Source organism: Enterobacter cloacae complex sp. HYC074_NIDB, from assembly GCF_056673345.1.
On record NZ_CP114214.1, the window covers coordinates 1203356 to 1257998 of the forward strand.

Consider the following 54643-nt stretch of genomic DNA (forward strand, 5'->3'; position numbering starts at 1 on the left):
CGTGCCAACCCACGCACCGCCTATAACGGTGACAGCAAACAAGAGACATAATGTTTTTTGGCCAGGGCTCATGCCGTGCGTTACCTTCTCAAATGCTTTACCGAATGCTTCAAAAAGATCAGTTAATGCAGCAAGTATATCAGTACAGCCTTCATCAATGGTAAAGATGATCTCTGCTTCTTCTTTATCTTTACCGGTTAACCTTTGAAGGTTGTCAGTTTTATATTTTATTAGTGTGAAAACTTTATAAATTTCAGTTTGGAATTCGCATAAACCCTGAGCGAGAGCAGAGGGAAGCGTTCCGTTGTAGCGAGATGGGTCACCATAAATCTTAAAATTCACACTGTTGAAGAGGTCGAACTTGATCCTTTCGATAGGTATCTCTTCGCCACCATCTAATCTTGCGAACAAAGATTCAATGTCATCCAGACTTGAAACCTCAATAACCTCTTTCATGTCAACCATTTAGCATGACCTTGCAAATTAAAGTAGTGATTAAAAAAATTGGATACCTACCAACTATGCCGACCAGAACATCTTGCCGATCAGACCAGCCGCATCTTCGTCTCTACAGCAACACCGATAATTCGACAGTTGCCGTTAATCGCAACAAGTGGCCACTGAGGGTTGAGACCTTTCAAATACTTCTGTGCGCCATCGATCACCAGCTTCTTAAAAGTCGCCTCGTTAGAATCGGATAGCTTTGCTATTACCAGACTGCCGTTGATTGCCTCGCGCCCAGTATCGAAGAGGACAAAGGTTCCTTCTGGGATGCTAAGACCCGCCGGTGCTGTCATTGAGTCACCATCTACCTGTAGCCAGAATGCCTCACCTTGAATGTGAGCATCTGATTCAAGCCAAAGGTCGATATCTTTAAGGGTGTACGGCTCAACAGCTTCGCACCATGCTCCTGCCTGCACCTTGCTTATAACTGGGTATTTATCACCTGGCTTGTAAGGGCCTTTGTAGTCATCGCCAAAAAGCAGCTCGGCAGGCGCAACCCCCAGCGCCTTAGCTATTACAGTTGCATCATCAACGCTAACGCTCCTGGTGCCTGATTCGTAATTCCCTATGCGTGACTGCGAGGCCCACCCGCAAAGCTCTGCGAGAGCCTTTTGTGACAGCCCTTTATCTTCGCGAAGTCGCTTAATGCGGCCCGCTATATCTTCGATTCTATTCATTCTCATTTTGTATCACGCGCCGTGTTAAAAAGCTTTACACGAATTGTGTTGATTAATAATCACGAACTGTGTTTAATGATGCTGAGTGACCATTCTTGAAAGGATCAGCATGAACAATATCGCCAACGAACGTAAGAAGCTTGGCATCACTCAATCAGAGTTAGCAGGTTCGTGCGGCTGGAACCAGTCCCGCCTTGCTAACTATGAAGCTGGCATACGAGCACCAGACCTGGATTCGTGCCGCCGCCTGGTTGACGCGATGAATAAGCTGGGGAGCAATACATCTCTCGATGCGTTGTTTCCACCAAAAAATAATGCCGCCTGATTGGCGGCCCTAACCACGAAAGGGAAAGCAATGCATTCACTTGCGTATCAACAGAGTACCGGACTTGAACAACGTCCGTTGATTTCGATTTATCAAAGTGTTCCGCGTAATAACCGTAAGCTAACTCGAATACGGGAGGCAGTTAAGGCCTGGCAAAAAGCTACGCCGGGCCAGTCTCAGGTTCACATTTCTCAGCTGGTTGCGAAAGAGTGGCTGGCGCGCGGCGGGAAGGGGTTGTTACTGGCAGGTTCTGAACACAACACGAAGCAGAACTTCTTCCGGATGATTAACGATCCGGGCCCGAAGAACGACAAGGGGTTGATGCTATTGATCCCCGTCATTATCGACGTGATGGCGCGGGATAACGAGAAAGTGGCGAGAGAGTTCGGTCTGGTCGCAAAGACTGAGGCCGAACTGATAGCCGAGGCCATGAAAGAGTGCACTGAAGCGCATCAGGCGAAGTTACTTGGTCAGCCGATACAACGCCTTGAGAAAGAGGTGAGAGAAGCTGCTGAAGCACTGCTGCGCTTCCTGCCAACTGAATCAATCGCTGCGGTGGTGACAAGTCTGGCCGCTATGGCGCCGGGAGTTATGTGATGGGAAGTATCAAAAATGGCGAAAGCCAGTCTGCGCGAACAGAACTGGCCTTCAAATGCAAATCGTGTGCACTCATTGCAGGAGGAATAATGGCAAAAAAACCACGCTATTTCCATACCGCTGTACATAAAAACATAACCCGCGACCGCTTCATCCGCTCGGTTAATCCGATTGTGGCAGAGAAGATGCGCGCCATCCTGGAAGAGCTGAAACGTAAGGAGAGTGGCCGTGGTTAGCCTCGCAAAAGTAATACCTTTCAGACCGTCTGTAACGGTCGTGGAGCGTCAGGTGGCAGATATCGATGATGGGTATACCCGCATCGCTAACGAGCTGCTGGAAGCGGTTATGGCTGCTGATTTAACGGCTCGCCAGCTGAAGGTCGTTCTGGCGGTGATCCGCAAAACCTACGGGTTCGGGAAAAAGTTTGACCGCATTACCAATACCCAGATTGCAGCAATGACCGGCATTCACCATACGCATGTCTGCAAGGCTAAGAACGAGATGATTGCAATGAACATCATCGTTACCAATAGCCTGGCGATCGGGGTGAATAAGGTGATTTCTGACTGGAATTTCAGCATTAGCCAAAATGGCAAATCATTAGCCGAAACAGCTAATGAAACATTAGCCAAGTCAGCTAATACCCATAAGCCAACTCAGCTAAACACAAAAGAAACTATTCAAAAGAAAGAAAGAAAAGATCCCCCTAAATCCCCCCAGGGGGAAAACTCACTCGCTCAGGAAGTGATGGATTACTTCAACGAGCTAACGGGTAGTCGTTGTGCTGCGCTGGCACCTTTCGAGAAAGCTCTCTCCACGGTGAAGAGCAAAGACCAGTGCTACACCGCTGAAGAGCTGAAACTCGTTATCCGCTGGGCCCATGTGAACTGGGGTCACAGCTTCAAGCCAGAGAACCTGTGCCGTATGACCCGCTTTGATGGATACCTGTCAGACGCCCTGATATGGGCAGATGGTCATGGAAGCAACCCGAAAGCCTGTCCGCACGAAGAGATCATCAAGCTCTGGAATGAAAAATTCCCTTCGAAGGCCGTTTCACTGCATGAGTGGAACCGCCGCCGTCCGGCCTATAGAGACCTGGAAGCTGTGTGGAACGGCAAAACCACCCAGGGCAACTGGCGAGAACTGAAGCACATGGGAATGGCCTTCGAGCTGATTAGCAAGTCTTCCCTGTTCGGCACCAGAGGCGATCAGCCATGGCTGACTCTCGACTGGATACTGAATCCGAAGAACTGGGGATCTGTCTACGAGCAGGCCATCAACGAGCACCGTGAGCGCAAGGGAGTCAAAGCATGAGCCGTTTTATTGATTTATACGTTGAGCAGGCCGTCATCGGCGGGATCATGCTCGCAGCGGGCCGCACAGACGGCGTTGACATGGCGACTGACGCGATTGAGGGGCTGACTGAGGACCACTTCACAGCAACGCCTCACAAGGTGGCTCTGCGGTCCTATAAGCGCCTTAACGAATCCGGGGAGAAGATAGACCTGCTGACACTGACCAGCGACCTTGAGCGCCTTGGAGCGCTGGAGAGTGCGGGCGGATTCGCTTACCTGGCTGAATGCAGCAAAAACACGCCATCGTTCGCTAACCTTGCAGCCTACTGCGAAAAGCTTCGTGAAATGTACCTTGGTCGCCGTATGACCCTGGCGTTACAGGTCGGGATCCAGAAGCTGTCCGAACCAACTACCGAAGGTATTGCTGACATCATTGGCAACATTCAGGCTGATATCTCCAGCATTGAGCACAGTGCTGACTATGGCACCGAGCACATCACTACCGGGATCGACATGTCGTTAGATACCATCCAGTCGATTATTAGCGGCGATATCTGGAAGCACAAAACCGAGCTGGGCATGGCGACCATCGACAGCGCATTCGGCGGGTTCAACAACACCGATTTCATCGTTGTCGGCGGGCGCCCTGGCATGGGGAAAACCATGTTTAGCACCACAGTGACAGAAACCGTAGGCCTGAAAAACAAAAAGCCGGTGCTGTTCTTCAGTCTCGAGATGCCAGTGGAACAAATCTCTGAGCGAGTCGCTTTCCATCGGGCCCGTGTAAGCAAAGAAGATCTGCTGAGCAAGGTTAGCGGGAAAATGGACGAGGCATGGGGGAAGGTTAGTCACTGCATGAAGGAGTTCATCGACTCTCCGATCTACATCAATGACAAGCCATCCCTAAGCGTTCACCAGGTGCGTGCGGAAGCGCGGCGTATGAGTAAGAAGTTGGGCGGACTGGGCGTGGTCATCGTCGATTATCTTCAGAAAATGCGGATGTCAGACCCGGAGAACATGAACCGCAGCGTAGGGGAGATCGCCACTGGCCTGAAGAACCTGGCGAAAGAATTGCGTTGCCCGGTCATCGCTCTGGCCCAGCTGAACCGAAACCTTGAACAGCGCGCTAATAAGCGTCCCGTAGCGGCAGACCTGCGAGAGTCTGGCGTCATTGAGCAGGAAGCAGATGTGATCTTCATGGTGTATCGGGATGAGAAGTACAACGAGAACACCGAGCTGAAAGGCATCACCGAAATCATCTGTGTGAAGTCCCGCCATGCGCCGGGGGCAGAAAAGACCTACCACTTCAGCAGCCGCTACTCCGGCCTGGACCCGGTAGATTTCACCTACAGCGGCCAGATGCAACAGGAGGCTGACTATGAGTGCTAAGACGATGAAAGGCAAACAGGCAATTCTGCGTTATCTCGAAACGCACCGGACCTTCACCGCGAAGGATGTGGCCACAGAGTGCGGAATGACCATCAACTGCATCACGAAGAACGCTATCGATCTGGAGCGGGCCCGCAAGATTGTCCGGGTGAGCAAGGTCTGGCGAACGGTGACTTATCGCCTGGCGACCCCGGAAGAGCAGGACGGCACCGCGCGCAGCTGCACCAACGGAATATTTCAGGAGTGCCGCAACAGCGCGGCTATGAAGCGAGTATTGATGGTTTGGGGGAGGGTAGGGGTATGAACGTGAAACGTTATGAGTGGGTGTCCTGTGATGAGCATGCGTGCCATTGCGACGTGGTAGAGAGTGCTGAAGGCGATATGGTTGATTACGAAGACTACGCCGCACTTGAAGCCAGATGCGCGGCGCTGGCTGCGGAGTTGCGTGCAGTCGAAGCAATCCACAACGAGGCAGTGTTCATCACAGATGATCACTATGAGCAGTGCCCGGCAGAAGTTCAGAAGATAATTCGATCGCTGGCTGTGATGCAGATTCCTGCGTACCAGGCTTTCCTGGCTGAAGTGCGGGCCGCCGCAGTAGATGAAGTTTGCCTGAAAATTAGCAATGCGATTATTAATTGCTATCAGGACGAACAAATTGGGCTTGATGCAGCAGCAACTATCTGCGGTGACTTCACCGCCCAGCTTCGCAAAGGAGTGCAGTCATGAGCATTCTGAACATTCTAAACACAGGCCTCGCTCTGATGGGGTGGTTATTCATCATGTTCAAAACAGGCCAGTGGTTTATCTCCATTGCGCTAAAGCAGTGGGATAAGCGTAGAAAGCTATCTCGTAGACAGAAGGCAGTAAACGAATTTTACGATGCGTTTGACCTGTCCAGCATCGAACCAGGAACAACGGTGCGCCTGGCGACTAAAGGCGATCTGACAATCATGATGTATCGCACAGAAGGAGCCGCCCAATGAGCAACATCGACAAACATGCCGTCCAAGCAGTTGCCGATTTGAAAGCTGGTTACACCCTCGGTCACGCTGATGTGGCAATCCTGAACGAGCTGGCGCGTATCGCGCTGGCATCGCTCGAAGCGGAGAGCAAGCCTAGACAACCGGAGTTGAGTCACGTTATTTATCATTTCCGCGATTGGAATGAAGGTTTTCCGATTGAGCGGTTCAAAGCCGACTACGTCATTAGTTGGATGTTGGCAAATTATCCTCCAGCTCAGCCAGCGCCGTTATCTGTGCCTGAATGGACAAACGAGCAGTGCATGGAGTTCCTGTCTATCGCTTTCCGGCATGCAGAAATTAACGGCGACCTTGAGCTGGACGATATCCGCCTGGGTGTGAAGATGGTCAATGGTAGCCGCGCCGCCATGCTTCAGGGAGGTAAATCATGATTAATCGCACCAAGCTTCAACACATCCTCGAATACGCCAAGCAGCAAAGACACATCGGGCTGCATTGCAAGGTTCCGCCAGAAGACATGGTTGAAATCGTGGAGGCGGCCATGCTTCAGGGTGCCGAACCTGTAACGACGGATTACAAGTTGCCAGCAGAGGCAGTATACGGATATTTCGCATTCAATGACCATCATGGGGAAGAGTTCTTCAAGAAGCGCGAAGACGCGATCGCATTTTGCAAAGAAGCGATTGAAGAATATCGCCAGGAGAATGCTGAGGAAGGTTGCGACCCTGATGAAGTGCGCCGCACATGCTGGGGTATCATCATGCAGGAAGGGACGGATTTCGAAGTCGATAATGAAGGGCATATCGATTACGCGCTTACGCCTGAACTGGCTGGCAACTCTCCGGTGATTCCGGATGGTTGGGTTTTGGTGCCGATTGAGCCGACTTATCAGATGTGCGAGGCGATGGGTTTGCAATGGGAGAGCCCGCGATTTCCGGATCGCTATAAGGCGATGCTCGCCGCCGTTAAAAAATAGTCGTAATTTCTGCTAAAGTTTGGGCAATATAACCAGCACAGTAATTAGGGAGTCATTTATGCACGAACTATTTGTGCTGGTTTTGAGTACCTGTGCCAGCCTCAGCAATATGTCAGGTTGTTCTTTGGAAGTGGTGAACTTGAACACTGAAAAAGAACCGGTGAATGTCTTTTACAGCAGGAAAGACTGCGAAGAAAGCATGAAGGGAATCATGCTAAATCATGCCCTATACCATGAAATATCAGGAAGAGAGCCATTTATGGCTAAATGCGAACAAATATTTATCTCACAAAGTTTAATGAAATAGTAGGTCGAATTAGACGCATGACAAAATTTTAAAGGAGATTAAATGGAAGATTACTTGGTTTTTGGTTTGGGTCATGAAGGGGATATCAAGCACGATGAAGCGGGTCTTGATAAAATAAGCGTGGTAACAAAAGCTGTAATGCGTTCTACCAATTCCAATGAACCAGTGGTCTACCCAATGACTCAGTTCAAAGAATTTAATGTTGTCAGACAGCAAGCGTATGATGGTGAATTCTACAACATAGCATTTGATGTTTTACCATCTCGCGATCGTGTCGATGCTGCAATTCGCAAATATCACCCAAAGAAATCATCCACGGTTTAGTAACCTTTGATTTTCTGGAATCAAGCAGCCATAATCATGTCATCGGAGCCTGAACAACTCCGGTGACTTCTGCGCATTTAAGGGGACTTAAATGCGACCACAATCTGAACTCCTCACCTTGTCACAGATGCAGAAATGCACCTGCGATTTTCTGCATTCTGCGGTTTCCGTTAAGGAGGCCGTATGAACCTGCCAGCAGACGGCATCAAACTCCATCGAGGAAACTTCGCGGCCATAGGCCAGCAGATTCAGCCATTGCTGGATGCCGGGCAATGTTTCCGCCTTCAGGTTAAGCCATGGCGAGAGAAGCGCAGCCTGTCGCAGAACGCCCTCAGCCACATGTGGTACACGGAAATCAGCGAATACCTCATCGCCCGCGGCAAGACCTTCGCTACGCCTGAGTGGGTCAAAGAAGCGATGAAGCACACCTATCTCGGCTACGAAAGCAAGGACCGGGTAGACGTCGTGTCCGGCGAGGTCACCACGGTCCAATCCCTCCGCCATACGTCAGAACTGGAAACTGGAGAGATGTACATCTTCCTGTGCAAAGTAGAAGCCTGGGCGATGAATATCGGCTGCCACCTGACCATTCCGCAGAGCTGTGAGTACCAGCAGCTGCGCGATAAGCAGGAGGCCTGATGTCTACTCCACTTTCCCGCGTCATCACAAACGAAATCTTCCGCGTTCCGGCGCGCCGCCAGCGCAAGCCAGCGATTAAGCCGTCCGACATCCCGACCTTGAAAGGCTACACCGCCCGCCTGGTGGATCAGAAATGGCTGCGTCTCGCGGCACGGAGGAATCATGCGTAAACCATCACGCCGTAAGTGCAAAGTATGCGGAGAATACTTCGTGCCGAAATTCCATGACATCCGGATCCGCTGGTGCTGCCCGGAACACGGCGCAATCCTCGCAATGGAAGAACGCGAGAAGGAGAAGGTGAAAGCCGCGGCTAAGCGCATCAAGGAGCGCAAAGAGAAAGAGCGCGCGGAACGCCGGGATCTGAAAGCGAGAAAGGTGGCGCTAAAAACGAAACCGCAGTGGAGATCGGAAGCGCAGGCGGCATTCAACCGGTACGTCCGTCTGAGGGATGCCGGTAAGCCGTGCATCAGCTGCGGCAGGCTGCCAGAGCAGAAGTTTGGCGGAACCATGGACTGCGGACACTATCGCACCCGTGGCGCTGCCGCGCATCTGGCTTTCAACCTTCACAATACCGCTGCCCAGTGTGTCTATTGCAACCGGGATCGGGACGGCGCGCAAAAGGCTTTCGAGCAGGGTCTTATTGAGCGCATCGGTGCCGAAAAAGTTGAGGCGATAAACAACGATAACTCTGTCCGCCGGTTCGACATCCAATACCTGCAACGCATCAAATCTATTTTCACACGCAAAGCCCGCGCGCTGGAAAAACGCCGGGCCCGCCGACAGGAGGCCGCATGAACCACGCCGATTTCCTGAGGTACCAGGTAGAAAGCGTTAAGCGCGCTAGCATGCCGCCAGTAGCAAAGCACAGCCAGACCAAAACCAACCAGCCACATAAGGAAGCCGCATAATGAAACTGGAATTAACCAACGACCAGCATCAATGGGTAGACCAGTGGCTCCAGTTGTGGGGCGCATGGTGCCAGACCGGCAAGATTGATAAAGCGATGATCAACATGATTGCCAGATTCATGGCTACCGTCGAGCCCCAGCAAGCATCACGGCCGGTATGTAGTGATGATGACGGGATGCTCATTGATGCTGTCATTCGCCACTACCTGAAGAATGTGGATGAAAATGCCTGGCGGGTTATCTTCGCCTACTACGTCTGCAACTCCAGCGAGATCCGAATTGCATCATGGCAGCATGCAGTAAGTAAGCCTCGCCTTATGAAGACGCGTGGCGGCAATCAGTACAAACACCCAAGCATCTCGACAATCCGTAGAGAGGTGAAGCAAATCATCAATGCTTCATTGTTCTGTTTATACCAACCGCTTCAAAATGCGTTTAACGATCGCGAAAATGTGAGGAAAATTGCAAATAAATCACACAACGTGCTTGCAATTTAATGAACAAATGAGCAAACTAATTCGTATATGTTGCCATTGTTGTGTGTAACATGAATAAATTCCAAGCCCCGCCATCGTGCGGGGCTTTTTCGTTTCAGGGCCGGAAGCTCATTTGGTATGAGCAGTCCCCTCATAAGGGAAGGGTAGGCAGGTTCGAATCCTTCACGGCCCACCAAATTTGCCTGTAGCTCAGAGGAAAGAGCAACCGCCTTCTAAGCGGTTGGTCGCTGGTTCGAATCCAGCCAGGCGAGCCAAACCCACTACCTGGGACCCTTCGGCCAGAGAGCCGACATTGCCTTACCCTCATCTTCCTGGCTTGTCGCCAGGTTTTTTATTCCAGGTCCCGGGAACCATCCTCGACATGCCTTCTTGTTAAATCGTCCCGAGGGCCTGAACCAACTACACGCGGAATAAATATGTCTGAGACCTTCACTATCGTAGGCGTTGGTCTTACATCGTCATCAGTCGGTGTAACCTTTGCCACGCTGTTTCCGGAGGCGACTCCAGCAGTGATGCTCGGATCACTCGCCGGAACGGCGCTATACGTTCTGACCTCAGATCCCCATCAACTCTGGAAGCAGGCTATCTTTGCGCTGATATCGTTTATCAGTGGCGTGTTCTTCTCCGTCCCCATGGCGAAAATCATGGCCGGAATCATCAACACGCCGTTAAGCCTGATGAAGCCACCGGCCAGCATTGAGGTATCGCCAGCTGTCGGTGCAATTGTCACTGCTTCCATTTCCGTGGCAGTCCTGCTGCGTATTCTCCGCAAATCCAAAAGCGGGAAGATGCCGGGGCTGGGGGAGGAAGATAAATGACATGGCAGCTTCTTCTGATGGATGCAAACGCCATAGTTTGCCTGTTAATCATGGTCAGGCTGATGTTTTTCCGGAAAGAGGGAAAGCGTCATCGCCTGAGTGTCGCGGTGCTGGCCTACCTGGTCATCCTTGCCGCCGGATTCAACGCCTTCAACATTCTTCTCGGCCACTACGTTCAGGTTAATCTAGGCGATCTGCTGCTTAACTCCGTCATCTGCATGGCGGTGTGGCTGGCACGCGGGAACCTGGCGAAGGTCGTCATTACGGAATAGCCATGACCAAAGACGATATCTTTAACACCATCCTCGGCAAAGAGGGCGGTTATGTTGATCACCCGAATGATAAGGGCGGACCAACGAACTGGGGAATTACTCAGGCAACTGCCCGCGCGCATGGTTATACCGGTGATATGCGAAACCTTACACGTGATCAGGCTCTGGCGATCCTTGAGTCTGATTACTGGTATGGCCCTCGATTTGACCAGGTGGCAGAAATATCCCCTTCCATTGCCGCCGAACTTTGCGATACCGGTGTGAACATGGGGCCATCGGTGCAGGTTAAATGGTTCCAGCGCTGGCTGAACGTTTTCAATAACCAGCAGCATTTCTATCCAGATCTGATCGCCGACGGGCAAATCGGCCCACGTAGCATCAGCGCGCTAAAGTCCTTCCTGGAGAAACGAGGCGGCGAAGGGGAAATCGTATTGCTTCGCGCACTGAACTGTAGCCAGGGCCAGCGCTATCTTGAGCTGGCAGAACAGCGGCCGGCTAACGAGTCATTCGTTTATGGCTGGATGCGCGAGCGGGTGAGCCTATGACGACACTCAAATCTGTACTGGCGGCAATCGGAGTTGCGATCCTGATGGTGCTTGGTGCGTTTGGTGTGGGCCGTTTTCGCGGGCGTGAACAGGCTGAAGAAAAAGCAGACCGACAGCGCACAGAAGAAAAGGCCTCGGCCATTGAGTCAGCAGCCGAACGCCGGGTAGAAGCAACGAAAGAGGCCAGCAATGTACAGCAGAATGTTAACCGCATGCCTGATGACGATGTTGATCGCGAGCTGCGTGACACGTGGAAGCGTCCCGGTGGTGGTTGATACAGCCTGTGACTGGGTAAAGCCAATCTACCTTACTGATCACGACATTGATGTTCTTGACCGCCAGACGAAGCGCGACATCCTCGCGCATAACAAAGCGTGGCAGGCGAACTGCCAGAAAACAAAAGAATCGGGTGCAAAGTGATGAAAGCCAACCAGTGCAGTGAAGGTTTCGACAATCCATCCAAGTTCCGCGAGGAATGGGATAAGCAGACCCAGGGGAAATAGAGCCTCATCCCTGAGGTTCTGACACAGTCTCTCCTCTGGACTTTAACCGTAGCAAATTCTCACAGCCTCGCATCCGCGGGGCTTTTATGTGCATCTCACGCGCATCTAAACGAGAGCCTTTCAGTAAGCGAGCCTGAGAAAAGCCGTTACAGGTGGCGACCTCTCTCGGGCGGCTTTTCTGTGAGACAGGCTCACTTTCTAAAAGGTAAAGACGCTATGAATAATCCGTCAGTTATTCCGGCCTTCGACTTCCGCGAAATGGTCACGACCCTCGACAACAAGATAATCACCACATCACTCAAGGTGGCGGATTACTTTGGCAAGCGACACAAAGACGTTTTGCGTGCCATACGTAACCTGAAATGCTCCGATGACTTCACCCAGCGCAATTTTGCGCCCATTGATTTTATTGATAAAAATGGCGATGTTCAGCCTATGTATAACATCACCCGCGACGGATGCATGATGCTCGTGATGGGATTCACTGGCAAAACAGCTGCCGCAGTAAAGGAGTGTTATATCAATGCCTTTAACTGGATGGCCGAGCAGCTAAACCGACGCATGGCGATGGGTGAAGAAATGCAGCACCGCTACGCCATTAAAGAAACGCGCTCAAAGCTGAAAGGCACGATCGGCAGCCGGTTGATGAACGAACGGAAGAAGGAAAAACGCGTGCTGAGGCTCGAACATGAGCACATCATGCAGGTAACGCAGCCTGAGTTGTTGATTAACTAAGCGGGCCATTACAAAGCCTATCTGTGGGTGGGCTTGATAATGCCGTAGCGCTCTAAAAGTTGAAGCCTTTTCGATAGGCAAACTGTTTTGACGATCTCGTTGATTGATGGCGAGATGGCAATTACAAATGAAATTAATAAGTTTGTGGACATGTAACCTCCTATAGAAAAACGAGGCAGAAGAGTTCTGCTTCTATAGTGGTCTCTAATTATTTTGCTGCGGATCCCTTCCATCAGGAGTGGTCTTTAATGCAGAAATCACTTTGTCCAACATGTTGGACTTCACAAGCGGATAAAGAGGCTCTCAATGTCCGACATCTACCAAATCACGCTAACCACCCAAACAGGCGAAACCTTCACAGGAAAGATGTCACGACGTCAGCCTGAGCTGGTTAACGGCTTTGTGCCGCTGGCGACGGAGACGGGCGAGTGGCTGTATTTCGCTCCTGCCGATGTGAAGCGCGTGCAGTTCACGCCGGTACCGGCAGAGCAAACCGAACAGCCAGAAGAACAAACAACGGAGTAACGAATGAGCAAACCGGACTGGGAGGCCATCGAGACGGCGTACCGGGCCGGAGTGATGTCCCTCCGAGAAATAGCATCACAGCACGGTATCAGCGAAGGCGCTATCCGTAAGCGTGCCAAGCGTGATGACTGGTCGCGTGACCTCAATGCGAAGATTCAGCAAAAGGCTGAGGATCTGGTACGCAAGCAGGAGGTACGCAGGACGGTACGCAACGAAAGTACTTTGACCGAGCGCGTACTGATAGAGGCGACTGCCGAGGTAATTGCCACAGTACGCATGGAGCACCGGGGAGACATCCGCCGGGCTCGCGAACTGACAAACATGCTATTCGATGAGCTGGCTGGTGAATGTGGCGACGTGGCCGCACTTGAGATGCTCGGTGACCTGATGCGCCGTGAGGACGATAAAGGTCAGGATAAGCTTAACGATCTGTACCACAAAATTATCAGCCTACCTTCCCGCGTTAAATCCATGAAAGACCTGAGCGACAGCCTGAAGACGCTGATCGGCCTCGAGCGTGAGGCATACAGCATCGAGAATAAGGCTGAAACAAAAGAGGTCACGCATAATGTCATGCTGGTGCCAACCAGTGATAGCGTGGACGACTGGGAAGCGGCAGCGCAGAAACAACAGGACGGGGTGCTCGGTGGATGAATTACAAAGCTGTATGGAAGCCACTGCCTGGATCGCAGTCTCTGGCGCTGAGTTGCCCATGTAACGAAATCCTGTTCGAGGGTACTCGCGGACCAGGCAAGACCGCTGCGCAGTTAGCCAGGTTCAGGCGTAATGTCGGCGTGGGTTATGGCTCGTTCTGGCGCGGCGTCATTTTCGACACCGAATATAAGAACCTTGCCGACATCATTACTCAGTCGAAGCGTATGTTTCGCCTGTTCAACGACGGTGCACGCTATCTGTCATCTGCGAGCGAATTGCGATGGGTATGGCCTACTGGCGAGGAGCTGCTCTTCCGCTTCGGCAAAGAGGCGGACGACTACTGGGATTTCCACGGGCAAGAATTCCCGTTCATTGGCTTTAACGAGCTGACGAAACAGCAGTCCCCAGAGTTCTACGAAATGATGTTCTCCTGCCGACGCTCATCGTTCAGGCCGGAGAACTACCCGCTGGATAATGGCAAGTTACTGAAGCCAATCCCGCTGGAGACGTTCAGCACTACCAACCCGTTTGGCATCGGGCATACCTGGGTGAAGAAGCGCTTCATTGAGCCGGCTCCGCGTGGAACCGTGCAGCGTGACAGGCAAATGGTATTCAACCCCCAGACTGAGCGAGAAGAGGAAATCACGCTTACTCGCGTGGCCATCCACGGATCGTTCAAAGAGAACCCTTACCTCGACCCGCAGTACATTGCGACCCTGATGGCTATTAAAGACCCTAACCGACGCAAAGCGTGGGTAGAGGGCTCCTGGGATGTGACCAGTGGCGGGCGATTCGACCACCTGTGGAATGAATCGCTGCACGTCATTAAGCCATTCCGCATACCGGATAGTTGGACAGTTGACCGCTCCCATGACTGGGGTGAGTCGAAGCCGTTCTCAAATCTGTGGTGGGCTCAGGCTGATGGCACTGCCGCCGAACTGCCTGATGGTCGGCAGTTCTGCCCGCCGGCAGGGACGTTAATCCTGATCGGAGAATGGTATGGCTGCCCGCCTGATGAGCTGAACAAAGGCCTGAATATGTCATCCACCAACGTCGCGAAAGGCGTGGCGTGGATTGACAAGCGGCTGGTGGGCGAAGACGTCGACGAGCCGGAAGAGATTCAAATAGACGGTGTTACGCAGGGCCAGTTGAACATTGTTCCGGGAATATGCTCGGAAGTTATCCCTGGACCGGCTGATAGCGCCATTTTCAATACCGGTGACGATGAGTTGTCGATCGGCCAGAAAATGGAAAGTCAGGATGTCGAATGGCTTGAAGCCAATAAGAAGCCTGGCTCGCGAGTAAACGGGGCCTCGGTATTCGCTGACATGCTTGAGGCTGTAGTTGAAGGTAAGAAGCTGGAATCTGGCATACCTGAGAAGCCTGCCTTTTACGTGTTTGAGCATTGCCGAGGATGGATTAGCCGCATACCCGTGCTGGTTCGCGACAGCAAAAACCCAGATGACGTAGATACCCAGCAGGAAGACCACGACTGGGATGCTACCCGCTACCGAGTACTGCATTCACCAAAGAAAATCACCGGCATGTTGGTGCGCTCGCGCTGACGGAGGAAACCGTGAACGAAAGCGAAATGAACAAACAATTTGCCGCAAATGCCAGCCTCGATCGTGATCGTATGCGCTACGTTAACGCTCTGTTTAATGGCACCAGTAATACGAAACGCCAGCGACTGTACCAGGAGTTTGGCTATCCACTGAATCTGACCTTCGACGACTTTTTCCGAGCCTACAGCCGCAATGCTATTGCTAACGCTGCGGTTAACCGGATGGTCGATGGCTGCTGGGAGGACTTCCCGGATGTCTACGAAGGTGACCAGACGAAGGATGCCACCCAGCAAACGGACTGGGATAAGCGCGTAAACAAACTGCTAAAGCGTTGCTGGAAACAGATAAAGGGCGCTGACAAACGCAACCTAGTGGGGCGCTACTCTGCGCTGCTGATACAGGTAAAGGATAACCGGACCTGGGATAAACCGGTCGATAAGATAGTTACTGCCAGGCAGAAGGAAAAGGCGTTAGTTAAGTTGATCCCTGTGTGGGAGGCACAGATTGAGCCTGTCACTTACAACGAAGACCAGAGCAGCGAGAACTATGGTGACGTCACCATGTACTCGTTTACTGAAATCCCAGTACAACAGCAGGCAGGCGGGCAGCCCGGACGCATCATTAACGTCCACCCTGACCGCGTAATTATCCTCGCTGAAGGGTCAGACGATGGACGCCTCTACTCTGGCGAATCAATGCTTGCTGCTGGCTTCCATAAAATCATGGACAGCGAAAAGGTATCCGGCGGTGCGGCTGAAGGTTTCTTCAAAAACGCCAGCCGCCAGCTCAACTTCAACTTCAGCGCCAAAACAAACTTCTCAGCACTGGCTAAGGCTCTTGGTGTTTCAGAATCTCAGCTATCCGAAGCCCTTGATGGGCAGGTGCGACGCCTTAACGATAGCTCTGATAGCGCTGTGATGATGCAGGAGGGCGATGTTAGTGTGTTATCGGTTGCAGCGGCGGACCCAGAACCAACGTGGCGAACCATTTTGAATGAGTTTTGCGCCACCGTGCCGATCCCTGTCAAAGTACTGGTCGGCATGCAGACGGGCGAGCGGGCCAGTAGCGAGGATGCGAAAGACTGGGCCAAAACCAGAATGAGCCGGCGAACCGGATTCCTGACAGACCTGATAACGGACATCGTTACCCGATTCTGGGAGTTTGGCTTCATTCCTCCAGCGGCAGGCGAGGAAATCACCGTCGGATGGTCCGATCTACTGGCACCGAGCCAGGCAGAGAAGATTGCCAACATGGACAAACTCGCGGACGTGGCCGTTAAGTCGACAAACGCGTTTGGACGCTCGGCTATCGAAGAGAACGAGATCCGCGCTGCTGGCGAACTGCAACCACTACCTGAGCTTGATGATGAGGTTCCGCCTGATGGCAACAAACCAAAATCTGATCCTCTGGCCGACCCTCAACCAGAAGCCGAAAAGTCCGGTGATACCACGGTCGAAAGTTGACCCCACGATGTCGCGCAAGTCCGTCAGCAAGATGGAGCGCGACATTGAGGAGCGGTATTACGCGATAAAGGTGGCACTGAAAGCCCTGTTCGACCAGCGAATGACCGGACGAGAGCGTGAAACCAACAGCCATAACTGGCACTTCCTGTGCCACGACAACGGCGCGGATATGCGGCTCTACCAGGTTAACGCCGGCAAGTTCATATACGACATGTCGGCGCAGGAGCTTGCTGATCTGCTGGAAGCGGTGCAGAGCATTCTCGACGATTATCTGCTGGAAGGTGGCGAGCAAAATCTCTGGGCAATGGATTACGTCGTCGCAGAAGCGCAGCGCGGAACGGTGGAGGCCTTCAACAACCTCTCGCAGCAGTCACAGGCGTACGCCAGTCAGACGACGCTACAGCAGCTTTTAAGCAGTCCCGGTTATCTGAACCAGATATCTGCGGCCAGGCTGACAACGTTCAGTGACTGGAAGGTGATCAGCGACACAGCCCGCGGCGATCTGACCAACATCATAACCGATGCGGTAGCGCGCGGCGTGAATCCACGCGAGACGGCCAGCGTCATCAGCAAGCGTCTTGACGTATCGATGTCGAAGGCCAAAACCATCGCTCAGACTGAGCAGGTCGGCGCGCTGCGTGAAGCTCAATGGAATGAGACGGACTGGGCGGCTGACCGGCTGGGGCTGAATACCGGCTTGCTGTGGTTGTCAGCGCTCAAACCAACGACGCGCACCTGGCACGCCAGCCGCCACGGCAAGGTCTACACCACCGAAGAGGTGCGCGACTTCTACGCTGAGAATGGCAACCGGTACAACTGCTATTGCAGCCAGATACCGGTGCTGCTTAACGACGACGGCAGCATATTCAACGAAGGGTTGGCGGTTAAGTTGAAAAAAGAGCGTCAGCAGTGGACCGCCAAGGAGGCTGCGTGATGTATATTTATTCGCAGTTTTCTCATTGAGGATATCGCAATGGCAGTTGCTCCAGAGTCCGGCATGAAAGTTAAGTGGCGCAGCGTCTACTGGCCGATTGGCGAGTGGGTAAATGAAGATGGTGATGTTGTAGAAATCACTAAAAACTTCAGAGCGAAAAGCGACGATGGTGAAATCTTGGTTGTCATGAATAATGAAACATCCGGTGGTGGACATGGTGAGCCTGCTATTACATCACCAACGCCATCATTCATTCATGCTGACACGTTAGATTCGCTGCCACATCCGCCAGGTTTTATTGAAATCAAATAAATTACAGGTCGCTATGGCGGCCTTTTTTATTGCCTGAAATCCACCAATGAGGACCCAGCATGAAACGCAATCGCGTTAACGTGCTGACCGTCGTCAACTCCGCTTCAAACATCACCACTGAAACCATCGACGGCAAGCCACATATCGTGGTTCGCGGCATCACGCCTGTCGTGGACGATATCGTGATGAACCGGAAGTTGTACCCGGCAGCAGAAATCGAAAAGGCCTACAACACGCTCGAGCGTAACCCGATGCCGCTGGGCCACCCAAAAGTGGACGGCAAGCATGTGTCGGCGCGCGATGTCCGGGCGGTGAACGAGTACCACGTCGGGGCCTGGCTACAGAACGTCAGCCATAAAGACGGAAAGGTGATGGGCGACATGTACGTTAACCGCCAGTACGCCGAGTCTAGCGACAAGGGCAAGCGCCTGATCAACCGCCTGGATGAGATGCTGGCCGGCACCAACTCCGACCCGATCCACATCTCCACCGGCCTGCTGTATTCCGGCATAGCAGCCAACGGCGAGTCGAAGGGGAAAAAGTACAACGAAATCGCCACAAACATGATGTTTGACCATGTGGCTGTGCTGCTTGATGAGCCAGGTGCCGGAACGCCGGAAGAGGGCGTTGGCATCTTCGTTAACTCAGAAGGTGATGAGCAGCAGATCGAAGTTGCCCGCCTGGCTGACGGAATCGACTGCACCCGCGATGGCCTGATCAACAAAACCAAATTCTTCTTTACCAATGCCTCCAACTTTTCCTTCGACGACATCCAGCGCGCAATCAGTGAAAAGCTGCGAGAGGGTCGATCTGATGACAACTGGCTTTGGCCAGAGTCGGTATGGCCTGACACCTTCGTATACCGGGATGATTCCCGTTATTTCAAACAGAAGTACATCATCGACGATGACGGCAAGGCCCAATTCGTCGGCGAACCTGTAGAAGTCGTGCGCAAACAACCTGAGTACGAGATTAAAACCAACGGAGAGAACGATCCGATGAAAGAACTGATTATCAATGCGCTGCAAGCCGCTGGTAAGCCGACTGAAGGCAAGTCCGACGCCGAGCTGATGGACGCATACAACCAGATGAAGGCAGAAGAAGCCATCGCCAAGAAAAAAGGCGATGAAGAAATCGACCCGGAAACCGGCAAGCCCAAGAAAAAAGAGCAGGCCGCCAATAACGAAGAGATGCCAGCGTGGGCGCAGAAACTCGCCGATCGCGTGGACGTCGTTTTCAACAGCATGAGCGCTAACGCCGATAAAGAGAAAGGCGAAAAGCGCGCGGCTGTGATGCTGGCGATGAACATGAGCGACGACGAAGTCGCGGATCTGGACGGTAAGGCGCTCGACGCCATGTACGCCAAGTGCCAGACATCTTTCGGCCTGAACGGTGCATTCCGCCATCAGGCAACCAACACCCAATCAGTCAGCGAAATGCCGGAGTAAAAAATGGCTAAAGACGGAAAGCATATTATCCACGCCGGCGGCGTGTTCCCTAATCCGCTGCTTAACCGTGAAGGCGGGGCGGCTGCATCGACTCTGCCTGGTACAGTTGGCTTCTTCAGTACTGCTGACAAGTTCACGGCCTCTGTGGTCGGGGCAGAATCCGCCATCAAGTATGTGGCAAACAAAGACTACCTGCGCTGCCTGAGTGTTGATGACGCAATCCCAGCCAATGAATTGGTTGTTGGTATTCATCCGCTGCCTGGCATGTTCCTAAATGTGCGAGCAGCAGCGGGCACTTACACCAAAGGCCAGCCGGTTGCAGTAGCCAACGGTCAGATCACTGCGGTTGTAGATGATGCCGCCGTATTCGCTTATGTCGAAGAAGATAAAGCAGTCACTGCGGTGGCGGGCGATCTGATTCGCGTTGCGTTCAAATAAGGAGCAATGAATGTTTGTATTCTCCAAGTCTATCGGCGAGAAGACCGGTAACCTCGCGGTAAATCAGGCGCAATGGCGCGCTCTTGAAATTGAGCGAAACGCCAGTGCTCAGGCAGCAGCGGATTTCTTGGCGCGCACTCAGTTCCGTGGCGATGCAGAAAACGCTCCTTATCTCGATGCGGTGAACGCAGTTGACGATATTCGTCGCCTGTATCGCGCTTTCGACACAACTGTTCTTCAGCAGTTCGAGCCGAATACCGAGTTCACTCTGCTGAACGATCTAATGCCGCTTTCTCGCTCCGTTCGAATCGAACAGTCTCGTTACGACTACGCTCGTACCGGTGGCCGCGGCTGGGCTCACACTTCCATGTCCGGACAGGTCGGCGCGGCACTCGATGCTCGTAGCTATTCCTTCGATGGCACCATGGTGCCTATCCACGACTCTGGCTTTAAGTTCGAATGGCGTGATCCCATCTTCAACAGCCCGCAGGCATTGCAGTCGCAGTCGGATGCTCAGCGCGGTTCTGTAGAAGACGTTCAGCGTCGTTACGTTGACTACATTTTCAACGGCTTCCGCGATAAGGCTGGCAACTTTGCAGTATTCGACGGCCTGACCTGGAAAGGGCTGCGTGACGATGAGCGTGTAGCACAGATCGACCTAGGGGCTTCCGGCCTTAACATCGATTTCACCTCTGGCACAGCAACGTCTCAGGCTATCCGCGCCGGGGCAATCGCGCTGCGTGATCAAATGCGTCGCGTAAACAACCAGTATGCAGAGCAGACCTGGTATGTATCCGGCGAAATCATCTCCAACCTGGAACGCTACTTCTCCGACAACTTCCAGTCCGGAACGATCATGGATGAAATCCTGAAGCTGACCGGCGTTGCGGCGATTAAAGAAGACAGCCAACTGTCAGGTAACGAAATCGTCATCGTTCCGCTGTCTGCTGGCGTCATTGCTCCAATCGTCGGCCAGGCTATCGGTACCGTTGCATCTCCGCGTCCTGAGTACAACAGCGACTACATCTGGCGCACCTGGGGTGCAATGGGGTTGATGGTCAAGCAGGACATCAACAACAAATACTCCGTAATTCACGCATCAAGCTAAGGATAAATCATGGCACTGGTAGAAATCGTGGCAAGCAACCTGCACGCCGGTGCCAACCTCCGCAAGCTGGAGGTTGGTTCAGTGGTGGATGTGGACGATGCAACAGCTGAGCGCTGGATCAGCACTGGCAAGGCGAAGGAGACCGACAAGAAGAAAGGCGAGAAGCTTACCTTCGAAGTGGCTACTCCTTCCGCTCCTGCGGCAGATCTGACGGCCCTTCAAAAGCAACTCGCCGACGCACTGGAGCAGAACCAAAAGCTAATCGCCGATGGTGAAGCTAAAGACAAGGCTCACGCCGACGCACTGGCAGCAGAAACAAAGCGCGCAGATGAAGCCGAAGCCGCACTGGCTGAAGCAACCAAAAAGGCGAAATAACCATGGCTGACCCAATCACAGCGGCAGAAGTGCAACAGTACCTCGGTGAGTTGGGTTATTCCATGCCCGCGGCGCTGCTGGAGCCGATCCTCTGCGTGGTGAACAAGATTATCCCGTGCCTCGATGGTGCAGGTTATGACGACTGCACCGCGAAGCTGATCCTGATGTATGCCGCAGCGCTTATGGCTACGTCGTCCGGCGCGCGCCGCATCAAATCGCAGGGTGCGCCTTCTGGCGCGTCCCGCTCGTTTGAATATGGCGACGACAGCATTACCTGGCTGCGTGACTCGTTGGCCCGGCTCGATACCAGCGGTTGCACCGGCGAGCTGCCGATCAGTGCCGGTAACAGCGTCGGCCTGTTCATGGTGGTCGGAGGCTGCTGATGACGTACAAATCAGTTAAGCACGGGCTGCCGCGTTCGTTCACCCGCGTCTGGGTGATGACCGACACGGGGCGGGAGACTACCGGCTACGTTAAGTCGGACGGCGAGTGGTTCATCAACTGCCCGCGCATCCGGGCGACTGGCGCGAAGGTGCTGCGCTGGAAGGAGGGCTGATGTCATCGGTAGCGAACTGGAGCTATACCGCCACGGCGACCATCTGGCGCAAACTGGAAGGAAATGACGAATACGGCGATCCGCTTGGCTATGCCGAACCTGAGCAAATCCTCTGCGATTACGAGGGCGGGCTCAGTAAGAAGTTAGCCAGCCTGGGCGCTGAAATCGTCGTCAAGAACACCGTTTGGACAGAGTTCGCGCTGGCGGCCGCTGGTGATTATCTGCTGATTGGCGTTTCGATCGAGGCTGACCCGGTTGTGGCGGGCGCTGACGAGGTGCGGCAGGTTATCCGTTATGCCGACACGTTTGAGCGCCTGGCGGATGATTACGCCATCCTGACGGGAGTATAGCCATGGGCATCAAAGTGCGCGGCGTTAAGCAGTCGAAAGCCGGGCTCAACCGAATCATCAACGATGTAAAAGGGCGAAAGGTCGTCAGGGCGCTACAGTCAACAATGATAATCGGCAGCTCCCAAGCCGCGCTTTATACGCCGATCGACACCTCAACGCTGCTTAATAGCCAGTATCGGGAGTTGATTAACAACGGCGTTCGACTCACCGGGCGAGTTGGATACACCGCTAACTACGCCGTATTCGTTCACGATCCTAATGTGCCGCAAACCTTCCGCCGCTCCACCGCTCAGAAAGAGTTCCTCACTAAAGGATTTGAAGACACCCGCAGCCAGATTGATGCCGTAATGCGCAAGGAGCTTTCAGTATGACACCTGCCATGTATGAGCGCGTGCGTAACTACTTCGTTGATGCCGGGCTTACCACTGGCTTCATTGTTCAGTTGCTGGCTTGGGACGACACAACTAAGTTAACCGACGCATTCATCGTGTTCCGGCCTAACGGCGGTACCGACATCCGAAATGACCTCGGATCTGACCACTACGTGCTGGTGGATGTCATTTCCGCCAAGGATAAGCGTCGAGCAGCCGCTGAGAAGGCTCAGGAAATCATCAATTATGTTGAACAGAACGACATTACCGAAGAATGCCTTGGGCTGATTCAAAACCTCGGCAATGTGCCTGCACCTATTCTGACTGAAGAGGGCCGCCTGGTATTCCGACTCCAGTTCATGTGCGTCTACGGCGAATAACCCAATCATCAACCCATCAGGCTGCCATCCGGCGGCCTTTTTTATTTGAGAGGTACACATGCAAGGCTGTGCTAATGATTTTGGCAAGCTGATCGGGAAAGTAGCTGTGCTACGCATGGCCTTTGGCTGCCCCGACGCAGTGCCAGCGCTTTCCGAGTGGAAGCGTCTCGGCGCTATGACGACCAAGGGCATCGACTATTCGATGAATACCATCAACTCCGAGGCAGATGATGCCAAAGGGCTGGTGGAGAACCTGGTCAATAACATGGATCTGACGATCTCTGGTGAAGGTGAATTTCGCAAGTCTGATAAAGATAACGAGATTGGCGCGTGGCGTCTGTCGAAGTACATATTTGACGAAGTACAGGCTGGTCGTCAGCCTAACCTGTGGGTGCGGTTCGACTTTGCGGGTGAGAACGCTGGTACTTACATCCAGGGTTACATGAACACCACGTCATGGTCTGGTGACTTCGGTACCAACGATATCTCCACCTTCTCCGGCGAGTGGAAGGTCTACGACGCCGACACCGTTGTGTTTGAAGTCGCAGATTCTATCGCGGCCACTGGCGTTGAAGTTACCCCTGCAACTGCTTCCCTGGTTGTTGGAGCAACCCAGCAACTGAGCGGCGCGGTTCAGCCAACCGATGCTACTAATAAAGCAATCACCTGGACTACTTCGGCGCCATCCATCGCCACCGTCAGTTCAACCGGCCTGGTGACAGCAGTTGCCGAGGGCACCGCGACTATTACGGCTACCACTGCTGACGGTGATTTCACCGACACCTGTGCAGTTACCGTGACTGCCGCGCCGTAATCACTACAAAGGGCGGCGTGCTGCCCTTGATACTGGTTATGGAGAGCGATATGACCCCTTTGAAAGAAATTGGAGAGTGCCTGATTGGTGCTGGCGGCCGTGAATACTTCTTCCGGCCATCGTTCCGTAACATGACGCGGATCGGCGAACCAGAGCATATCGTCCGCACTTTCTATGCGCTGTTCAATGATGACGTGGCGAAGATGCTTGATGCGGCCCGGGAAATTCACAGTGCTATACCGGAGCATCAGCGCAGGTTTTACGCTTACTACTTCGGTGATATTTCCCTGCCGAAGTGGGCTCTGGATGCAGCAGGTTCAGCTGCTTATGTGCGAAAGGCATTGCTCTCGGCTATTAACGTCATTCAGTCATGCTGTGACGAGGACGTTTCTGAATTGACAGGCTGGCACGAGCCATCACGCACTAGAAGGCGTACGTTTGTATGGCGCCGTGGCGCTCTCCCGCCTGAGAATCTGATTCTGATAGCTCAGTCGCTGATCATGCATGGTGTTATCGGCCGGGCGAAGGTTCGAAAGTTGCAGAAGCACGAAAGCAAGGAAACAACGCCGGAGTTTCATGCGACTGAATACATCATGGCGGCGAGAAACCATTTCGGGATCAGCAGGGAAGAGGCTGAAAACCTTACCATGACCGAATTCGCCATGATGCTTAACGCCAAATACCCTGACCAGAAAGGCTTCACCAGGGAAGAGTACGACGCTGTTATGGACGATGACGATCGCCGCTGGCAGGAAATGGTTGAGCGCGAAAAATCAGCAAAAAAAGCGGCCTGAGTTAATAATGAATGTACCGTAATCGCCTGACCGGGCGTAATATGGCTCGACAATAAAACTCAGGGGATAAGAGTGAAGAAAATACTTTTGGCTTTGGCTATTCCGCTGGCTATGGCTGGCTGCAAGCCGGGTGAAGAAAAGGCAATTTCTTTGGCGCAATCAGAAGTTTCAGCAAACCTGCTTGATCCAAGCAGTGCGCAATTCCGCAACGTGAAAGTTGCAAAAATGATGGATGCTGACGAGGGCCGGGTCTTTGCTGTAGTTTGCGGGGAAATTAACGGCAAGAACGGTTTTGGGGCCTATGCAGGGTTTCATCCATTCTTCGTTGAGCTCAAAATGAAATCGAAGGGGATGTTCTCAAAAGGTGTCGACTACACCCTTGGTGATCACTTCCTCAGCTCGAAAGATACGCCACCACCGCCGGCCTACATCGAACGATGCCAATAAACGACACGAATAACAAACCCACCAACCGGTGGGTTTTTTTATGCCCGGAGAAAACTGATGTCTGAGAAAGCAGGCGAGATTTATTACGACATCGAGGCCGATGTATCTGGCTTGCTCAAGGCCCAGGGAAAGGCTAATAAGTCGCTCGACTCCATCGGCAACTCGGCGACCAATGCAGCCAAAAAGATGGATGAGTTGCAGACGAACATCAACCGCGTCGCCGGGGCAATTGCCGCCTCACTCGTTGTTGACTGGGGTAAGGCGTTTCTCGTAGCTGCTGACAACATGAGCCAGCTCAACGCGCGTATAGAGAGGCTCACTGGTAGCGCAGCGACAGCCTCGCAGACTATGCAGAATCTGATGCGCATCAGTTCGGCAACGGGTGGTTCGCTACAGGATACAGCAAAGCTGTGGGAGACTCTCAGCACGGCGTTGCGCGATACCGGAGCGACCAACGGCCAGATAATCCAGCTTACCGAAACACTTCAGAAAATAGGTCGCATTGGCGGATCCTCGACAGAAGAAATGGCGAATGCTCTTCGTCAGTTCGGCCAGTCAATTTCATCAGGTACTGTCCGGGCGGAGGAGTTCAACTCCATCCTTGAGCAAATGCCGGAACTGGCGCGCCAGATTGCCGCCGGGATGGGTGTAAGCATCGGAGAGCTTCGTCAGCTCATGCTGGACGGGAAACTGACGGCAGAAGATGCTCTCAACGCCATTCAGAAGCAAACCGGCTCAGTGAATGCAGAGTTCGAGAAACTCCCGCGCACGCTTTCACAGGCTAATACCGCGCTGACCAACTCATTCCTGTCGATGATTGACTCTGTTAACCAGGCGACTGGAGCAAGCACAGGGCTGGTTGCGGTTATCGATTCAATGACTGCTGCACTCGACCGGCTGGTGGGTAAAGCGGCGTCGGCAGATGCTCAGATATCGGATCTGAACAGCACCGCTGAAATGTTTACCCGCCGCGCGCGCACCTGGTCATGGCTTGGGCTTGATGGTTGGGAGGCGCAAAACAAAGCGCTGGCCGGGCTGAGTAATAAAGCCGCCATGCTGGTTGGCGACCTGGCCGCTGTTTCCAAAGAATCGCAGACCGCGGCTAACACAAAGCCGATCGAGATTAAAACGACCGACTCAGCTACTGGCGGCAAAGCGAAAGGCGGAAAGTCTGCGGCACAGAAAGAAGCTGAGCAATACGCTAAAGCGCAGGACTCGATAAACGAAAAATTGGAAGCCCTGAGACAAGAATCTATTCTTGCAGCAGGTTCAACCAGCGAATTAACCCGTGAGCAGCAACTACTAAGGGCAGAGATGTCTCTTGGTGCCGATGCAACGGATGAACAGCGACAGAAGGCAAGAGAGTACAAAGCACAGGCTTTGGATACTGCTGAAGCATTGAAAAAGCAAGCCCAGGCAGAAAGAGATAAGCAAGCTGCGCAGTCCAACTTCAGCAGCCTACAAAGCCAAGCTTCTCCTGTGGCTAGCGTTGAAAGCCAGTTTCAGCAGCAGATTGAGCAACTCAACCAGTACGCTGCGCTCTATCCTCAGAAAATAGCTGAGGTAGAGGCTGTAAGGGCTAGCATTGAGGAGCAATATCGCCAAAAAAGACTCGATGCTCAGTGGCAAGAATTAAGCCAAATGAATATCGGCTTCGGCATGCTAACGAGTGCCGTGGATGCCTTTGGCGGAAACGCATCAAACGTCATAACTGGACTGATCACAGGAACGATGTCAGCTCAGGATGCTATGCGCTCACTCGGTAACACGATGCTGAATAGCGTGGTCAATGCGCTTGTCCAGGTTGGGGTTGAGGCTCTCAAAAACTTCATCATCGGTCAGACATTGGGCGCAGCGGCTACTGCTGCTGGAGCATCTCAGGCTGCAATCTTGGCTACAGCTTGGGCTCCTGCCGCCGCCATGGCTAGCCTCGCTTCATTTGGGGCCAACTCAGTTCCTGCCATGACAGGAATTGCTTCAACGGTAGGCCTGGCACAGGGCCTTGCTTTAACCGGTATGCGTTACAATGGCGGCCCGGTGAATGCAGGAGGTCTTTATCAGGTCGGTGAGAGAGGGAAGCCGGAGATTTACCAGGCCAGTACCGGCAAGCAGTACATGATACCGGGCGACAACGGCAAGGTGATCAGCAACAAGGATATGCAGGGTGGGGGAGGCATCAACGTTGTCTTAAATGTTCAGAACTATAACGGTTCATCAATAGATGCTCAGGCCAGTTCTGACGGCAATGGCGGCGTGACTGTGGATTTAATCGTCGCTGACCTGAACAACGGCGGGCCAATCAGTAACGCCATAACCAGCAACATGAACGTTAAACGCACGCCAAGGGGGCAGGGCTGATGCCAATTATCGAATATCCCGACTGGCTGCCGCTGGCGCAGAAGGCCAGCAAAAACATGACGCTCGATACCGGGTTCCAGACCGATCAGCCAGCGGTCGGACCGGCTATCTTCGAGAATCAAACCGACGACCTGAAAGTGACCTGGTCGCTGACGTGGATCTTCACTCTGGCTGAGGAGCGAGCATTCCAGCAGTGGCTGCGCAGCCCAAACTATCTCAACCGGGGCCTGAACTGGTTCCGGATGAATATCAATCTGGGTGGTAGTGGCCTGCAACTCCAGGAGCTTCATTTCACCCAGATGCCGGTGCAAACCAGTATCGATGGCGGAGTGGTGACATGGACAGGAACCGTTATTGCCAACCATCTGTACAACGCTGACGACGAATTCGACGACGCAATTGTTGAGTTGCCGCCGCCATGGCCTTCAGTGCTTGATATCGTGGTGACTGGCTATCCGGACGGACGCGATCCGGAATCGCTTCCGAGAGTGCCGTAATGCCTACATTCAGAGCTTATAAGCAGCAGCGCCCGACTCGTGGGCTGTACGACACCATCACGTTCTACCATCCATCCTTTGGCTACGTCCTCCTTGTCGACAAGCAGTTCTTCCCGAAGACGCTTGGCGGCCAGACGTACACGCCAGCGCGTTTTGAAATCGAAGAGAGTCAGCAGAGCGGAACGCCGGTCATCGACGCGACGGTGAAGTTAGGGCGGCTTTCGTCTGACATCAAAGCGCTGATGAAGCAGTGGAAGGGCGCGGCCCGGCTGAAGGCCATCACGGCCACAAGGCAGATCTTCGACAGCGGCGACGTGTCTGTGCCGATTAAGTCCTGGCAGCTTTACGTAAAGACGGTGGATATCGATGCCGACGCCGCATCGGTCACTCTGTCTGTCACCAACCCGCTAAACAACAACATCGGAAGGCTCTATGACCCAACGGAATACACTGGCCTTCAGTACCTCTGATTTTATCAGCAGGATGATCGGCGTGCCGTGGGCTAACCGGGCCTGTTCGTTCGAAAAGGTGGATTGCTGGGGGCTGGTGGTGCTGTATTACCGACACGTTCTCGGCATTGAGCTGCACCAGACACCGGGTTACGAAGCCGGGGAAGATTTCTTCACCTGCTATCAGGGAGACGTCGTTTTCTGGCGCAAGGTCGATAAACCGGTCGAGGGCGGGATATTCGTCGGGTACCGCGGCACGCAACCGGCACACGTTGGCCTGGTACTGAACCGGCAGGCGCTGCACTCGCGTGGAGAGAACGGAAGCGTGCGCATGGACTCGTTGCTGGTCATTCAGCGGGCATTCACCAAAGTGGAGTACTTTTCGTATGGCGCTGGTTGAGATATCGAATTTTCCAGGAACGCCTAAGCTGCGTTGTAGGGTGCCAAACGGCACCCTTTTTTATGACTGGCTGGCGGCCAATGACGCTACTTTCCACCGTGACCTGCTGATTGTCCGCAATGGCGTAAAGCTGGGTGACGATGATGAGCTGGCGTTTGAGCTGAGCGAGCTGGACCACATCCAGATATTCGACCAGCCAAAGGGCATTGTCGGCGACATCCTGAGCCCGATTTTTAAAGTCGTTGGCCAAGTGTTTTCGTTCCTGGCGCCGAAGCCGGCAATCGCTAACAACGGCGGTAATACCGTCGACTCGCCCAACAATAGCCTGACCGGTCAGACAAACACGGCGCGCGTATATAAGGCCAAACCGGACATTTACGGGCAGATTCGTTCGTTCCCGGATCTGATTCAGGAATCAGTATTTGAATACGTGCACCAGACGTCCACCGACGGCGGCCTGAAGTACGTTACAGAGTGGATGTGCATCGGGATCGGCAAATATGATTACGAGTCCGTGCGCTACTCAGAATCAAGCCTCGGTTCACTGGCCGGTGCCGAATTCCAGTTCTTCCAGCCTGGCGAAGTTATCCCGCAGATCGTCGAGGGATACGGATTCGATGACGTTGACGGTCAGGAAGTTCCCGGTCAGAACGAAGCCAGCGACTTCCCGATCGAAACAGCAACGGCAAACACGGTTGTCAGCGGAACGTATTCCGGCGGCCAGATAGCGATGAAAATCGTTAAGCAGGCTGAGTTCGACTATTTCATGGGGCTGGTTCTGCCGCACGCGGTTACCTTCACCATCAACGTGACGTACAGCACCGCCTCCGGCAACGTTACTACCGATGCAACATTCTCCGGCACGCTGATCTCCGCCGTTGAAACAAACGACGGCGCGGTTGTTGACCCGGTGCGCTGGTACACGTTTACGATGAACCAGCTGGAGGGGCCGCAGGACATCCCGGCGAATGCCACGATCAACACCACGAAATTCATCCTCAACGATAACGAGGCGCTGGTGGTTGGGCCGTTCTTCTCTCCAGTTGAGTCAACCCAGTTGTGGCTTCATACGCAGTCCAGCCTGGGCGGTAAGAAAGAAACGAACTGGAAGGTGGTCATCTGGAAAATCGACGACGACTACAACCAGGTGCCGGGAACGCAGCAGACGTTTACTTACCGGCAGACGACGCCGCACCAGTCGACGAGCGAGGTGTTTTATCGCACTGACAAGATCACTCCGACCGGCGGGTTCGGGAAATACGCGGTCAGCTTCCAGCGCACGGATAACTCCGGTGACGCGTCACTGCTCAAGGTCGAAGAGATCCACAGCATCAACATCAGGACAAACGTCGTTCACCCGACCGACACGCTTGTGCGAGTAAAAGTCCGCGCGACAGAGAACGCTCTTGGCAGCCGCGATCGCAAATATAATGCACTGGTGACGCGCCACACCATTACGTACGACCTGGACACGCAGACGGTGGATTACACCCTGAGGCCGTCGCGCTCGTTCGCTGATGCAGTGGCTCACACCTGGCTCATCATGGGTGAGCAGCCGGTAAGCAGCATTGACCTGTACGGGCTGTACTCGATCGCCGAAAGCCTGCCTGATGAGCGACTGGGCTACTTCGACTACACGTTTGACGACGAGAACGACTCACTCGGCGACCGCGTGCAGGCGATCTGCAATGCGGCGTCGGTGGTGGCGTACTGGGATGACGGCGTGCTGACGTTTACTCGAGACCAGAAGGTTGATTACCCGGCGGCCGTATTCAACCGGGCGAACATGAAAACTGACGAGTACAAAATGACATACGAGGCCACGCTTCCTGGCGGCTACGACGGCGCACAGGTGTCCTACGTCCACCCGACCACGAACAATAAGACGTACATCAACTACCGCGTGCTGAACGGCGCCATAGTCGAGCAGGAAGCGGAAAACCCGAACAAGCTGGAGATAGTCGGCTTCCGTAACGAGTACCAGGCCCGAGAACGAGCTCTGCGAGAAACCAAGCGCCTGATTTACTCACGCGTGAAGATGAACGCCAAGGTGTTCGAAGACGGCATTATCCAGGTTGGCAGCGTCATTCAGATGCCTGACATCTACGACAGCAACCAGCAGCAGGGTTACATCACCGGCCGATCCGGGAATAACTTCGATACCAGCGATCCGATCACGTTTACCGGCTCGATGTATGTGCTGGTGACCGACAGTCTGGGTAACCCGACGCTGCGCTATCCGGCGACGGCCCGCAGCGACACGAAGTACGGATTCAACGCGGCTATCCCCAACATTCAGCTCAATATATGGAACGGTGACACTGTGCAGCTACCGTCGCGCTATCTCATTGCGACAGTGGAGGAGTTGAACAGTCAGCTATGGACGGTCAACAGCATCAAACCGAACACAGATAACACGGTATCTCTGACCGTCGCGGAATACAGCGACGCCATCTACCAATAAGAACCGTCCCCGACCAACCAGACCCGGCCACCGCGCCGGGTTTTTTTATGGAATTAATATGGCTACGACACCAACAAACCTGCCTGTCCCAAGCGAATCTTATCGAGACCTGAAATTTAACTCGGGGAAAATTGATGAGTTCGTTACTTCGCTGGTAAACACTTATGTTGACCGGTTCGGGAATGAGCATTACACGATTGAAGGTCTGCGCTGGCTGGCGCAGCAGGCAATTGCGCAGTATGGATGGATACCTGTAGGCACCTTCCAGGATGGCGCTACGTTAACGACTCCTAATCAAATACTGAAAGATGAAACAGATGGAGAATATTACCGTTGGGATGGGGCTTTTCCAAAACTTGTACCTGCCGGATCCACTCCTTCAACATCTGGCGGAACTGGCGTAGGGGCATGGCTTAGCGTAGGGGATTCTACTCTTCGTGCTATGCTAGCAGCGCCAGGAGGAGACAAGCTGATAGGTAGTTCATGGGGTGGCGGTAGCGTTTGGGATGATTACGCAGCTAAGAAAATAATTATTCAGGCGGTAAACATTTACCCAACAATGTCCAATGCAGAGATTAATGTAATATTAGCATCTGGCGGAACTATCTATTTCAACGCAGGAACTTATACAGTTTCATCTGCAACTGAAACTTTTAAGCTTGGTCAAAACAGTAGAGTGCATTTTCATCCAAATGCGCTTTTAAGTGCCGGTGCTGATGGCGTTACGGTTCTCCGGGCATCTTCGCAGGATGTTGGAAGTTCGTTTATCAGAAACTGTAAAGTATTTGATCCTCGTATTAGCTTGGTTGGTTTTAAGAACTGCACCGGTATGAGCCTGTATAATGCACGAAATAATACAGAAATTATCGGGTCATGGATAGATATGGGGCTTGGTGATGGGAACACAGGGGCCCTGATCGATCACTGGTGCTTTGGGGTGAGGTTCTATGACTCAGAAGTACTAAATGGCGGGGTTGGTAGTTCACGCATAATAATAAGAAACGGAGCTAATGCAATAACCATTAAAGACCATGTAGGGTACAGCTCAGACCATACTGGACCATTACCCGATTATGGAATAGTAGTTTTTAATGGTATGAATGGGGATTTCAATTTCCCTGATGGGAGCGATCTCTGGCCGACTGCTTGTGTTAATATAACTGGTGGTTATTCTCAAAATACAAGCCGATATGGGTTACTTGAATCTGGTGTAAGCACCTTTCTCACCGGAATGTATTTTGAAAGGAATGCAATATCAGATGTATCGTTAAGGACTGGCAGTTATTACTTTACAAGCCAGGCTACCCACCACAGTCTAAATGTCGGGGAGTCATGCTTTAGAAGTTCAGGGGCTAATCACGCAACAATCGGGCCTTTCAACCCAGCAGATCGCAGTATCGGACAGTATAACTTCCCTACTGGATCAAACTGTCATGCAGATGGTAGCAAGATGTGGGGGGCATTCCTTGATACCGGCATTGGTGTGACTGATGGTTTACGCCTTGACATTGGCGCCGGATCAGTAAAGCAGTATTCATCAACAACTCTTCCTATAAAGATTAGGGAAGGGTTTAGATGTTATTTTATAAATGTAACATCAGGAATGAACATAACAACTTATGGGAGCCCATATGATGGTCAACAAATAACATTAATTCTAAGAGGTTCCAGTATCACATCGTTACTTTTTGCTGGTGTCAATATAGATGTTACCGGAGCAAATACCACTCAGACAAAAACCGCTTCGGTTATAGCTACATATTGGGCAGCGATAGGAAAATGGACACTGACGATGACAAGTTGGACCGCTTCTTCTTGAACTCTTGAATGGGCCAGATGGACTGGCCCATCAGATTTACTGAAATATTTCAGGGTGTGATTTTTTTAGCATTCCGCCAAAGTTTTTCGATCCATTAAGAGTAAAGTGTCCCGCGTCAAAGTAATAAAATGATTTATCATGTTCATCTAAAAGTTTGCAATCGTAGTTGCTCCCGCATTGGATATCCATCGCTGAGATGTAAGTAACTCTTCCTGCATATTCTTTATGTTCAGAGAAAAATGCCTTCAAATCGTTATTAGTTTTAATTTTTGGTCTGTAATAATATTTTTTTGAATATTCATTAACCATTTCAACAGTTGTTTTCTTCTCAGTCATGGAGTTGGCAACTATATCAACAGCGCTTTTAGTATAGGTCATTTTTGGTCCAATGACATAAATGTGAGCTTTTGTTTTTGATAGGTATGCATTTAATGACTTCCTCAAATTAAGCAGGTCTTCTTTCGCCCAATCATCGTGCATAAATACTGTGTCAGCATCCATTAGAGATTTATTGTTGATAGCCTTATGGAAAACCGGAGGGCATTTGTCTTCATATTGCGGGTAGTTTGGGGTAAACCCAAAATTGGAACAATAGGAGGTTGTTCTGAGATAAGTGATATCCCCTTTAAGTCCATTCTCGGTAAGCGCATAGGTTAGATCAACTCCATGTGAGTTTCCTACTATGACAATTTTCTTGTTTCCGTTAACTGGGACTGGCTTTTCCTTATCACCGTCAACCCAATACCTAGCTCTTTCTTTAGCAATATCTTCAGATGTAAGGAGTGCATAAGGGAATCTCGATGCAAAACCTCCGTTTTCACTGGAATAAGCAGATACGCAAAAAGGTATTAAAGTAATTGTTACAATGGCTGCAATTTCTTTATAGGTATGTTGTCCTAACTTATTGAATACTTTCTTTGTGTTATTTTCAATAAGGTAATAAGATATGGCTCCTAGAATGAAAGATAAAATCACCCCAGCGAACAAAAATAAAGGCTCGGTCAAGCCAAAATAATTCAATGCCACTACCACAGGCCAATGGAATAGATATACAGAGTACGATATTTTACCAATGAATTGTGAAATTGGATTGCTTGATACCCATGAGTCATGGCATGAAGCGATAAAAACGGCAGCGGCGGAAACAGGTATCAAAGCAAGCAATCCGGGCCATTGATCGTTTTTGTCTAGTAAGACAATAGCTGATGCCATGATGAAAAGTGATAAGTAATGCAATATAATGCGATAAGTTTTGTTTATGTTTAATTTGTTTAAATATACCAACCCGCCAAGAACCATCTCCCAAGATCTAGCTGGCAAAAGATAGAACGCTTCAGATGATTTGTTTGATTCAACAAAATAAATTGATAGGGTTAGGCTTATTATGAAAAGAAATTGAAGGACATTATTTATAGCCTTCTTGTTAATTTTGTGAACAATAAACATCAACACTGGTAATAACATGTAGAATTGCCACTCTACAGATAATGACCATGTATGAAGAAGCCATTTTTGGCTTGCCGAGGCGTCAAAGTAATTAATTTCTTGGAAATATATAATATTAGATATAAATAATAAGCTTGAGTAAATATGTCTACCAAGCGTCTCGAAATCCGCCGGGGTAAGGAAAAACCAACATGTTATGAAAACTAGTAAGCAGGTGACAGATAGCGCAGGGATGATTCTTTTGGCTCGGTCCAAGTAAAACTTAATAAATGAAAAGCTTTCACTATCAAGCCTTGAATGTATAATTCCAGTCATCAAAAAACCTGAAATTACAAAGAATATATCTACTCCAGAGAATCCTCCTGAGAAAAAAGGGGTGTCGAAATGATAAAGTACAACTGATATTACTGCTAGCGCTCTCAATCCGTTAATATCTTTTCTAAAATTAATCATTGTTATGTCTTGTTGTTTAGTAAGTAAAAATCAGCATTTTCTGATTATAACATCAAAAAAAACCTTGATCGACACTGTAGATCGATAATACTGTAATTATATACAGTATGGTTTTTGAGGTTGCTATGCAGGCAAACACTCAGCGATACAGGCTTGAACAGCTGTGTGGTGTAAACCGCTATTCGTGCCTGGTTGAAACTTCAGGTGGTTACGCGCTTTTTCAGCCTGAACTTGTGCCCACCAACGGAACGCGCGTGCTGGTGCATGCGTTCGGCCAACTACAATTCGCGGTCGTTATGGGCGGTTCGCTCATCACCGAAGACGGTGAATGCATAGAAGGTGATGCTTTAGATGAAGTCGATGTCATGGGAGTTGTGACCTTTTTTATCAATGGCGCTGCGGCGTTCACAGACGACAATCCGGTGATGTGATGTTTGCCCTGGTCGATGTGAACTCATTTTATGCCAGCTGCGAGACGGTATTCAGACCAGACCTGCGTGGTCGGCCGGTGGTTGTTCTTTCGAATAATGACGGCTGCGTAATAGCGCGTAGCGCAGAAGCAAAGGCAGTCGGGATAGCGATGGGGGAGCCGTTCTTCAAGCAGAAGGAGTTGTTCCGGCGCGCTGGTGTAGTTTGCTTCAGCAGCAACTACGAGCTCTATGCAGATATGTCCAGTCGGGTAATGACCACGCTGGAAGAAATGAGCCCGCGCGTGGAAATTTACAGCATAGACGAAGCCTTTTGCGACCTTACCGGCGTAAGGAATTGCCGTGACATGACTGAGTTCGGGAAAGAGATCCGCGCGACTATTTTACAGCGGACACATCTCACAGTCGGCGTCGGCATAGCCCAGACCAAGACGCTGGCTAAGCTGGCTAACCATGCTGCGAAAAAATGGCAACGGCAGACTGGTGGGGTCGTTGACCTCTCAAACGTCGACCGGCAGCGCAGGTTAATGGCGCTTGTTCCTGTGGAGGATGTCTGGGGCGTTGGCCGGCGCATCAGCAAGAAGCTGAACGCTATGGGCATCAAAACCGCACTGGACCTCTCAGAGCAGAGCACGTGGATTATCCGTAAACACTTCAATGTCGTGCTGGAGCGCACCGTCCGGGAGCTGCGCGGGGAGCCTTGCCTCGATCTGGAGGAGTTCGCGCCGGTAAAGCAGGAAATTGTATGCAGCCGATCGTTTGGCGAACGTATTACTGACTATGAACACATGCGGCAGGCGATTTGCAGTTATGCAGCCCGTGGAGCTGAAAAGCTACGTGGTGAGCATCAGTACTGCCGTTTTATCTCCGCTTTCGTCAAGACCTCTCCGTTTGCGCTCAATGAGCCGTATTACGGAAACAGCGCATCGGTAAGGCTGCTCACGCCAACTCAGGACAGCAGAGACATCATCAACGCCGCGGTAAAGTGTCTGGACAAAATATGGAAGGACGGTCACCGATACCAGAAAGCGGGCGTCATGCTGGGTGACTTCTTCAGTCAGGGGGTGGCCCAGCTCAATCTGTTCGACGACAGTGCGCCTCGACCTGGTAGCGAGAAGTTAATGGAAGTACTGGATCACCTGAATGCAAAGGACGGAAAGGGCACGCTCTATTTTGCCGGGCAGGGTATACAGCAGCAGTGGCAGATGAAGCGTGAAATGCTGTCGCCTCGATATACTACGAGATTTTCAGATTTGCTTGTTGTCCGATAAAAGAGGTGCGCACCTGATAAATCTTACAATCGGATCGGTGGTGATTATGCTGATGAAGGCATTGGGCGTAAAGCGGCAAGTTGCGAAACTGGAAGGAGCTACGCAAAGTTGGTGGATCGGGAAATTACATAGCGATGTCTGGTGGCATGGCTATGCATTCTCTGTGTCATAGATGTGTCATGCATGGATGTATCACAAGAAAACGAGAAAGCAGGTAACGACACGTAATGACACAAACGCGTTGCGAGCGCGGAAAAACCAATGATATTACAGTGCGTTAAATAGTACTCTACGTTCTTCTAAGCCGTAGGTCGTAGGTTCGAATCCTACAGGGCGTGCCATTTAAAAACAGGCGCTTACGCCAGTTTCAAGCCAGCCTGATTTTCTCCTTGTGTCGTATTTGTGTCATGGTTGCCAAAAATGGCATCAATTTTCCGTGCGTGTTCGCTTAAGTGGTTCGGTGCCAGGTGAGCGTATCGACGGACCATTTCGATGGACTCCCAGCCGCCCATTTCTTGCAGAACGGACAACGGCACGCCGGACAGAATTAACCAGCTCGCCCAGGTATGCCGGAGGTCATGAAAACGGAAGTCTTCTATACCCGCTCTTTCCAATCCAATGCGCCAGGCGACATTGTCATCCACTCGCATTTTGCGGACAGCCGGAGTGACGGTTTTATCCGGGCGCGTTGATGGCTTCGTGTGAACGAATACCCACCTGGAACTTTTCCCGATCTGATCCCTTAACACCCTGCATGCGGTATCATTCAGAGCCACGCCGATAGCCTTGCCCGCCTTCGCGTTCTCCGGATTTACCCATGCAACCTTTCTCTGCATATCGACCTGCTGCCACTCCAGATCAATAATGTTGGAGCGGCGCAGGCCGGTTGCCAGTGCAAATATCACCACCGGCTTTATCGACTCCGGCATGCAGGCAATTAACCTTTCTGCCTCGTCCCTGGTCAGCCATCGGATGCGTTTGCTGATCGGCTTTTTGGTTTTTATAACCGGGGCCGTTTTAATCCAGCCCCAGTCATTTGCCGCAGCCTTGAACAGAGATCGCATGAACGAAAGGTGCTGGCTCTTTGTCGCCTGGCTTACCGGTTTCTCAACATACGGAGGCGGCTCTTTCCCCCGGCGTATAGCCGCGTCCCGGCGCGACTCCCACACCTGAATATGCTTGCGGTTGACCATCTTCGAAACAGCTTCATGAACCTGATCAGCCGTGATGGTTGAAATATCCCGGCCGGAGAAATGCCGCAGGAAATATTCGATTTTGGTCTTATCGTCATCAAGTGACCGCTTATGCTCCTTCTCGCGGATCCACCTGATGCAACATTCCTCAAACGTCCTCGTCGGCAGTTCCCCGATTTTATCAACCCGCCACGCTTCAGCCTTCAGTTTGTCGTGCAGCTCCTGCGCTTGTTTCTTGTCCCCCGTTCCAAGAGATTGTCTAATTCTTTTTCCTGACGGCGTAACGAAATGACAGTGCCAGACGCCGCCTCTGAGGGTGATTGACATAAAATTTCTCCTTTATGTTCACCCGCGCTCGCGGAAACAGGATCGCGCGGGTCATGTAAATACGCAATACAGGCGACGTCGGTCGTGCGGTATTTGTTCCCGATCTTCTTCCCGGCCAGCTGCCCCGAGTCGATAAGACGGTAGACAGTTCTCGGTGAGGTGATTAGTAGTTCTGCCGCCTGTCTGGCTGTCAGTGTTTTTGCCTCAACCATGTATTTCCTCCAGGCAAAAAGAACCCGGCGAGTGGCCGGGCAAAAGGGATCACGAGGCAGTGCTTTCGCACCCAATAGCCAGCTCATAACTGGCTATCAGCTGCGTCATTAAGTGAAATAGAAAAAGGCATCTGATTTAGTCCGCATAGCTACCCATGCGCTAACCATCTTTCCGGTCTTTGTTGCATGATGTACGTTAGCGACAAAATGCATCTGTTGCGTATTACTTCGCCAGTGGGGCATCCCAAGTAGCCGACGTGCGGCCGCGTTACTCTTCATAATTTCTCCTCACACTGCACGTTTGGCGTGCGATATTGATCCATTAAAAAACCTCGCCGTGGCGAGGTTTATCGATTGTTAAAATTTAGATATTGGTATGGGCTTTAACTCTGTTATTGCCTTTTCAATCTCTTGTTCTGATGGCTTCTGATCATATGCAATTTGGTATATGTATTTTTCTTTCGTATCTGGATCGACCCAAACATATTCATGGACAGGGTATCCTTGTTTCTTACCTGTGCTGATATTTGCATAGTAAAACACAGGTGACTCCACTTTCATTTTCAAATCGATTACTGGGCCATCATTCCTAAAAACTAAGCAACCTGGCATAAAAAGTCCTCGTTATGCGGGAAATATTATTCACTTATGACCCTACACTTTGTCGGTCAAAATGCGCAAGTTGATTAACTCATAGTTTACTGGTCAGGCTGGATTATCCTGAACATTGGGCACCACCTTAAATTCAATTACCCAAACCCATGGGTTGGCCTTCCAACTTTCCTCGCCGTAGATTGATTCCCACAGGTACTTAAATGCGCCTGTTGCCGTTGGTCTTCCGGTCATATTGTGGTCTGCAATGCAGTCGTAACAGTCCTGTGAGTCAGCAAGTGCATCCATGTCGATTCCTTCCGCTTCTGCATCCGCTTCACTGATGCCATTCAAGCGCTCCACCCGCACGCCGGTAACTTCCAGCAGAATGCGACAGGCTGCGTGAGGCATGTGGATAGATGGTTTCCAGCACGAACGGCCATCTTCATAGCCATCGTCATCACCCCAAGCAAAATCCCCATCTGCTGCGTAGATAGCGTGACCAGTGTAGTAACCACTACCAAACGGCATTTCGTGAATGGCTGTGGCAGGACGGTCAGGGTTCCATGGCTGAATGCGACCGTCCTCATCCAGTTCATGACTCACTACTCCCCACGTTTCCCGTACCCAGATGCGATCGCCAACCAGACCGAATGGACAATTACTGGCAAGGCTGTGTCCTGGAATTGCAGGAACAGATTTCATGCTCCGGACCCATCCAGCACCGTATACCTCATAAAAACTACCATTGAGGACAGGCTGTACCTTCATGATCCTGCGTGTCTGCGTCTTCCTGCCGTCGAGAATGGCGCACACCATCTCGCCGTTAAAAATCATTCCGCGCTCTTTCACTGGTGCCCCCTCTGCTTATTCTTCAGCTCAATGACGGATTGGCAATCCGCGCATGTCTGGCATCCGGGAACGGCAGCGCGCCGCGGCTCGGGAATTGGTTCGTCGCACTCTTCACAACGCCCAGCTGATACGGCATTACGGTCGATGCGGTGAGCGGAAAGGGCAGCGTTACGCTGAAGCTCTTCAATCTCAGCTGCGGTATCGATGATGTCGGCCATAATCACTGCTCCCATGTCTTAAGATTCTCCCCGCAGAAGGGGCAGAAGTTCATAGCGATACCACGTCCGACATACTCGCCGGAGTGTAGTTGTGCAATATCGATTGCCGGCTTGCCAGTGCTGAAATTCACTCGTTCAGGGATAAACGCGCCTTTCGAACGATATGATGGGTTTCCATATTCGAGGGACTTAGCCAGCATGTCGCAGCGATTAATTAGATTTCCATTCAACGTACACTTATCGCTCATGGTCAATGCTCCCGGAACTGTCGGTTAATACGGTTGAAGGTGAACGCCAGCAATAAAAAAGGAGCCTTAAGCTCCTGGGTTATTAGTGCCTTCATGCTGCACCGCCTTCATTCTTCTCAGCTTCCACTGCCATCTGCTCAAGCCGTCGCGATAGCTCGGCGGCCAGCGTCTGGAATTCTTCATCGGTCGCCACCGGGATCGGCACAAAGCGAATCCCGATGTGCGCCAGGTGGTTGGCAATTTCGAGGCTTTTCCTCAAATCAACGGGTGCGGCTCTGTTCATGCTGGTAACCCTTTCACTGCGAGGAAGGTAGCCATCGACTTATCGACCATCTTCGTGTTGTGGTATTTGGAGATCGCCCAGGTGATGGCAAAGAGTATCCAGCGGAAGTGGCTGGTGTAGGTTTTGAACGTCAACCCGTCGCAGACATCCCACGCACTCCAACTTTCGGGCCAGTCAGCGTTATAAACTGCCTGATATGCTTCCCAGTCATTGCTAAATCCACCACGGCATAATTCACGGACTACCTCACGAACCTTGGCTTTATCACTGTCTCGAGTATCGTCTTCATCATCCCAGTCTTCGTCTTCCTGCTGGTCTTCTGGAGCATCTTCCAGATACTCGCTCATTGATTCCTTCAGGCTCCGGCAAAAAGCATCATGATCGTACTCTTTCGCCAATAGATCACATGCTGAATAGCCAGCGCCAGCCTCCAGCTTTTCTGACCAGTAACCGGTGTTAATCCCGTCTTGCCACGGACCGAAAAATTCGAACATGTCCGCGATACGGGAGAATGTCCAGGTGATCTTACCCAGCAATAGTGGACACGCGACTAAGTGAGTAAACTCTCAACCAGAGGTGACTCACATGACAAAACCAGCATCAACCACCAAAAAGCCACGCAAGCAGCACACGCCTGAATTTCGTCACGAAGCCCTGAAACTGGCTGAACGCATTGGGGTGGCCGCAGCCGCCCGCGAACTTAACCTGTATGAATCACAGCTCTACAACTGGCGAAGCAAACAGCAAAATCAGCTCTCTTCTTCTGAACGCGAACAGGAGATGTCCGCAGAGATCGCCCGTCTGAAGCGTCAACTGGCAGAACGGGATGAGGAACTGGCCATTCTCCAAAAGGCCGCGACATACTTCGCGAAGCGCCTGAAATGAAGTATGTCTTCATCGAAAAACATCAGGCTGAGTTCAGTATCAAAGCCATGTGCCGTGTACTTCAGGTTGCCCGTAGCGGCTGGTACATCTGGTATCAGCGTCGTTATCAGATAAACCGGCGTCAGCAGTTCCGCCTTGTCTGTGATAACGTCGTCCGGGAAGCATTCAGTGACGCAAAACAACGCTATGGTGCGCCACGCCTGACGGATGAGCTTCGTGCTCAGGGTTACCGGTTCAACGTGAAAACCGTGGCAGCCAGCCTGCGTCGTCAGGGGCTGCGGGCGAAAGCTTCACGAAAGTTCAGTCCGGTCAGTTACCGCGAACATGGTCTGCCAGTCTCAGAGAATCTGCTGAAGCAGGACTTTTACGCCAGCGGCCCGAATCAGAAGTGGGTGGGTGACATCACGTATCTTCGCACCGGTGAAGGCTGGCTTTATCTGGCCGTGGTTATCGACCTGTGGTCGCGGTCAGTCATTGGCTGGTCGATGTCCTCGCGGATGACGACACAGCTAGCCTGCGATGCGTTACAGATGGCGTTGTGGCGGCGTAAACGTCCGGAAAATGTCATCGTGCATACAGACAGAGGCGGTCAGTACTGTTCAACGGATTATCAGAGCTTACTGAAACGCCATAATCTGCAGGGCAGTATGAGCGCCAGAGGCTGTTGTTATGACAATGCCTGTGCAGAAAGCTTCTTCCACACGCTGAAGGTGGAATGTATCCACGGAGAGGACTTTGCCAGCCGGGAAATCATGCGAACAGCAGTGTTTAATTATATTGAGTGCGATTACAATCGGTGGCGTCGTCACAGTGCCTGTGGCGGTCTCAGTCCGGAACAATTTGAAAACCAGAACCTCCCTTAGGGTTGTGTCCATATTACGCGGGTAGGATCAATTTACCAAAGACTGTCCCATCTGGTTCAACTCCGTCTACGTCTGGCGGAACTGGCGTTGGGGCTTGGCTTAGTGTGGGAGATTCTACTCTTCGATCTATGCTAGCAGCGCCAGGCGGAGACAAGTTGATTGGTAGCTCATGGGGTGGGGCTAGCGTTTGGGAAGATTACCCTTATAAAGGCAGCGTTAAGCCGTCGAAGGTTATTTACCCAACCATGACAAACAGTGCCATTCAGACAATACTGTCTGGTGGTGGGGAGATATATGTATCTGACGGAACATATGAAATAACCTCAACATCAGAGACATGGAAATTATCTCAAAATACAAGAGTGACATTTTCATCTGGCGCGTTGTTGAAGCCAACAGTTGATGGTGTCACTGTACTCCGCATGTCATCTTTAGATGTTTCTAGTCAGTTCATCAGGAACGCCAAGTGTTTTGGCCCAAGAATCGACATGACTGGTCGATCTGGATGTATCGGTATTCATTTTTACAACGCAAGGAATAACTCTGGAATATATTACCCATGGGTCGATATGGGGATTGGCACTAATAACACGGGAATAAAAGTTGAATTCATGTCATATGGCCTTACTATCAGAGACCCTGAAGTTCTCAATGGAGGGGTTGGAGGTAGAAGAATATTCATTTTAAATGGACCAAACGCCATCAACATTGAAAATCACAGAGGTTATTCCTCGGACCCGGCAAACAAATGTGATTATGGCATAGTTATATTCAACAGCACAGACGGCAGCACCAATGTAGATTTTGTTAACACATTCACCACTGCTGCTGTTTGCATAACAGGGGGCTTTAGTCAGAACACCAGTCTATATGGTATTAATGACAGTGCCGATGGAACCAATGTTTATGGGATGTATTTTGAAAGAAATGATGTAGCTGATATAAGCCTGAGCAGCGGGAGCAGGGACTTTTATTGTGTTGGCATTCAGCATAGCCACTCAGTAGGTGATTGCATGTACCGAGGTCGGGGATGTGTAGGCGCAGTTATACAATCACCTAGCAATGGACTAAGAACTCGATGGTTCGATTTTTCAGGTGCCAGTCAATGTTATGCTTACATTCCAAGAGCAAGGGCATTCCCTGCCGGAACACTGGTTCCTATTGGGAATACTGATGGTTTAGCTGTTGACCGTGGAGCTCAATCATTTTCTCAATATACTTCAACATCGCTTCCTATCGATGTCAGGCAGGGTTACGCGCTTTATTACCTTAATGTTACTTCTGGCATGAACATCACTGTTTCTGGAACGCCATATAACGGACAAAAGATAAACATGCTCGTTCGAGGATCAGAGATATCTTCATTGTCGTTTTCTGGCGTTCCAGTGGATGTTACTGGAGCAAATACAACCCAAACAAAAACCGCCTCATTCACTGCAACATACTGGACGGTTCTTGGGAAGTGGACGTTAACAATGCCTCAATGGACCGCCTCATCATGACCTATATCATGCATACGATTAAATATGAATAGGCCACCAATAGCCATGCTGACGTCAAACAAAAACATAACCCTTGTTCCGCTAGCATAAGCCGTAGGTGAAAATCCAATCATCAGAGCGGAAAGGACTCCGCATAACAGTACTACTGAAATCAATGTAGCATCCTTAGCGGTTTTTGAAGCCAACAGACATGTAACCAGTATCGATGATAACGACAAGAGGTTAATAAAATAAGTTATGTAAACAACTGGATATCGCCATGTTGCTGATGAAATATACTCCTCAAATCTTATTAATCTTGACAGCATAGTATCAGGATAAAATGACAGAATGAAAGATAATACTTTTAATGAAAGTATGGATATCATTGCAGCATTCACAAGGCAAAAATCGCTGCGCCTCAAGAGGAAAGCTATAGATAAAATGCTCACGATAAAGAAAAGAAAGTTGTCATTGAAATTTATTTGATTAGATATTCTATCAACACCAACTGCTAACTTATGGAAAACACTATAGTTATTGAAGTCTGGCATCCAGTTTGAGATTTCAGAATGCAAGCGAATAACATTGCCAGGAGCAGCCAGAACAATTATCCCGCCGCAAACTAAACATGCAAAGAATGTAAGATCATAGGCTGAAATACCATCAGATCTATATTTGATGGCAAGGAATGCCAACACCCCTATAAACGCGGTCACAGCAAATTGCTCATTGTTGCATGCTAAAAATATTAACAAGCAAGATAAGAGTTTCTTGATGCTTGATTGGTTTTTTTTCAGAAATATCAGGATTGAGTACATTCCAATTGAAATTGGTATTATGTAGTTATAAGCCCCGGTAATCCACAGTGTAGCTTGCCTGTTCGTATGGAAGTCTGACAACATAATCAACAATGCAGCACTAACTAATGATAATGAGACAACCCCATCTTTAGAGGAAAATTTAGCTATGCAGTAACTCATTAGAATGCAAGATAAGGCTATTATAATCTGTGGAAAATATAAAATGTTTATAGTTTTCATTAGAAATGCTTCAATGAAAACCCGACCACTCCATGTCATGTACCTAATTTTTAAAATATCAGGAAGAGAGTACTTTTCCAGGGCTGTTGAAAAGAAATGATCGTCGGTAATATCTTTATAAACGACAGAAATGAAAACGTACATGATGCACACTGATATGGTTATTAAAGACACCACATTTAAATTTTTCCTGTTAACTGCAAACATGTTTCATTCCTCTGATTGTTCCATCATTCTCTGTTATAACATAGATTTCATTTGATGGACTAAGACCGAAGATACTGAATCTCGAAGCTGATGAGTAACCAGTTAGATCGAATTTCTTCTTTTCAGCTTTAAAGTAAGAGGTTACATCAGGTCTATTCTCTCTTACAGTTTTAATTTTGTACAAGGTTCCCCCGTCATTTAAAACAACATAAGTATTACCCTTATACATTCCTTCATATTTGGTTGTGGGGTAAATCCATCCTTTAACATAAACAGAAGATTGCCCTAAATGACATTTTTCAACATTTCCTTTTACCTCACTCCATATAACATCATTCTCGCCATATTGTAGCTTTTCCGGTCTATTCCAAACTATAAATGTGATTGCTACAGATATAGCACTGAATAAACATAGCCCAGAAAATGTGAGGCTCAGGTGTTTTCTATTAAGCATTTTTTTTACCCCTCAGCACATATCTCGGTCTGCCCTTGACTTCTACGTATATCCTTCCTATGTATTCTCCTAGCACACCAATCCCGATCAGCTGAATGCCACCAAGGAAAAGAATAGACACAAGTAAAGATGGATAACCACGTACGGCATTACCGAACACCAACGTGTCGAAAATCATCCAGGCACCGTACAAGAACGCTGCGCCAGCAACAAACAGGCCGATGTAAGTCCACATGCGTAGAGGGAAGGTGGAAAAGCTTGTGATCCCTTCAAGGGCAAGGTTCCACAGTTTCCATCCATTGAATTTCGTGCTGCCAGCAACTCGCTCGGCTCTGGCATACTCGACCACATCAGTGCGCCCACCAACCCATGACAAGACACCTTTCATGAAAAGGTTACGCTCAGGTAACAGCTTAATGTTTTCTACAACCTCACGCGACATGAGCCGGAAGTCGCCAACGTTTTCCTCAATTTTCGGATTACTGATTTTATTGTGAAGCTTATAGAACCACTCTGCGGTCTTGCGTTTCAGGCGGCCATCGGTGGATCGGTCAGCGCGTTTAGCGAGCACCATATCTGCACCGTCCTGCCACTTTTCGATCAGGTGGGGAATGACTTCGATAGGGTCCTGCAAGTCTACGTCAATCGGGATAATTGCTTCACCGGTCGCGTGGTCAAGGCCGGCGAACAGAGCAGGCTCTTTACCGAAGTTCCTTGTGAATGACAGTGGAACAACCAACGGATCGGCAACAGCAAGCGCGTTAATAATTGATTCTGTCGCGTCTTTACTGCCGTCATTGATGAAGACTATCTCTACTTCATGCTGCTGAAGCCCTTCAAATTCCCGAACCGTTTTATAAAAAATAGGTATCGCGTCTTCTTCGTTAAAGACGGGAACGACCAGAGAAATTTTCATTTCGCATCCCTAAAGACAATGAACTTTGAATAAATAAAACCGCACACCAGACTGATGGCGGAAAAGAGAATGAGAGTCACGATCGGAGCCATACCGGACTTATCGGCAGCCCAACCAACAGCTGCGCTCAAGGATCCCATAAACCCTACATACAGCATGTAGCGCATCGTGGTTGTCGAAGACTTAAACGTGAACCTGGCGTTTGCAAAGAAGCTGAATGACACCGCCACAACGAACCCGGCGAAGTTACCAAGTGCCTGGCCTGTGTGAAACGCATATATGCAAATAGCGAACACAACCCAGTGAATGAGCGTGTTGATAACACCTATTGATGTGTACTTGGCGAATAACTTTAACATTATAGAAATCAGTGAATTCGGAAAGGTCTGAAGTTTAGCATCACTGTCCAACTTGATCGACTCTCATATTTGACGATACTGTATATAAATACAGTTGTTTTGGGAGGTTGCCATGGAGGCAAAAGCTCAGCGATTCAGGCTTGAAAAATTATGTGGGGTTAACCGCTACTCCTGCTTGGTTGAAACGTCAGGCGGTTATGCGCTTTTTCAGCCTGATCTTGTGCCATCCAACGGAACACGCGTGCTGGTAAATGCGTTCGGACAACTACAGTTCGCGGTCGTTATGGGCGGTTCGCTCATCACCGAAGACGGTGAATGCATAGAAGGTGATGCTTTAGATGAAATCGATGTCATGGGAGTTGTGACCTTTTTTATCAATGGCGCTGCGGCGTTCACAGACGACAATCCGGTGATGTGATGTTTGCCCTGGTCGATGTGAACTCATTTTATGCCAGTTGCGAGACGGTATTCAGACCAGACCTGCGTGGTCGGCCGGTGGTTGTTCTTTCGAATAATGACGGCTGCGTAATAGCGCGTAGCGCCGAAGCAAAGGCTGTCGGGATAGCGATGGGTGAGCCGTTCTTCAAGCAGAAGGAATTGTTCCGGCGCGCTGGTGTTGTTTGCTTCAGCAGCAACTACGAGCTCTATGCAGATATGTCCAGCCGGGTAATGACCACACTGGAAGAAATGAGCCCTCGCGTGGAAATTTACAGCATAGACGAAGCATTCTGCGATCTGACCGGCGTAAGAAACTGCCGGGACCTGACTGAGTTCGGGAAAGAGATCCGCGCGACTATTTTACAGCGGACACATCTCACAGTCGGCGTCGGCATAGCCCAGACCAAGACGCTGGCGAAGCTGGCTAACCATGCTGCGAAAAAATGGCAGCGGCAGACGGGCGGGGTGGTTGACCTCTCAAACGTCGACCGGCAGCGAAGGCTACTGGCGCTTGTTCCTGTGGAGGATGTCTGGGGCGTTGGCCGGCGCATCAGCAAGAAGCTGAACGCTATGGGCATTAAAACGGCGCTGGATCTCTCAGAACAGAGCACGTGGATTATCCGTAAGCACTTTAATGTGGTGCTGGAGCGAACGGTCCGGGAACTGCGCGGCGAGCCATGCCTGGATCTGGAGGAGTTCGCCCCGGTAAAGCAGGAAATTGTATGCAGCCGATCGTTTGGCGAACGTATTACTGACTATGAACACATGCGGCAGGCGATTTGCAGTTATGCGGCCCGTGGAGCTGAAAAGCTACGTGGTGAGCACCAGTACTGCCGTTTTATCTCCGCTTTCGTCAAGACATCACCTTTTGCCCTTAATGAGCCGTATTACGGAAACAGCGCATCGGTAAGGCTTCTCACGCCAACTCAGGACAGCAGAGACATCATCAACGCCGCGATAAAGTGTCTGGACAAAATCTGGAAGGACGGTCACCGGTACCAGAAAGCGGGTGTCATGCTGGGCGACTTCTTCAGCCAGGGCGTGGCCCAGCTAAACCTTTTCGACGACAGTGCACCTCGAGCTGGTAGCGAGAAGTTAATGGAAGTGCTGGATCACCTGAATGCAAAGGACGGAAAGGGCACGCTCTATTTTGCCGGGCAGGGTATACAGCAGCAGTGGCAGATGAAGCGTGAAATGCTGTCGCCTCGATACACTACGAGATTTTCAGATTTGCTTGTTGTCCGATAAAAGAGGTGCGCACCTGATAAATCTTACAATCGGATCGGTGGTGATTATGCTGATGAAGGCATTGGGCGTAAAGCGGCAAGTTGCGAAACTGGAAGGAGCTACGCAAAGTTGTGGGATTGGTAAATTACATAGCGATGCAAGGGGCATGGCTATGCATTCTCTGTGTCATAGATGTGTCATGCATGGATGTATCACAAGAAAACGAGAAAGCAGGTAACGACACGTAATGACACAAATGCGTAGCGAGCGCGGAAAAACCAATGATATTACAGTGCGTTAAATAGTACTCTACGTTCTTCTAAGCCGTAGGTCGTAGGTTCGAATCCTACAGGGCGTGCCATTTAAAAACAGTTGCTTACGCCAGTTTCAAGCCAGCCTGATTTTCTTCATGAAACACCCATCGCGAAAGTAGCGTTAACGCACATTTTTCACAGCACAATTGACTGTTATAACAGTATTTTTCTTACGCTGTGGCAATTTTGTTATTCCTCTACCATGCTCATATCACCTCACTCTCACTCGTGGGGCTTTTTGTAGTTGCTGATTAATCTCAAGGAAAAAGGTTATGAAAAAAACGACTGCTATTTTGATGGGCGCTGCATTTCTGTTTACCACCAATACCTTTGCGGCTGAACTGCTGACGAAAAACGAGTTTGAGAAAGTTGAGTCTCAGTATGAAAAAATCGGTACCGTGAGCACGGCTAACGAAGTCTCTGTCGACGATGCGAAAAAAGAGCTGGTCGAAAAGGCCGATAAAGAAGGTGCTGATGTACTGGTGCTGACTTCCGGTAATACAAACAACAAAATTCACGGCACCGCCGATATTTACAAGAAAAAATAATACCTTAGTAACCACCCCTGTTTCGGGGTGGTTGCGCGCCCTACCTCCCTCCCAACATTGTTTCTTGCCGCTTCTCGCTCAGAGAGGCCGTTTACACTTGATTACGAATACATAATGCGTATAGTTCTCATTTGCATTTCTTTTAATAACTTTTAAGGCCCGACAACGGGTCATTTTTGCGCGCACGTTAAGAGCTCATTATGAACAACACCACAATGCACAAAACGCTGCTGGCGATTGCCATCGGCGCGGTAACCCACTCCGCTTTTGCGGCGGATGAGAAAAAAGAGGACACCATCGTCGTCCAGTCCACGGCGGGGAGTGATTTCAAACCCGGCGGCGACCAGCTGGTGCCCGCCTTCCTTGACGGGCAGGTGGCGAACGGCGGGCGCATGGGTATGCTCGGTCAGCAAAACGCCATGGACGTGCCGTTCAATATCATCAGCTACACCTCGAAGCTGGTGGAAGATCAGCAGGCGAAAACCATTGCTGACGTGGTTGCCAACGACGCGGGCGTGCAATTTGTTCAGGGGTACGGCAACAGCGCGGAAACCTTCCGCATTCGCGGCCTGAAGTTTGACGGCGACGACATGACTTTTGGCGGATTGTCCGGCGTACTGCCGCGTCAGGTGGTGGATGCCCAGATGGTCGACCGCATCGAGATCTTCAAAGGGGCCAACTCCCTGATGAACGGTGCCGCAAGCTCGGGCGTGGGCGGGATGATCAACCTTGAGCCTAAACACGCGGGCGACACCCCGCAGGCGAAAGTGGGTGTGGACTACACCTCGGATTCCCAGATTGGCACCACGCTGGATGCGGGTCGTCGCTTTGGCGATAACGACCAGTTTGGCGCGCGGGTGAACCTTGTGCATCGTGAAGGCGAAACCGGCGTGCCGAACGACCGCCGCCGCACCACGCTGCTTTCTACTGGTCTGGATTACAAAGGCGACCGTTTCCGCACCTCGCTGGACCTGGGCTACCAGAAAAAAACCTTCCACGGCAGCCCAACCAGCGTCAACATCTCGGCGGTGGACTTTGTGCCTGAGCCGCCGAAGAACGATCGCAACTTCTCGCAGAAGTGGGCCTACAGCGATATCGAAAACGAGTTCGGGATGTGGCGCAGCGAGTATGACATCACCGATAGCTGGACGGCGTATACCGGTCTCGGCGCGCAGCACGCGCACGAAGAAGGGATCTACAGCGCGCCGAAGCTCCTCGATAAGAGCGGTAATGCGGTGGTCAGCCGTCTTGATACCAACCGCATCAGCGATTCTGTCAGCGGCATGGCGGGCATTCGCGGTAACTTCACTACCGGATTCGTCTCGCACAAGGTCAATGTTGGCTATTCGGCGATGACCAAAAACGAAAAGATCGCGTGGAAAATGTCGGCGACGAAGGATAATCCGACCACCAACATCTACCACAACACCGGCGTCGATATGCCGGACAGCTCCAACCTCAACGGCTCAGGCGGCAAATACAGCGATCCGCTGACCAGCGGGCGCACCCGCACGCAAGGCTGGCTGCTGAGTGATACCCTGGGCGTGCTGGATGACAAGCTGCTGTTCACCGCAGGCGCGCGCCATCAGAAGGTGGTGATTCGCGGGTACAACAAAATCACCGGTGCGGAAAACGACGCGGACGGTTTCGACGGCAGCCGCTGGATGCCCACCTACGGCGTAGTCTATAAACCGTGGGAGGAAATTTCCCTCTACGCCAACCACACCGAGGCGTTACAGCCCGGTGAAACCGCGCCTCGCTCAGCAAACAACTACGGCCAGAGCACCGGTATCGTTCACTCTAAGCAGAACGAAGTGGGCGTAAAGGCGGACTTTGGCCGCGTGGGCGGCTCCCTGGCGCTGTTTGAGATCAAAATGCCGTCGGCGATCCTTGACGACAGCGGTCACTATGGTCTGGATGCAGAACAGCGTAACCGCGGCGTGGAGCTGAACGTCTTCGGCGAGCCCATGCTCGGGATGCGTCTGAACGCCAGCGCCACCTGGTTGCAGGCCGAGCTGACCAAAACCAAAAACGGCGTCAATCAGGGCAACGATGCGATCGGTATTCCGAGCTTCTACGCCGTGCTGGGCGCAGAGTACGATATCAAGCCGATTGAAGGCCTGACGGCGACCGCGCGCGTTAACCACTCCGGCACGCAGTATGCCGATCTTGCGAACACCAAAAAGCTGGACAGCTACACCACGCTGGATCTGGGCATGCGCTATCGCTTCGCGGTAAACCACAATGAAAACCAGATGACCGTGCGGGCAGGTATCGACAACGTGACCAACGAGAACTATTGGTCAAGCGTGGACGATTCCGGTACTTACATTACTCAGGGCGAGCCGCGTACCTTTAAGGTCTCGGTTGGCTACGAGTTCTAAGCGTTCCACCTCGTTATCCGGGGCAGGGACGCCCCAATCCCTTCGTTGTCGTGTTATAAAATTGTAATAAAAGCTTCTTACACTGGTCGCCACAACCTTACCTCTTGGCCAATGACAGGAAGCCGCTATGGGCAGACCCCTCAAATCCGTATTTAAAAAAGAACATCGCGACGATATCAGTAACCGCAGCGCTAACCCGGTATTCTCCGAGGTTGCAGAAGTGTTCCTCTCGCGCCGCCGTTTTCTCCAGATGGGGGCCGTAGCGGGGGCTGCCGTATCATTCCCGTATCTGATCACACCCGAAAATGCCATTGCCGCGGTATCGAAGCCTTCCGCGCTGGCAAAAGCGGTTTCCCTGGGCTTTACCAGCATCGACGTCTCTACGGAAGACACGGTCAGGGTGCCGGAAGGTTATATCGCCCGCCCGTTCTATCGCTGGGGCGATCCGACGGGGATCAAAGACAACATGCCGGCCTTTAAGCCGGACGCCAGCAATACCACAGACGAACAGGCTGTGCAGGCGGGCATGCACCACGACGGCATGGCGTGGTTTAGCCTGCCGCAGGGGGCGCAAAACCCGGAGCATGGACTGCTGGCGCTGAACCATGAGTACATCGACAACGGAATGCTGTTTACCGACGGTGCGGCGAACTGGAGTCTCGACAAAGCCCGCAAGGGGCAGAACGCGATGGGCGTGTCGGTGGTGGAAGTGAAAAAAACGGGCAGCGGCTGGGAGGTGGTGCGTCCGTCTTCCTTCGCCCGGCGTATTACCGTCAATACGCCGATGCAGCTTACCGGCCCGGCGCGGCATCAGGATTTAATGAAAACCGCCGCCGACCCGCAGGGGGAACGCGTTCTGGGCACCATGCAGAACTGCGCCAACGGCCACACGCCGTGGGGCACCTATCTCACCTGCGAGGAGAACTGGTCGGACATTTTTGTCAAAAAAGCCGATCTCAACCCGCTGGAAAAACGCTACGGCATCAGCGACAGCGATGAATCGTACCGCTGGAACGAGGTGGATGAGCGGTTCAGCGTTGATAAAACCCCTAACGAACCCAACCGTTTCGGCTGGGTGGTGGAGATCGATCCCTACAACCCGACCTCCACCCCGCGCAAGCACACCGCGCTCGGCCGCTTCAAGCATGAGGGGGCCGCCGTCACGCTCGCCGCCGATAATCGCGTGGTGGTCTACATGGGGGACGACCAGAAGTTTGAGTACATCTATAAGTTTGTCTCCGACAAAAAATACGATCCCGCGAACCGGGAAGCCAATATGCAGCTGCTGACGTCCGGCACGCTGTACGTCGCCAGGTTCAACGAGGACGGCAGCGGCGACTGGCTGCCGCTGATCTTCGGGCAAAATGGCCTGGATAAAAGCAACGGTTTTGCAAGCCAGGGCGATCTGCTGATTAAAACCCGTCTGGCGGCCGACGTGGTGGGGGCGACGAAAATGGATCGCCCGGAGTGGATAGCCGTCGATCCGCACGCCAGCGGCAGCGTCTACTGTACGCTGACCAACAACAGCGATCGCGGTAAAGAGGGCAAGGCACCGGTCGACGCCGCTAACCCGCGTGCCAACAACTTGTTTGGGCACATCATGCACTGGCACGAAGAGGGTGCCGATCCTGCCGCCGCACGCTTTAAGTGGGATATTCTGGTCATGGCCGGGCGCACCGACGGCGACGATCCCAAAGCCAAAGGCTCGATGCAGGGCGCGGCATTTGGCAGCCCGGATGGGTTGTCGTTCGATCACCAGGGCGTGCTGTGGATCCAGACCGACGTCTCTTCCAGCACCATCAATAAGAAAGCCTACGAGGGGATGGGCAATAACCAGATGGTGGCCACCATTCCGGGCACCAACGAGTATCGCCGTTTCCTGACCGGGCCGCGCGGGTGCGAAATCACCGGCATTGCGTTTACGCCGGACAACCGCACGCTGTTTATCAACATTCAGCATCCGGGGGAGGGCGGGGATGATATTACCGACCCGGCCAATCCGCGCGCTGTTTCCAACTGGCCAGACGCCAGCCCGAACGGGCGTCCGCGATCGTCAACGGTGGTGATTACCAAAGCGGACGGCGGGATCATCGGGTCGTGACGTTTATCCGCCGGGCGCATGCGCTGGCCCGGCGTTAAGCTTGCTACCACCAGCATGAAGTGTTAAAACGTGCCCCTTCTAAAAAAGAGACAGGGGTAGGGCGTGAAAGACGCGTCATCCGCTTCAGGCCATGGTAGCGCTGAAGCTTCGTCGGATCAGAGTCCGACGCTGCAACGTGGTTTGCAAAATCGACATATTCAGTTAATTGCCCTTGGCGGCGCAATCGGTACCGGGCTCTTTCTCGGCATCGGCCCCGCTATTCAGATGGCCGGTCCGGCGGTGCTGCTGGGTTACGGTATCGCCGGGATTATCGCCTTCCTGATCATGCGCCAGCTCGGCGAGATGGTCGTTGAAGAGCCGGTGTCCGGCTCCTTCGCACACTTTGCCTATAAATACTGGGGGCCGTTCGCAGGTTTCCTCTCCGGCTGGAACTACTGGGTGATGTTCGTGCTGGTCGGGATGGCCGAGCTGACCGCCGCCGGCATCTATATGCAGTACTGGCTCCCGGACGTGCCAACGTGGATTTGGGCCGCGGCCTTCTTCATCATCATTAACGCCGTTAACCTTGTGAACGTCCGCCTGTATGGCGAGACCGAGTTCTGGTTCGCGCTGATCAAGGTGCTGGCGATTATCGGCATGATCGGCTTTGGCCTGTGGCTGCTGTTCTCCGGCCACGGCGGCGAGCGCGCCACGATCGATAACCTGTGGCAGCACGGCGGCTTCCTGGCGACTGGATGGAAAGGGCTGATCCTCTCGCTGGCGGTCATTATGTTCTCCTTCGGCGGGCTGGAGCTGATTGGCATCACCGCGGCTGAAGCGCGCGATCCGCACAAAAGCATTCCGAAAGCGGTCAACCAGGTGGTGTACCGTATCCTGCTGTTTTACATCGGCTCGCTGGTGGTGCTGCTGGCGCTCTACCCGTGGGTGGAAGTGAAATCTGACAGTAGCCCGTTCGTGATGATCTTCCACAATTTGAACAGCAACGTGGTCGCTTCGGCGCTGAACTTCGTCATTCTTGTGGCGTCGCTGTCGGTCTACAACAGCGGGGTTTACTCCAACAGCCGCATGCTGTTTGGCCTCTCCGTA

Annotated in this window: 71 protein-coding genes, 1 tRNA gene and 2 pseudogenes (2 of these 74 cut by a window edge); 59 read left to right on the top strand and 15 right to left on the bottom strand. The window is 51.6% G+C overall.

The window, feature by feature from the left end:
* Together O1724_RS05845 and O1724_RS05850 are read right to left on the bottom strand one after the other, a co-directional pair.
* A protein-coding gene (locus O1724_RS05845) for a hypothetical protein (RefSeq protein ID WP_032668701.1) crosses the window boundary here: on the bottom strand, positions 1 to 465 show its beginning. 570 nt of this gene lie to the left of the window's left edge; the window shows 465 of its 1035 coding nt (coding positions 1-465); its start codon is at positions 463 to 465; the stop codon falls past the left edge of the window.
* An 80-nt stretch (positions 466 to 545) separates the two neighbouring features.
* Positions 546 to 1187 carry a LexA family protein gene (locus tag O1724_RS05850; protein ID WP_104651827.1) on the bottom strand — a complete coding sequence of 214 codons (642 nt, stop codon included), beginning with the start codon at positions 1185 to 1187 and terminating at the stop codon, positions 546 to 548.
* Between the two features lie 103 nt (positions 1188 to 1290).
* Here O1724_RS05850 and O1724_RS05855 point away from each other — a divergent pair, with 103 nt between their 5' ends.
* The 48 genes and pseudogenes from O1724_RS05855 (at position 1291) to O1724_RS06090 (ending at position 32815) form a co-directional block, all read left to right on the top strand.
* A complete protein-coding gene (locus tag O1724_RS05855) occupies positions 1291 to 1506 on the top strand; it encodes a helix-turn-helix domain-containing protein (protein WP_006809779.1) in 216 nt (71 codons plus the stop codon).
* Between the two features lie 30 nt (positions 1507 to 1536).
* Positions 1537 to 2103 carry a toxin YdaT family protein gene (locus O1724_RS05860; protein ID WP_001514165.1) on the top strand — a complete coding sequence of 189 codons (567 nt, stop codon included), beginning with the start codon at positions 1537 to 1539 and terminating at the stop codon, positions 2101 to 2103.
* Positions 2104 to 2192: 89 nt separating this feature from the next.
* On the top strand, positions 2193 to 2339 hold the full coding sequence (locus tag O1724_RS05865; protein ID WP_023306333.1) for a hypothetical protein: 147 nt from the start codon (positions 2193 to 2195) through the stop codon (positions 2337 to 2339).
* 52 nt (positions 2340 to 2391) lie between these two features.
* Positions 2392 to 3417, top strand: coding sequence for a replication protein (locus O1724_RS05870; protein WP_479983932.1), 1026 nt, complete (start codon positions 2392 to 2394; stop codon positions 3415 to 3417).
* Complete coding sequence (locus tag O1724_RS05875) at positions 3414 to 4787, top strand: replicative DNA helicase (RefSeq protein WP_479983933.1); 1374 nt, start codon at positions 3414 to 3416, stop codon at positions 4785 to 4787. The genes O1724_RS05870 and O1724_RS05875 overlap by 4 nt, the downstream gene beginning before the upstream one ends.
* Positions 4777 to 5091, top strand: coding sequence for a protein ren (locus tag O1724_RS05880; protein WP_074174307.1), 315 nt, complete (start codon positions 4777 to 4779; stop codon positions 5089 to 5091). The genes O1724_RS05875 and O1724_RS05880 overlap by 11 nt, the downstream gene beginning before the upstream one ends.
* The gene (locus O1724_RS05885) at positions 5088 to 5516 is read left to right on the top strand and encodes a hypothetical protein (RefSeq protein WP_126501477.1); all 429 of its coding nucleotides are present in this window, start codon (positions 5088 to 5090) and stop codon (positions 5514 to 5516) included. The genes O1724_RS05880 and O1724_RS05885 overlap by 4 nt, the downstream gene beginning before the upstream one ends.
* A complete protein-coding gene (locus O1724_RS05890; RefSeq protein ID WP_045340902.1) occupies positions 5513 to 5773 on the top strand; it encodes a DUF4752 family protein in 261 nt (86 codons plus the stop codon). Before O1724_RS05885 ends, O1724_RS05890 begins: the two co-directional genes overlap by 4 nt.
* Entirely contained in the window at positions 5770 to 6201 is a 432-nt protein-coding gene (locus O1724_RS05895; protein WP_479983934.1) for a hypothetical protein, read from the top strand. Before O1724_RS05890 ends, O1724_RS05895 begins: the two co-directional genes overlap by 4 nt.
* A pseudogene (locus O1724_RS05900) lies at positions 6198 to 6344 on the top strand (hypothetical protein); the annotation flags it as partial. The gene O1724_RS05895 and the pseudogene O1724_RS05900, both read left to right, overlap by 4 nt.
* A gap of 460 nt (positions 6345 to 6804) precedes the next feature.
* Positions 6805 to 7053 carry a hypothetical protein gene (locus O1724_RS05905; protein ID WP_231620436.1) on the top strand — a complete coding sequence of 83 codons (249 nt, stop codon included), beginning with the start codon at positions 6805 to 6807 and terminating at the stop codon, positions 7051 to 7053.
* Positions 7054 to 7095: 42 nt separating this feature from the next.
* Positions 7096 to 7377 (top strand): hypothetical protein, encoded by a 282-nt coding sequence (locus O1724_RS05910; protein ID WP_265185269.1) that lies wholly within the window; start codon positions 7096 to 7098, stop codon positions 7375 to 7377.
* 183 nt (positions 7378 to 7560) lie between these two features.
* Positions 7561 to 8016, top strand: coding sequence for a YbcN family protein (locus O1724_RS05915; RefSeq protein WP_058671427.1), 456 nt, complete (start codon positions 7561 to 7563; stop codon positions 8014 to 8016).
* The gene (locus O1724_RS05920; protein ID WP_045281517.1) at positions 8016 to 8186 is read left to right on the top strand and encodes a NinE family protein; all 171 of its coding nucleotides are present in this window, start codon (positions 8016 to 8018) and stop codon (positions 8184 to 8186) included. Before O1724_RS05915 ends, O1724_RS05920 begins: the two co-directional genes overlap by 1 nt.
* Complete coding sequence (locus O1724_RS05925; protein ID WP_479983935.1) at positions 8179 to 8811, top strand: recombination protein NinG; 633 nt, start codon at positions 8179 to 8181, stop codon at positions 8809 to 8811. The genes O1724_RS05920 and O1724_RS05925 overlap by 8 nt, the downstream gene beginning before the upstream one ends.
* Positions 8808 to 8924, top strand: coding sequence for a hypothetical protein (locus tag O1724_RS05930; RefSeq protein ID WP_126501482.1), 117 nt, complete (start codon positions 8808 to 8810; stop codon positions 8922 to 8924). The genes O1724_RS05925 and O1724_RS05930 overlap by 4 nt, the downstream gene beginning before the upstream one ends.
* Positions 8924 to 9421 carry an antiterminator Q family protein gene (locus tag O1724_RS05935; RefSeq protein ID WP_032180574.1) on the top strand — a complete coding sequence of 166 codons (498 nt, stop codon included), beginning with the start codon at positions 8924 to 8926 and terminating at the stop codon, positions 9419 to 9421. Before O1724_RS05930 ends, O1724_RS05935 begins: the two co-directional genes overlap by 1 nt.
* A gap of 178 nt (positions 9422 to 9599) precedes the next feature.
* Positions 9600 to 9675 (top strand) — tRNA-Arg (locus O1724_RS05940).
* Positions 9676 to 9837: 162 nt separating this feature from the next.
* Positions 9838 to 10239 carry a putative holin gene (locus O1724_RS05945; RefSeq protein ID WP_001514183.1) on the top strand — a complete coding sequence of 134 codons (402 nt, stop codon included), beginning with the start codon at positions 9838 to 9840 and terminating at the stop codon, positions 10237 to 10239.
* Positions 10236 to 10511: a phage holin family protein gene (locus O1724_RS05950; protein WP_001514184.1), complete on the top strand. Its 276-nt coding sequence runs from the start codon at positions 10236 to 10238 to the stop codon at positions 10509 to 10511. Before O1724_RS05945 ends, O1724_RS05950 begins: the two co-directional genes overlap by 4 nt.
* A 2-nt stretch (positions 10512 to 10513) precedes the next feature.
* Complete coding sequence (locus O1724_RS05955; RefSeq protein WP_003859844.1) at positions 10514 to 11056, top strand: glycoside hydrolase family 108 protein; 543 nt, start codon at positions 10514 to 10516, stop codon at positions 11054 to 11056.
* Complete coding sequence (locus O1724_RS05960) at positions 11053 to 11331, top strand: hypothetical protein (protein ID WP_045898244.1); 279 nt, start codon at positions 11053 to 11055, stop codon at positions 11329 to 11331. The genes O1724_RS05955 and O1724_RS05960 overlap by 4 nt, the downstream gene beginning before the upstream one ends.
* Entirely contained in the window at positions 11282 to 11476 is a 195-nt protein-coding gene (locus O1724_RS05965) for a hypothetical protein (RefSeq protein ID WP_044489031.1), read from the top strand. Before O1724_RS05960 ends, O1724_RS05965 begins: the two co-directional genes overlap by 50 nt.
* 299 nt (positions 11477 to 11775) lie before the next feature.
* Complete coding sequence (locus O1724_RS05970) at positions 11776 to 12294, top strand: Rha family transcriptional regulator (protein ID WP_058655469.1); 519 nt, start codon at positions 11776 to 11778, stop codon at positions 12292 to 12294.
* 306 nt (positions 12295 to 12600) lie between these two features.
* Positions 12601 to 12819, top strand: coding sequence for a hypothetical protein (locus O1724_RS05975; RefSeq protein ID WP_017693187.1), 219 nt, complete (start codon positions 12601 to 12603; stop codon positions 12817 to 12819).
* A 3-nt stretch (positions 12820 to 12822) separates the two neighbouring features.
* Positions 12823 to 13473, top strand: coding sequence for a hypothetical protein (locus tag O1724_RS05980; RefSeq protein WP_033486585.1), 651 nt, complete (start codon positions 12823 to 12825; stop codon positions 13471 to 13473).
* Entirely contained in the window at positions 13470 to 15038 is a 1569-nt protein-coding gene (locus O1724_RS05985) for a terminase (protein ID WP_061856547.1), read from the top strand. Before O1724_RS05980 ends, O1724_RS05985 begins: the two co-directional genes overlap by 4 nt.
* An 11-nt stretch (positions 15039 to 15049) precedes the next feature.
* Entirely contained in the window at positions 15050 to 16501 is a 1452-nt protein-coding gene (locus O1724_RS05990; protein ID WP_063869156.1) for an anti-CBASS protein Acb1 family protein, read from the top strand.
* Complete coding sequence (locus tag O1724_RS05995) at positions 16437 to 17435, top strand: phage minor head protein (protein ID WP_479419001.1); 999 nt, start codon at positions 16437 to 16439, stop codon at positions 17433 to 17435. Before O1724_RS05990 ends, O1724_RS05995 begins: the two co-directional genes overlap by 65 nt.
* 39 nt (positions 17436 to 17474) lie before the next feature.
* Complete coding sequence (locus O1724_RS06000; RefSeq protein ID WP_059512192.1) at positions 17475 to 17747, top strand: hypothetical protein; 273 nt, start codon at positions 17475 to 17477, stop codon at positions 17745 to 17747.
* Positions 17748 to 17806: 59 nt separating this feature from the next.
* On the top strand, positions 17807 to 19195 hold the full coding sequence (locus tag O1724_RS06005; protein WP_333022666.1) for a DUF2213 domain-containing protein: 1389 nt from the start codon (positions 17807 to 17809) through the stop codon (positions 19193 to 19195).
* 3 nt (positions 19196 to 19198) lie between these two features.
* Positions 19199 to 19633, top strand: a complete 435-nt coding sequence (locus O1724_RS06010; protein ID WP_333022667.1) for a hypothetical protein — start codon at positions 19199 to 19201, stop codon at positions 19631 to 19633.
* Positions 19634 to 19643: 10 nt separating this feature from the next.
* Positions 19644 to 20741: a major capsid protein gene (locus O1724_RS06015; protein WP_180252847.1), complete on the top strand. Its 1098-nt coding sequence runs from the start codon at positions 19644 to 19646 to the stop codon at positions 20739 to 20741.
* Between the two features lie 9 nt (positions 20742 to 20750).
* Positions 20751 to 21116: a hypothetical protein gene (locus O1724_RS06020; RefSeq protein ID WP_479983936.1), complete on the top strand. Its 366-nt coding sequence runs from the start codon at positions 20751 to 20753 to the stop codon at positions 21114 to 21116.
* Between the two features lie 2 nt (positions 21117 to 21118).
* On the top strand, positions 21119 to 21499 hold the full coding sequence (locus tag O1724_RS06025) for a DUF7370 family protein (RefSeq protein WP_479983937.1): 381 nt from the start codon (positions 21119 to 21121) through the stop codon (positions 21497 to 21499).
* Complete coding sequence (locus tag O1724_RS06030; RefSeq protein WP_006820518.1) at positions 21499 to 21672, top strand: hypothetical protein; 174 nt, start codon at positions 21499 to 21501, stop codon at positions 21670 to 21672. Before O1724_RS06025 ends, O1724_RS06030 begins: the two co-directional genes overlap by 1 nt.
* Entirely contained in the window at positions 21672 to 22022 is a 351-nt protein-coding gene (locus O1724_RS06035) for a hypothetical protein (protein WP_190269220.1), read from the top strand. The genes O1724_RS06030 and O1724_RS06035 overlap by 1 nt, the downstream gene beginning before the upstream one ends.
* A 2-nt stretch (positions 22023 to 22024) precedes the next feature.
* A complete protein-coding gene (locus O1724_RS06040) occupies positions 22025 to 22393 on the top strand; it encodes an HK97 gp10 family phage protein (RefSeq protein ID WP_190269219.1) in 369 nt (122 codons plus the stop codon).
* Entirely contained in the window at positions 22390 to 22773 is a 384-nt protein-coding gene (locus O1724_RS06045) for a phage tail termination protein (RefSeq protein WP_190269218.1), read from the top strand. The genes O1724_RS06040 and O1724_RS06045 overlap by 4 nt, the downstream gene beginning before the upstream one ends.
* Before the next feature lie 58 nt (positions 22774 to 22831).
* A complete protein-coding gene (locus tag O1724_RS06050) occupies positions 22832 to 23587 on the top strand; it encodes an Ig-like domain-containing protein (protein WP_032104759.1) in 756 nt (251 codons plus the stop codon).
* Positions 23588 to 23637: 50 nt separating this feature from the next.
* The gene (locus tag O1724_RS06055) at positions 23638 to 24381 is read left to right on the top strand and encodes a DUF6246 family protein (RefSeq protein ID WP_479983938.1); all 744 of its coding nucleotides are present in this window, start codon (positions 23638 to 23640) and stop codon (positions 24379 to 24381) included.
* 72 nt (positions 24382 to 24453) lie between these two features.
* Positions 24454 to 24828 carry a hypothetical protein gene (locus O1724_RS06060; protein WP_479983939.1) on the top strand — a complete coding sequence of 125 codons (375 nt, stop codon included), beginning with the start codon at positions 24454 to 24456 and terminating at the stop codon, positions 24826 to 24828.
* Between the two features lie 57 nt (positions 24829 to 24885).
* On the top strand, positions 24886 to 27186 hold the full coding sequence (locus O1724_RS06065; RefSeq protein ID WP_479983940.1) for a tape measure protein: 2301 nt from the start codon (positions 24886 to 24888) through the stop codon (positions 27184 to 27186).
* A complete protein-coding gene (locus O1724_RS06070; RefSeq protein ID WP_421637969.1) occupies positions 27186 to 27683 on the top strand; it encodes a hypothetical protein in 498 nt (165 codons plus the stop codon). Before O1724_RS06065 ends, O1724_RS06070 begins: the two co-directional genes overlap by 1 nt.
* On the top strand, positions 27683 to 28153 hold the full coding sequence (locus O1724_RS06075; protein ID WP_479983941.1) for a hypothetical protein: 471 nt from the start codon (positions 27683 to 27685) through the stop codon (positions 28151 to 28153). Before O1724_RS06070 ends, O1724_RS06075 begins: the two co-directional genes overlap by 1 nt.
* Positions 28116 to 28532, top strand: coding sequence for an NlpC/P60 family protein (locus O1724_RS06080; protein WP_479983942.1), 417 nt, complete (start codon positions 28116 to 28118; stop codon positions 28530 to 28532). Before O1724_RS06075 ends, O1724_RS06080 begins: the two co-directional genes overlap by 38 nt.
* Positions 28519 to 30996, top strand: a complete 2478-nt coding sequence (locus O1724_RS06085) for a host specificity factor TipJ family phage tail protein (protein WP_479983943.1) — start codon at positions 28519 to 28521, stop codon at positions 30994 to 30996. The genes O1724_RS06080 and O1724_RS06085 overlap by 14 nt, the downstream gene beginning before the upstream one ends.
* Positions 30997 to 31054: 58 nt before the next feature.
* Positions 31055 to 32815: a tail fiber/spike domain-containing protein gene (locus tag O1724_RS06090; RefSeq protein WP_479983944.1), complete on the top strand. Its 1761-nt coding sequence runs from the start codon at positions 31055 to 31057 to the stop codon at positions 32813 to 32815.
* A 36-nt stretch (positions 32816 to 32851) separates the two neighbouring features.
* On the opposite strand, the gene O1724_RS06095 is transcribed toward O1724_RS06090, so the two are convergent.
* Complete coding sequence (locus tag O1724_RS06095) at positions 32852 to 34714, bottom strand: acyltransferase family protein (RefSeq protein ID WP_479983945.1); 1863 nt, start codon at positions 34712 to 34714, stop codon at positions 32852 to 32854.
* A gap of 125 nt (positions 34715 to 34839) precedes the next feature.
* Between O1724_RS06095 and O1724_RS06100 the strand changes: the two genes are divergently transcribed.
* Both O1724_RS06100 and O1724_RS06105 read left to right on the top strand, forming a co-directional pair.
* Positions 34840 to 35145: a hypothetical protein gene (locus O1724_RS06100; RefSeq protein ID WP_223307846.1), complete on the top strand. Its 306-nt coding sequence runs from the start codon at positions 34840 to 34842 to the stop codon at positions 35143 to 35145.
* Entirely contained in the window at positions 35145 to 36413 is a 1269-nt protein-coding gene (locus O1724_RS06105) for a Y-family DNA polymerase (protein WP_479983946.1), read from the top strand. Before O1724_RS06100 ends, O1724_RS06105 begins: the two co-directional genes overlap by 1 nt.
* A 356-nt stretch (positions 36414 to 36769) precedes the next feature.
* On the opposite strand, the gene O1724_RS06110 is transcribed toward O1724_RS06105, so the two are convergent.
* The 8 genes from O1724_RS06110 to O1724_RS06145 all read right to left on the bottom strand — a co-directional run bounded on the left by O1724_RS06110 (position 36770) and on the right by O1724_RS06145 (position 40831).
* Positions 36770 to 37927 carry a tyrosine-type recombinase/integrase gene (locus tag O1724_RS06110; RefSeq protein WP_234833972.1) on the bottom strand — a complete coding sequence of 386 codons (1158 nt, stop codon included), beginning with the start codon at positions 37925 to 37927 and terminating at the stop codon, positions 36770 to 36772.
* On the bottom strand, positions 37810 to 38232 hold the full coding sequence (locus tag O1724_RS06115; protein ID WP_332963073.1) for a helix-turn-helix domain-containing protein: 423 nt from the start codon (positions 38230 to 38232) through the stop codon (positions 37810 to 37812). Before O1724_RS06115 ends, O1724_RS06110 begins: the two co-directional genes overlap by 118 nt.
* Positions 38233 to 38253: 21 nt before the next feature.
* Positions 38254 to 38424 (bottom strand): stationary-phase-induced ribosome-associated protein, encoded by a 171-nt coding sequence (gene sra, locus O1724_RS06120; protein ID WP_176691030.1) that lies wholly within the window; start codon positions 38422 to 38424, stop codon positions 38254 to 38256.
* A 78-nt stretch (positions 38425 to 38502) separates the two neighbouring features.
* Positions 38503 to 38757 (bottom strand): hypothetical protein, encoded by a 255-nt coding sequence (locus O1724_RS06125; RefSeq protein WP_126297480.1) that lies wholly within the window; start codon positions 38755 to 38757, stop codon positions 38503 to 38505.
* Between the two features lie 93 nt (positions 38758 to 38850).
* Positions 38851 to 39588, bottom strand: a complete 738-nt coding sequence (locus O1724_RS06130; RefSeq protein WP_479983947.1) for a hypothetical protein — start codon at positions 39586 to 39588, stop codon at positions 38851 to 38853.
* Positions 39585 to 39806 carry a TraR/DksA family transcriptional regulator gene (locus tag O1724_RS06135; protein WP_126297478.1) on the bottom strand — a complete coding sequence of 74 codons (222 nt, stop codon included), beginning with the start codon at positions 39804 to 39806 and terminating at the stop codon, positions 39585 to 39587. Before O1724_RS06135 ends, O1724_RS06130 begins: the two co-directional genes overlap by 4 nt.
* A 339-nt stretch (positions 39807 to 40145) precedes the next feature.
* Complete coding sequence (locus O1724_RS06140; RefSeq protein WP_094166578.1) at positions 40146 to 40337, bottom strand: DUF1382 family protein; 192 nt, start codon at positions 40335 to 40337, stop codon at positions 40146 to 40148.
* On the bottom strand, positions 40334 to 40831 hold the full coding sequence (locus O1724_RS06145; protein ID WP_251842328.1) for a hypothetical protein: 498 nt from the start codon (positions 40829 to 40831) through the stop codon (positions 40334 to 40336). Before O1724_RS06145 ends, O1724_RS06140 begins: the two co-directional genes overlap by 4 nt.
* A gap of 91 nt (positions 40832 to 40922) precedes the next feature.
* Between O1724_RS06145 and O1724_RS06150 the strand changes: the two genes are divergently transcribed.
* The 3 genes and pseudogenes from O1724_RS06150 (at position 40923) to O1724_RS06160 (ending at position 43587) form a co-directional block, all read left to right on the top strand.
* Positions 40923 to 42085 (top strand): IS3 family transposase gene (locus tag O1724_RS06150; RefSeq protein WP_463726416.1). Its coding sequence is split into 2 segments (ribosomal slippage): positions 40923 to 41184 and positions 41184 to 42085, totalling 1164 coding nucleotides; the frame shifts between segments, so codons are not numbered across the junction.
* Positions 42086 to 42087: 2 nt separating this feature from the next.
* A pseudogene (locus O1724_RS06155) lies at positions 42088 to 42156 on the top strand (hypothetical protein); the annotation flags it as partial.
* A 174-nt stretch (positions 42157 to 42330) separates the two neighbouring features.
* On the top strand, positions 42331 to 43587 hold the full coding sequence (locus O1724_RS06160; protein ID WP_253117568.1) for a hypothetical protein: 1257 nt from the start codon (positions 42331 to 42333) through the stop codon (positions 43585 to 43587).
* On the opposite strand, the gene O1724_RS06165 is transcribed toward O1724_RS06160, so the two are convergent.
* Genes O1724_RS06165 through O1724_RS06180 form a run of 4 tightly spaced genes read right to left on the bottom strand, consistent with a single transcriptional unit; the run spans position 43566 to position 46545 of the window.
* On the bottom strand, positions 43566 to 44816 hold the full coding sequence (locus O1724_RS06165) for a DUF6056 family protein (RefSeq protein ID WP_096947215.1): 1251 nt from the start codon (positions 44814 to 44816) through the stop codon (positions 43566 to 43568). The genes O1724_RS06160 and O1724_RS06165 overlap by 22 nt on opposite strands.
* Positions 44803 to 45270, bottom strand: coding sequence for a hypothetical protein (locus O1724_RS06170; RefSeq protein WP_126297192.1), 468 nt, complete (start codon positions 45268 to 45270; stop codon positions 44803 to 44805). Before O1724_RS06170 ends, O1724_RS06165 begins: the two co-directional genes overlap by 14 nt.
* Positions 45263 to 46186, bottom strand: coding sequence for a glycosyltransferase family 2 protein (locus tag O1724_RS06175; RefSeq protein WP_096947216.1), 924 nt, complete (start codon positions 46184 to 46186; stop codon positions 45263 to 45265). Before O1724_RS06175 ends, O1724_RS06170 begins: the two co-directional genes overlap by 8 nt.
* Positions 46183 to 46545 (bottom strand): GtrA family protein, encoded by a 363-nt coding sequence (locus O1724_RS06180; RefSeq protein ID WP_032648602.1) that lies wholly within the window; start codon positions 46543 to 46545, stop codon positions 46183 to 46185. The genes O1724_RS06175 and O1724_RS06180 overlap by 4 nt, the downstream gene beginning before the upstream one ends.
* Positions 46546 to 46657: 112 nt before the next feature.
* Here O1724_RS06180 and O1724_RS06185 point away from each other — a divergent pair, with 112 nt between their 5' ends.
* The 6 genes from O1724_RS06185 to pheP all read left to right on the top strand — a co-directional run.
* Positions 46658 to 46963: a hypothetical protein gene (locus tag O1724_RS06185; RefSeq protein WP_126297191.1), complete on the top strand. Its 306-nt coding sequence runs from the start codon at positions 46658 to 46660 to the stop codon at positions 46961 to 46963.
* Entirely contained in the window at positions 46963 to 48231 is a 1269-nt protein-coding gene (locus O1724_RS06190) for a Y-family DNA polymerase (protein WP_126297190.1), read from the top strand. Before O1724_RS06185 ends, O1724_RS06190 begins: the two co-directional genes overlap by 1 nt.
* A 565-nt stretch (positions 48232 to 48796) precedes the next feature.
* Positions 48797 to 49072 (top strand): DUF1471 family periplasmic protein YahO, encoded by a 276-nt coding sequence (gene yahO / locus O1724_RS06195; protein ID WP_003858898.1) that lies wholly within the window; start codon positions 48797 to 48799, stop codon positions 49070 to 49072.
* A gap of 200 nt (positions 49073 to 49272) precedes the next feature.
* On the top strand, positions 49273 to 51456 hold the full coding sequence (locus O1724_RS06200) for a TonB-dependent receptor (protein WP_126297189.1): 2184 nt from the start codon (positions 49273 to 49275) through the stop codon (positions 51454 to 51456).
* Between the two features lie 127 nt (positions 51457 to 51583).
* Positions 51584 to 53557: a PhoX family protein gene (locus tag O1724_RS06205; protein ID WP_126297188.1), complete on the top strand. Its 1974-nt coding sequence runs from the start codon at positions 51584 to 51586 to the stop codon at positions 53555 to 53557.
* A 102-nt stretch (positions 53558 to 53659) separates the two neighbouring features.
* Positions 53660 to 54643 carry the 5' portion of a phenylalanine transporter gene (gene pheP, locus O1724_RS06210; RefSeq protein ID WP_023324264.1) on the top strand. 405 nt of this gene lie beyond the right edge of the window, so only the first 984 of its 1389 coding nucleotides appear in the window; it begins with the start codon at positions 53660 to 53662; the stop codon falls past the right edge of the window.

Coding starts and splice junctions, on each gene's coding strand:
- O1724_RS06140 (WP_094166578.1), bottom strand. CDS start 40,337: ATGAACAGAGCCGCACCCGTTGATTTGAGGAAAAGCCTCGAAATTGCC.
- O1724_RS05955 (WP_003859844.1), top strand. CDS start 10,514: ATGACCAAAGACGATATCTTTAACACCATCCTCGGCAAAGAGGGCGGT.
- yahO (WP_003858898.1), top strand. CDS start 48,797: ATGAAAAAAACGACTGCTATTTTGATGGGCGCTGCATTTCTGTTTACC.
- O1724_RS06080 (WP_479983942.1), top strand. CDS start 28,116: ATGACCCAACGGAATACACTGGCCTTCAGTACCTCTGATTTTATCAGC.
- O1724_RS05930 (WP_126501482.1), top strand. CDS start 8,808: ATGAACCACGCCGATTTCCTGAGGTACCAGGTAGAAAGCGTTAAGCGC.
- O1724_RS06160 (WP_253117568.1), top strand. CDS start 42,331: ATGACAAACAGTGCCATTCAGACAATACTGTCTGGTGGTGGGGAGATA.
- O1724_RS06165 (WP_096947215.1), bottom strand. CDS start 44,816: ATGTTTGCAGTTAACAGGAAAAATTTAAATGTGGTGTCTTTAATAACC.
- O1724_RS06095 (WP_479983945.1), bottom strand. CDS start 34,714: ATGATTAATTTTAGAAAAGATATTAACGGATTGAGAGCGCTAGCAGTA.
- O1724_RS06085 (WP_479983943.1), top strand. CDS start 28,519: ATGGCGCTGGTTGAGATATCGAATTTTCCAGGAACGCCTAAGCTGCGT.
- O1724_RS06065 (WP_479983940.1), top strand. CDS start 24,886: ATGTCTGAGAAAGCAGGCGAGATTTATTACGACATCGAGGCCGATGTA.
- O1724_RS06055 (WP_479983938.1), top strand. CDS start 23,638: ATGACCCCTTTGAAAGAAATTGGAGAGTGCCTGATTGGTGCTGGCGGC.
- O1724_RS06070 (WP_421637969.1), top strand. CDS start 27,186: ATGCCAATTATCGAATATCCCGACTGGCTGCCGCTGGCGCAGAAGGCC.
- O1724_RS06000 (WP_059512192.1), top strand. CDS start 17,475: ATGGCAGTTGCTCCAGAGTCCGGCATGAAAGTTAAGTGGCGCAGCGTC.
- O1724_RS05880 (WP_074174307.1), top strand. CDS start 4,777: ATGAGTGCTAAGACGATGAAAGGCAAACAGGCAATTCTGCGTTATCTC.
- sra (WP_176691030.1), bottom strand. CDS start 38,424: ATGAAGAGTAACGCGGCCGCACGTCGGCTACTTGGGATGCCCCACTGG.
- O1724_RS05865 (WP_023306333.1), top strand. CDS start 2,193: ATGGCAAAAAAACCACGCTATTTCCATACCGCTGTACATAAAAACATA.
- O1724_RS05890 (WP_045340902.1), top strand. CDS start 5,513: ATGAGCATTCTGAACATTCTAAACACAGGCCTCGCTCTGATGGGGTGG.
- O1724_RS06075 (WP_479983941.1), top strand. CDS start 27,683: ATGCCTACATTCAGAGCTTATAAGCAGCAGCGCCCGACTCGTGGGCTG.
- O1724_RS06200 (WP_126297189.1), top strand. CDS start 49,273: ATGAACAACACCACAATGCACAAAACGCTGCTGGCGATTGCCATCGGC.
- O1724_RS06025 (WP_479983937.1), top strand. CDS start 21,119: ATGGCTGACCCAATCACAGCGGCAGAAGTGCAACAGTACCTCGGTGAG.
- O1724_RS05905 (WP_231620436.1), top strand. CDS start 6,805: ATGCACGAACTATTTGTGCTGGTTTTGAGTACCTGTGCCAGCCTCAGC.
- O1724_RS05980 (WP_033486585.1), top strand. CDS start 12,823: ATGAGCAAACCGGACTGGGAGGCCATCGAGACGGCGTACCGGGCCGGA.
- O1724_RS06135 (WP_126297478.1), bottom strand. CDS start 39,806: ATGGCCGACATCATCGATACCGCAGCTGAGATTGAAGAGCTTCAGCGT.
- O1724_RS06185 (WP_126297191.1), top strand. CDS start 46,658: ATGGAGGCAAAAGCTCAGCGATTCAGGCTTGAAAAATTATGTGGGGTT.
- O1724_RS06205 (WP_126297188.1), top strand. CDS start 51,584: ATGGGCAGACCCCTCAAATCCGTATTTAAAAAAGAACATCGCGACGAT.
- O1724_RS05885 (WP_126501477.1), top strand. CDS start 5,088: ATGAACGTGAAACGTTATGAGTGGGTGTCCTGTGATGAGCATGCGTGC.
- O1724_RS05970 (WP_058655469.1), top strand. CDS start 11,776: ATGAATAATCCGTCAGTTATTCCGGCCTTCGACTTCCGCGAAATGGTC.
- O1724_RS05965 (WP_044489031.1), top strand. CDS start 11,282: ATGTTGATCGCGAGCTGCGTGACACGTGGAAGCGTCCCGGTGGTGGTT.
- O1724_RS06090 (WP_479983944.1), top strand. CDS start 31,055: ATGGCTACGACACCAACAAACCTGCCTGTCCCAAGCGAATCTTATCGA.
- O1724_RS05915 (WP_058671427.1), top strand. CDS start 7,561: ATGAACCTGCCAGCAGACGGCATCAAACTCCATCGAGGAAACTTCGCG.
- O1724_RS06045 (WP_190269218.1), top strand. CDS start 22,390: ATGACACCTGCCATGTATGAGCGCGTGCGTAACTACTTCGTTGATGCC.
- O1724_RS06170 (WP_126297192.1), bottom strand. CDS start 45,270: ATGCTTAATAGAAAACACCTGAGCCTCACATTTTCTGGGCTATGTTTA.
- O1724_RS06015 (WP_180252847.1), top strand. CDS start 19,644: ATGTTTGTATTCTCCAAGTCTATCGGCGAGAAGACCGGTAACCTCGCG.
- O1724_RS06145 (WP_251842328.1), bottom strand. CDS start 40,831: ATGTTCGAATTTTTCGGTCCGTGGCAAGACGGGATTAACACCGGTTAC.
- O1724_RS06115 (WP_332963073.1), bottom strand. CDS start 38,232: ATGAGCTGGCTATTGGGTGCGAAAGCACTGCCTCGTGATCCCTTTTGC.
- O1724_RS06125 (WP_126297480.1), bottom strand. CDS start 38,757: ATGCCAGGTTGCTTAGTTTTTAGGAATGATGGCCCAGTAATCGATTTG.
- O1724_RS05975 (WP_017693187.1), top strand. CDS start 12,601: ATGTCCGACATCTACCAAATCACGCTAACCACCCAAACAGGCGAAACC.
- O1724_RS05895 (WP_479983934.1), top strand. CDS start 5,770: ATGAGCAACATCGACAAACATGCCGTCCAAGCAGTTGCCGATTTGAAA.
- O1724_RS05860 (WP_001514165.1), top strand. CDS start 1,537: ATGCATTCACTTGCGTATCAACAGAGTACCGGACTTGAACAACGTCCG.
- O1724_RS05855 (WP_006809779.1), top strand. CDS start 1,291: ATGAACAATATCGCCAACGAACGTAAGAAGCTTGGCATCACTCAATCA.
- O1724_RS06175 (WP_096947216.1), bottom strand. CDS start 46,186: ATGAAAATTTCTCTGGTCGTTCCCGTCTTTAACGAAGAAGACGCGATA.
- O1724_RS06020 (WP_479983936.1), top strand. CDS start 20,751: ATGGCACTGGTAGAAATCGTGGCAAGCAACCTGCACGCCGGTGCCAAC.
- O1724_RS05910 (WP_265185269.1), top strand. CDS start 7,096: ATGGAAGATTACTTGGTTTTTGGTTTGGGTCATGAAGGGGATATCAAG.
- O1724_RS06180 (WP_032648602.1), bottom strand. CDS start 46,545: ATGTTAAAGTTATTCGCCAAGTACACATCAATAGGTGTTATCAACACG.
- O1724_RS06030 (WP_006820518.1), top strand. CDS start 21,499: ATGACGTACAAATCAGTTAAGCACGGGCTGCCGCGTTCGTTCACCCGC.
- O1724_RS05925 (WP_479983935.1), top strand. CDS start 8,179: ATGCGTAAACCATCACGCCGTAAGTGCAAAGTATGCGGAGAATACTTC.
- O1724_RS05950 (WP_001514184.1), top strand. CDS start 10,236: ATGACATGGCAGCTTCTTCTGATGGATGCAAACGCCATAGTTTGCCTG.
- O1724_RS05960 (WP_045898244.1), top strand. CDS start 11,053: ATGACGACACTCAAATCTGTACTGGCGGCAATCGGAGTTGCGATCCTG.
- O1724_RS06010 (WP_333022667.1), top strand. CDS start 19,199: ATGGCTAAAGACGGAAAGCATATTATCCACGCCGGCGGCGTGTTCCCT.
- O1724_RS05945 (WP_001514183.1), top strand. CDS start 9,838: ATGTCTGAGACCTTCACTATCGTAGGCGTTGGTCTTACATCGTCATCA.
- O1724_RS05920 (WP_045281517.1), top strand. CDS start 8,016: ATGTCTACTCCACTTTCCCGCGTCATCACAAACGAAATCTTCCGCGTT.
- O1724_RS06035 (WP_190269220.1), top strand. CDS start 21,672: ATGTCATCGGTAGCGAACTGGAGCTATACCGCCACGGCGACCATCTGG.
- O1724_RS06190 (WP_126297190.1), top strand. CDS start 46,963: ATGTTTGCCCTGGTCGATGTGAACTCATTTTATGCCAGTTGCGAGACG.
- O1724_RS06040 (WP_190269219.1), top strand. CDS start 22,025: ATGGGCATCAAAGTGCGCGGCGTTAAGCAGTCGAAAGCCGGGCTCAAC.
- O1724_RS05985 (WP_061856547.1), top strand. CDS start 13,470: ATGAATTACAAAGCTGTATGGAAGCCACTGCCTGGATCGCAGTCTCTG.
- O1724_RS06050 (WP_032104759.1), top strand. CDS start 22,832: ATGCAAGGCTGTGCTAATGATTTTGGCAAGCTGATCGGGAAAGTAGCT.
- O1724_RS05935 (WP_032180574.1), top strand. CDS start 8,924: ATGAAACTGGAATTAACCAACGACCAGCATCAATGGGTAGACCAGTGG.
- O1724_RS05850 (WP_104651827.1), bottom strand. CDS start 1,187: ATGAGAATGAATAGAATCGAAGATATAGCGGGCCGCATTAAGCGACTT.
- O1724_RS06100 (WP_223307846.1), top strand. CDS start 34,840: ATGCAGGCAAACACTCAGCGATACAGGCTTGAACAGCTGTGTGGTGTA.
- O1724_RS05875 (WP_479983933.1), top strand. CDS start 3,414: ATGAGCCGTTTTATTGATTTATACGTTGAGCAGGCCGTCATCGGCGGG.
- O1724_RS06005 (WP_333022666.1), top strand. CDS start 17,807: ATGAAACGCAATCGCGTTAACGTGCTGACCGTCGTCAACTCCGCTTCA.
- O1724_RS06105 (WP_479983946.1), top strand. CDS start 35,145: ATGTTTGCCCTGGTCGATGTGAACTCATTTTATGCCAGCTGCGAGACG.